The following is a 47,603-nucleotide window of genomic DNA, read 5'->3' as shown; positions in this document are numbered from 1 at the left end:
TGTGGTGGTCGGGATACCTCCATTTTACCATTTAATGCTTCGGTGCATTTTTGTTTTTTTATCTGAATCTAAGGGCTTTTTGAACAGGCTCTTTAAGAAAGACGGTTTATTACATCGATAATTTGAAGGAACTTCTGCACGAATTGGAGTCGCACCGCTTTTCAAAAATCGACCGCTCGTTCCAATTCGCTCTGCAAAGGCTAGACCATAACCTGACGCTGCAATTCCAGGGAATCGCAGCACTGATGACGTATATCGCGTTGTACAAAGACGCCGGGAACTGATGGCAAGAAAAGAGGGGCGAAGATGGCAAAATGGGATAACATGCTGTCCATTCTGTGGATGCTGCGCTACGGAAGAAAGCGCACCGCTGCGCAAATCGCCGACAGCTTGGAAATCAGCGTCCGCACTGTGTATCGGTATATCGACGCCTTATGCGCCAGCGGCGTGCCGGTCGTCGCGGAATCGGGTCATGACGGCGGCATTCGCATTCTGGAGAGCTTCAAGGAAACAAGTACCTCCCGGCGTATTTGATGACCTTCGGTCCGTCCATCCGCATTCTGGAGCCGCCGGAGCTGAAGCAACTGGTCCGGGAATTGGCAAAGGGAATCGTACAGCTTTACCAAGCTGATCCTGATTCCGATTTCAACTTCACTGACAGCAGTTGTCAGCATAGCCGGTATACACTAGAGACAAGGCCGCGCCAATCAAGCGACGACGAAAGGTAAGGTGAAGGCAACAATGCTTCAACATACTCAGCAATTGTACGATTTTCATGTTTGGGCCAACGACCAAGTGTTTGCGCATCTGGAGCAGCTTCCCAAGGAGGCGTTCCATGCGGAGGCGACCAGTGTGTTTCCGTCCGTGGCGCAGACCTTCGGGCACATGTATTTGTTCGAGCAGCTCTATCTGCTCGTGCTTGCGGAAGTGCCGAACGCGGATATATTTCCGAAGGTCCCGGTCTGGCAAGAAGAGGCGGCGGGCAAGGACTTGGCTGAGATGCGGCGGCTGTTCGACGGCGTTGCCGTGCAGTATCGCGAATTGCTGCGGCGCACCCCCGACCCGGACAAGGCCATGACCATCGAGCATCCGAACTACGGCAGCCTCGATACGCATTTCTCAGAAATCCTGCGGCATGTGGTCAATCACGGGACGTATCACCGAGGAAATATCACCGCTATGCTGAGGCAGCAAGGGCACGCCGGTGTCCCGACCGATTATTTGTTTTATTTGCTGGAACGGCAGCAAGGAGGTCGTCAGCCCGGGTAAGGCTGATGATTTTTAATTTTTATTGACTGAACGTACGGTCAATGTATAAAATAGAGGAGAAAAGGAAGGAGTGGATACGATGGATTTGGCTTTTGAGGTACATGGTGCAGGAGGCACTCCGGTCGTGCTGATTCACAGTCCGGGCGTCGATTCGAGAGAGTGGAAGTATGTCGCGCCGCTGCTGGCTGATCAGATGCAGGTGATCACTTACGATGCAAGAGGGATGGGCCGCTCGCCGGCTCCGGAGGAGCCGACGAGTCTGGTGGAGGATCTGAGGGCGCTGCTCGATCATCTGGGACTTGCGCGCGTGTCGCTGGTCGGACACTCGATGGGCGGACAGGCGGCGACCGACTTTGCCTTGACGTATCCCGATCGCGTGGCGCGTCTCGCGCTGCTGGCCCCGTCATTGACCGGCTTCGAGCCTGAGCCCGATTTCGTACGCTGGATGACTGAGGTCAATGCTTGCGCGCCGGATGTGGAGCGTCTGGTGAATAAGTCGCTGGGCGGACCGAATTATCGGGTCGTGATGAATAGCGGGGAGCGCGAATTTCTGCAAGAGATGCATACCGCCTATATGACCCGCGTCTTTAGCCAATGGAAAAGCTTCGAGGTGAACTGGCCTCAGCCGCCGGCGATCGAACGACTGGAGCAGCTGCGCTGCGAGACGTTGTTCGTTCACGGCACTGTGGAATGGCCGGACATGCTCCGCGTAGCCGAGCAATTCGAGCGTGTGCCGAATGTTCGCTTCGCCCGAATCGACGAGGCGGATCATATGCTGACGCTTACGCATCCCGGTCAGCTTGCCCGGTTGCTCGTCCCCTTCCTTGATGGTACGCTGTAGATCATGAAGGAGTGAAGGCGATGCCGCGTACACGGGAAGAAAACGAGCGCATTCGGCAGATGACTAGGGATAAGGTACGCACAGCGGCCACTGAAGTATTCGTCGAGCAGGGCTACCATGCGGCCTCTATCGAGGCAATTGCCGCCAAGGCCGGCATTTCCAAGGGCCTGCTCTACAGCCATTACAAGGGCAAGGAAGCGCTGCTGGAGGAAATGGCGCAACAGCGTGCAGCCGAGATCGCGGCGGTGATGCAAGCGTCGCTGGCCTTGTCCGACCCGCGGGCGCAGCTGCGCAGCATCGTGGACGGCGCGCTCGATCAGACGGCGCAACAACCGGAGCTGTATCGGTTTTTTGTGCATTTGCAGACGCAGCCGGAGGAAGACCGCGTGCTGGGGAAGTACAGCCTCCTGCTCAAGCGGGAGATGAGCGCGCAGTATGACAAGCAATGTCGGATATTCGAAGCGCTGGGCGCGCCCGAACCCCGTATCGCCTCGCTTTACTTTTCCTCCGCGTTGCAAGGGGCGATGCTGATGCTGTCGACCTATCCGAGCGACTACCCGCTATCGCGCATGAAGCAGGAGATCATGCGGCAGTTCGCCTCCGATTCGCAGTGAAGGATGTGAGGGACATGGTAAAGGCAGTGGATTTCGCCTCCCGGACGAGCCGCCGAATACGTTCCCGGTATCCAGCATTCCGTGGGTGAACTTCATGGCCTTTCATTTACATCTTTACGATGAAGGAACGTTTTTGCGGCCGATTTTTACAATGGGACGGTTCGACAGGAGCAGAGGCGCTGTTCTTCTCCCATTGACGGCACAACTGCATCATGCTGTGTGCGACGGGTATCATGCGGGCGTGTTGTTCCGCGAGCTGCAAGCACGCGCCGATTCGTGCGCGGATTGGCTGGACGGCTAACGCTCAGGGCCACGGTGTAAGGGGATAGCAGGCGAGGCGCTTTCCGACAGGAGGTGCTGCTCGCCTGTTTTTTTGCGAACAAATGTTCTTGTTATCTGACTTGTTCTTGTGCTATAATGTAATTCACGAAAGCGGCATGCGAACGAGCCCTACAAGCCGCGCAGCACAGTTCTCGTGCAATTTTCGCATCTCGTCCGGGGGTGGAGGCATGATCGAGGAACGGCTGGATCGCATCGAGGGATTGATTACGCAACTGATTCAAATGGTTGCGGAGAACAACACGGTCGTAGAAAAACTTGAGCACCGGATGGATGGTATGGAACAACGGATGGATGGCATGGAGCGACGAATGGACGGCATCGACCAGGGGGTGGAGACGATGGAAGAAAAAATGTCCGCCGAGCATGCGCTGGGGGAACGCCGCCACCAGGAAATCATGAAGGAAATTCGCTTTTCCGGCCACGAGATCGACTATCTGCGCAATCAAACCGCCAAACACGACATGGACATTCACGTATTGAAGAAAATGTAAATAAAGGAAGCGGGGAAAGCATGGGAACGATACGTTGGGGGATCATCGGCTGCGGCGATGTCACCGAAGTAAAGAGCGGGCCGGCGCTGCAAAAGGCAGAGGGCTCCGCACTGACCGCGGTCATGCGGCGCAGCGGCGAGCTGGCGAAGGATTACGCCAGCCGGCACGGCGTGCCGAAATGGTACGACGATGCCGAGCGGCTCATCGCCGATCCGGAGGTCGACGCCGTCTATGTCGCGACGCCGCCTTCCTCGCATCTGCAATACGCCCTTCTGGCGGCCAGGGCCGGCAAGCCGGTGTATGTGGAGAAGCCGATGGCGCGCAATACCGCCGAATGCGAGGCGATGATCGCGGCCTGCGCGACAGCGGGCGTGCCGCTGTACGTGGCGTATTATCGCCGCGCGCATGAGCGTTTTGCCCGCATCCGGGAGCTGCTGGCGCAAGGGGCGATCGGTCAGGTGCGCTTCGTCCGCACGCTGCAGACGGGCCGCGTGCTGGCGCCGGAGCAGGCGTCGTCTGGCCAGCTATGGCGGATCGATCCGAAGATCGCGGGCGGCGGCTTGTTCGTCGATCTGGCCAGCCATACGCTCGACGTTTTGGATCACCTGCTCGGCCCAATCAGCGACTGCACGGGCATAGCCGCCAATCAAGCGGGCCGCTACGAGGCGGAGGACATCGTCAGCGGGACGTACCGCTTCGCATCCGGCGCGATCGGCACCGGCACATGGTGCTTCAGCGCCTATGAGGGGCTGGACCGCAACGAGTTGATCGGCAGCGACGGCGCCCTCGTTTTTCCGACCTTCGGCGACTGGTACGAGCTGCACCGAGCGGGTGGAGCCCCCGAGCGCTTCACCGTGCCAAATCCGCAGCACGTCCAGCAGCCCTTGATCCAGCAAATTGTGGACGAGCTGCGCGGTCGCGGCCGCTCGTCGAGTACAGGGCAGAGCGCGCTGCGCACGAATCGGGTCATGGACGCGCTGCTGCAGCCGTATTATGGTTATCCCTGCTAGCATTACAACTGCAAGCGGGTCACATCAAGGACTGAAGGCTGGTTCGCAGCGGGGTCGCCGTCCGTCCGATCAGACGCTCGAGGTCGGAGGAGACCGACCGCGTATCAACGCCCTGCAGCCAGCGGAAGATCCAATGCGGAACATCCGAGGTATGCACGCTGACCGGCGCGCCGGTCAGCTCGGTCACGGCGTCCGCAAGCTCCGGTAGAGACCAGGCGCGCGGACAGGTCAGCTCGTAGCTGGCGCCGCGGTGCTGCTGCGGCGCAGCCAGTACAGCAGCTGCGGCCTCGGCCAGGTCGCGCCGATCAACGGCGTTGAAGCGCCAGTCTCCCGGAGGAGCCTCGAGCCGACCGATCTGCACCGCGTGCTGCAGGTCGAAGGCGCCGACGATGTCGGTGTACAACGCATTGCGCAGCACCGTATACGACAGGCCGGCCTCGCGGATGAAGCGCTCGGTCGCCAGATGCAGCGGGGCAGGCGGACCGCTCGCGCGCTCTGCATAGGCAAAGCTCGTATACACGATCTGTCCGACGCCAGCCTCTCGAGCCGCCTTTACGACCTGCCGATGCTGCTGCAACCGGACCTCGTCGTCGGGGTGAGGACTGGAGACGAACATCAAGCAGGAGATACCGGCAAAGGCTGTCTTAAGCGTCTCCGGCAGGTCGTAATCGCAGTGTCTGGCGGGTAAGTCTCGAGCCGTATAGCCCGCGATTAGCTCGGGACGGCGCACACCGGCGGCAATCTCCGCATCCGGCAAGCGCCGCTGTTGCAGGAGGTCGAGGATCTGGCCGCCTAGTTTTCCAGTTGCGCCAGTAATCATTATTGACATGGGCATACACTCCTTTATTCGCCAGATAGTTTAGTGCTTAACAAAATGGTCGTGGAGAAGCGACTGGTGCCACCCTCCTGGGGACACCGCAAGTCTCCCTTCGCAATAGCCCTACCGGCGCTTCAGCTTGGTCAGCAGCCCCATCAGCTGGTGCAATTCCTGCTCGTCAAGCGCCTGCATCCGCTCTGCGACCAGCGTCCGATTATCCGGCAGATGGTGCAGCAGCAGTTCCCGGCCTGCGGCAGTGATAGAGATGATCGACTTGCGCCCGTCCTGCGGGTCCGATCCGCGCAGGACCAGTCCGTCTTGCTCCAGGGGCTGGAGCAGCAGCGTAATATTCGACTTGGTGACACCGATCCGCTGGGCCAGCACCGATGGCAGCATCGAGCCGCCGCTCTTCATGATCTCGACGAGGATGCGGACGCGGGCGCCGTGAATCCCCTTGGACTGCCAGTACTTGTCCGACACCTCGACCAGCCGGGCAGTCGCTTCGACGAGTGCGAAGAAAACCTGATTGGGCAGCGGCAGCTCATGGACGTAGGATTCGAGCGTATCGACTGAATCCATGGAAAACCCTCCCTTGGCATTGGTGCGACAATGGAGAGCGTGTGACACTCGCCACTGCATATAGTTAAGTCTTTAACTACATGCAGTTTAGACAATCTTGTTCCCTTTGTCAATCCCCGGGGACCCGATGGGTCCTATCCGCCAAAATGGATCGGCTCCAGCCGTTTCGCCAAGACATCTGAGGTATTCGCAATACGCGAACGCACAAGGAATTGCGCGATAATAGTCGAATAGTAGTAACTTACCATGATTAAACGACATATTTTGGGAATTTTTTTGCTGGTCATCCTGTTTATGACGACCGGTCGTGTCCTATGGATGGAGTTGTTCAAGCCATCCGGGCAACCCTACGCCGTTAACGGTATATTGGATCTTAGACACGGCTCCTTTAAGGAAGGAGCTCCACTGACGCTGGACGGGGAATGGTTGTTTTACCAGAGCAAGCTGTTGCCGTCGGAGAGGGAGGTTGCGGAGGGCGCGTCATTGATCGGCGAACGGATCGACGTGCCGGGTTCATGGAATTCCATATTATCAGAGGGAGAAGAACAGCCGTACGGCTTCGGGACGTACCGCCTGGTCGTGTTGGTGCCGCAAGGCAGCGAATTATACAGTGTCTACGTACCAAGCGTGCGCAGCGCTTCGCGGTTGTATGCGAACGGGCAGCTCGTCGGCTCCTCCGGCCTGCCGGCTGCCGACGCGGCGTCGCATGAGGCGGAGAATGTACCCTATGTCGCCACCTTTGCCGCAGATGAGCAGGGCCGCATCGAATTGCTCGTGCAGGCGGCGAACTATACCGATCCGCGCAGCGGCGGGCTGGTGCGTTCGTTCAAGTTCGGGACAGTCGCAGCCGTTGCCCGGGAGAAGCAATTGTCGATGGCGACGCAGCAGCTGATTGCCGCCGCGATCGTCATTCAAGCGATTTACCTGATGGTATTTTGGGCAATCGAGCGCCGCAAGCTGTGGGCCGCTCTGGCGTTGACGCTGATCTGTTTTACCGTCATTATGCTGAATAGCAGCGAAGACAAGCTGCTGCTGCAGTGGTTTCCGATTACGCTCGAATGGAGCTATCGACTGCTCTGCCTGGCGCTGGTGCTGCTATTTTACGGTCTCCTGCACACGGTGAGCGACGCGGTTCCCGGCGTCTGGCGTTCGCGGGTGCTGCGTTTTTACGGCGTCGCCGCGGCGGCGGGCGTGTTGGTCAGTCTCGGCATACCGATTCAACGCAATCAGCTGGTTCAATACGTCATCTTCACCGCCGCGGTTCCGATTATTATTCTGCTGCTGCGGACGTTGCCGCGCCTGGGTGCGCGGGGCGTCCGCAACCGCAGCGGGCTGTTGCAATTGCTGGCGTTTGCCGCGTTCGCGAACCATATGCTGTGGTGGTCCGTCCACATGTTTTTGGGCATCAAGTTGATTTTCTATCCGTTTGATCTGATTTTGGGCATGCTGCTGCTCTCCTCGATCTGGGTTCGGCGTTATTACGCGCTGTATACCGAGCAGAAGGGCCTGACAGATCGATTGGAGCGAATTAACCGGCAGAAGGACGTCTTTCTTGCCAATACGTCGCATGAGCTGCGCAATCCGCTGCACGGGATGATCAACATGACCCAGGCGGTGGCGGAGCGCGAGCGCGCGATACTGAGCGAGGGGAGCCGGAGCGAGCTGGATACGGTCCTGCGCGTGGGAAGGCGGATGTCGCATATGCTGAGCGATCTGCTCGACGCCGCCCGTCTCAAGGACAGTACGATCCAGCTCAACAAGCGCGCACTGGCCCTCCAGCCGGTCGTCAACGGCGTGCTGGACATGCTGCGGTTCATGCTCGAGGGCAAGCCGGTCTCGCTGACGAACCGGGTGCCGGCGCGGCTGCCTCATGTTATTGCGGATGAGCAGCGTCTGATTCAGATCTTGTTCAACCTGGTGCACAATGCGCTTAAATTCACGTCTCGGGGCGAAGTCAACGTCACGGCGCGGCTGGAAGAGGATCGCATCCTTGTCGTCGTGTCGGATACGGGCATCGGCATGGATGCGGCTATGCTGAAGCGCGTCTTCGAGCCGTACGAGCAGGCGGATCCGGAGCGTGCCGAGGAGGGCGGCTTCGGCCTGGGGCTCAATATTGCGAGGCAACTGGTCGAGCTGCACGGCGGCGCGCTCCGCGCTCGCTCCTCGCTTGGCGAGGGAGCGGCGTTTACCTTTGCGCTGCAGGCCGACACGTCTTCGGAGCTGCGGGTATGGCTGCAGGAACAAGCGGGTGCTGCGAGTGACCTCGTCAGTGCCATGTCGCCGCCCGCTCCGCTGCTTCCGCCGGATCAGCCCGCGTCCAACCACGGCAACGGGACAGACCAGCCGCGCATACTCGCTGTGGATGATGACGCGCTGAATTTGCGAATTCTGCGTTCGATCCTCGCCGGGGACGCGTACATCACCGCGACGGCTGCAGACGGCGCCCAGGCGCTGGCGCTCATCGAGGCGCAGAGTTGGGATCTGGTCATAGCGGATGTGATGATGCCGGGGATGTCAGGCTACGCGCTGACCCGTTGCATTCGAGAGCAGTATACGGTCTCGGAGCTGCCGGTGCTGCTGCTCACCGCCCGCAGTCAGCCGGAGGATATCGAGCAGGGCTTCCTTGCAGGGGCCAATGACTATGTGACCAAGCCGGTAGAGCCCCGCGAGCTGCGAGCCCGGGTGCAGGCGCTGACCCATCTGAAGCGGTCGGCGCGCGAGCGACTGCGGATGGAAGCGGCCTGGCTGCAGGCGCAGATCGAGCCGCATTTTTTGCTGAACACGCTCAATTCGATTGCCGCGCTGCAAGCCATCGATCCGGCCCGGATGAACGAACTGATCGTTCATTTCGGGGCGTATCTGCGCGAGAAGTTCAAGTTCCAGAATGTCGGTACGCTCGTGCCGTTGCAGGACGAGCTTGCATTGGTGCGCGCTTATCTCTACATCGAGCAGACGCGTTTCGGAGAGCGGCTTGAGGTAGAATGGGGGATCGACGAAGGGATCGAGCAGTTGCAGGTGCCGCCGTATTCGATCCAGCCGCTGGTGGAGAATGCGATTCGACATGGCCTGATGAAGCGGCGTCAGGGCGGCAAGGTGCGGATTGAACTGAAGCAGGCGGAGGGGCTAGTCGCAATTGCAATCGTAAGCGACGACGGTGCGGGGATGCGCGCGGAGGCGGTGCAGCGCCTGCTGCAGCCCCGGACAGAGGGCGGCATCGGTTTGCGCAACGTCGATTTGCGTCTGAAACGGCTTTACGGCGCGGGACTCGTCATCGACAGCGCGCCGGGTCAGGGCACGAGGGTGTCGTTCCGATTCGGTATCGTCGCCTCCCAAGAAGAAAAAAAGCTCACGTATTCATAAAGCAGAGGACGCCGCCGTCCTCTGCCCCTCCTCCATCATCGCCGCGTTTCGCGTCTGGCTCGCGTCGCACGAGGGCATGCTCGAACTGCTGCCTGCGCTGCCGGAGCCCAGCAGTTGCATTTCGCGAATAAACAAGGATTTTTCCAAAAAAAGTTGAACTATGTAGAAATCATGAATAAACGACAGTTTTGGAGTGTGATTTTGATTGCCGTTGTGCTGCTGACCGCCGGACGCCTGACCTGGCTCAAGCTGTTCGAGTCGTCGGGTCAACCGTATGCGGTGGACGGAGTTCTTGATCTTCAGGGCTGGTCAGACTGGGAGAATCGCACCCTGTCGCTGGACGGCGAGTGGCGATTCTATCCGAATTCGCTGCTCGCTCCCGGGCATGGAGAAGACGTCGACCTGTCGATTCACGGGTCCGGCATCGAGGTGCCTGGCGGATGGAATACGCGACTGAACCCGGAGAGCAGGAGCCCGTACGGGTTCGGCTCTTACCGGCTGACGATCAGGGTGCCGCCCGAGCGCGACGCGATCTACAGCGTCTACATGCCCGAGGTGCGCAACGCCTCCCGCCTCTACGCCAACGGACGCCTCGTTGCCGGCTCCGGCGTTCCTGCGGCCAGCGAGGCGGCGCATGTCTCGGATAATCGACCCTACACCGGCACGTTTGCCCCCGACGAACAGGGTCGCATTGAACTGATTGTGCAAGTCGCGAACTTTACCGATTCGCGCAACGGGGGCCTGGTGCGTACGCTCAAGTTCGGCACGGCCGAAGCCATTGCGAGCGAACGGCAGTTGTCAATGGCCGTCCAAGTGTTCGTCGCTGCGGCGCTGCTGATTCAGGCCGTCTTTTTACTGGTTTTTTTCGTGATGGAGCGGCGCAGGTTCTGGTTGTTTCTCGCGCTGGCGTTGATTGGTTTCACCGTCATTCTGCTGAATAGCAGCGAGGACAAGCTGCTCGTGCAATGGTTCTCGCTCACGCTCGAATGGAGCTACAGGCTGCTCTGTCTGTCGCTCGTCTTGCTTTCTTACAGCCTCCTGCAGACAGTCATCGATACGATCCCGCCGAAGCTGCGTCCATGGATGCAATGGGGGTATGGACTGGCCGCGCTGATCGGTACGGCCGCCAGCTTGACCGTGACGGTGAAAAACAATCAGCCCCTGCAGTATGCCGTGTTCATCTTGTCGACACCGATTACTGTCTTGCTGCTGAGGCGCTATATCCCGAGACTCGGCGCGAAGGCTTTTTTCGGCAATCCCCTTCAGCTGCTGGCCTACGCCGCCTTTATGAACCATGTATTGTGGTGGACCCTGTACGAGAGCCTGGGGCTCAAACTGCTTTATTACCCGTTTGATCTCATATTGGGCATGCTGCTGCTTTCCTCCATCTGGATCAGGCGATATTACGCCTTGTACACCGACCAGAAGGCGCTGACCGCCAGATTGGAGGAGATGATCCGGCAGAAGGACGCCTTTCTTGCCAATACGTCGCATGAACTGCGCAATCCGCTCCACGGGATGATTAACATGACGGAGGCTGTGTTGGCGCGAGAGCGTGCGAGGCTGGAAGGGAGGAGCCGCGGCGAATTGGAGACGGTCCTGCGCGTCGGTCGGCGGATGGCGCATATGCTGAATGACCTGCTCGACGCGGCGCGGCTCAGAGAGCGGATGCTGGAGCTTCAGCTAACGTCGGTCGCGCTGCATCCGATCGTGCAAGGGGTGATGGACATGCTCCGCTTCATGTGCGAGGGCAAGCCGGTCGCGCTGGTTAACCGGGTCGCGGCAGAGCTGCCGAACGTTTACGCGGATGAGCATCGTTTGATCCAGATCCTCTTCAATCTGCTGCACAATGCGCTGAAGTTCACGCACCAGGGAGAAGTCGGCGTGACCGCGAGGATCGGGCAGGGGCGGGTCGTCGTGCTCGTCTCGGATACAGGGATCGGTATGACGCCCGAGACGCAGGCTCGCGTCTTTGAGCCGTATGAGCAGGCCGATCGGGACGACGACAGGGAGGGCGGCTTCGGACTGGGGCTCAGCATTACTCGGCAGCTGGTTGAACTGCACGGCGGTTCGCTGCGTGTGCATTCCGCGCCTGGCGAGGGCGCGGAATTCGTCTTCGAGCTGAACCTGGATGCTTCATCGGAGCCGCGGGTGCAGCTGCTGGAAGAAGCGCATGAGCAGCAGGCGGCCGCCATAGCGGTCGGCCCGGCTGCCCCGGCGGAAGCTCTTGCTTCCGGACAGAGCGAGGCCGCGGACAGGCCGCGCATTCTCGCCGTCGACGACGACGCGTTCAATCTGCGCATCCTGCGCTCCATTCTCGACGACGATGCCTACGACATTGTGACCGTTACCAGCGGAGCGGAAGCGCTCGCCCTCGTCGATGCCCACGCGTGGGACCTGGTCGTCACCGATGTCATGATGCCGCTGATGTCCGGGTACACGCTCACCCGACGCATCCGCGAGCGCTATGCCGTCTCCGAGCTGCCGATCCTGCTGCTCACCGCGCGCAGCCAGCCGGAGGATATCGAGCAGGGCTTCCTTGCAGGGGCCAATGACTATGTGACCAAGCCGGTGGAGCCGCGCGAGCTGCGGGCCCGGGTGCAGGCGCTGACGGAATTGAAGCGCTCCGTGCGCGAGCGGCTGCGGATGGAAGCGGCCTGGCTGCAGGCGCAGATCGAGCCGCATTTTTTGCTGAACACGCTCAATTCGATTGCCGCGCTGCAAGCCATCGATCCGGCGCGGATGAACGAGCTGATCGTGCATTTTGGCGATTACCTGCGCGAGAAGTTCAAATTTCAGAATGTCGGCGAGCTCGTATCGCTGCACGATGAGCTGACGCTGGTGCGGGCGTATGTGTATATCGAGCAGACGCGCTTCCGCGAGCGGCTGCAGGTGGAGTGGGACATAGACGATGACACGGAGCAATTGCTGCTGCCGCCGTATTCGATCCAGCCGCTGGTGGAGAATGCAATTCGCCATGGGGTGACACAGCGCCGCCAGGGCGGGACGGTGCGTATCGTGCTCAAGCGCTTGGCAGACGTCGTCGCAATCTCCGTCGCCGACGACGGTGTGGGCATGACGGCGGAGACGGTGCGGCGGTTGCTGCAGCCGCACCCGGGCGGCATCGGCCTGCGCAACGTGGATCTGCGTCTGAAGCGGCTTTACGGCGCGGGACTCGTCATCGAGAGCGCGCCGGCGCAGGGCACTGCGGTTTCGTTTCGGGTCGGAGCAGGAAGCCTGTCATTTAAAAAAACATTCACTTTTATCGAAAAGTGAATGTTTTTTGCTTCGAGAAGCAGCGTGTACTATCGTAATATTGTTTTACGAATAGCAAAAATGTATTATATCGAAGCGTAGCGGGGTGCGTTAAAATTAATTGATAGACAAGGGGGGAATGCATTGCGGCTCTCAACCATGTTCAAACGCTATCTGGTCTCTTATTTCATCGTACTCCTTCTTCCTTGCGCGGCCGGTTATTTTCTGTACGCGACCTCAATTGACGTTGCGGAAAAAAAATCAGTCGAGAACAGCCTGCTTTTTCTGAATCAGAGCAAGCAAATGATCGATGTTCGGTTGACCGAGTTGGACGCGCTTTCAAAACAGCTTTCCATGGATCGAGACATGCTCCTGCTCATGGACGAGCAGACGAATAATCCCGAAATCGAGGAAGATCGAACGTATGAAATGTGGAATGTGTCCAAGGAACTGGCCCAGTACCGGCGGACCAACGACTTTTTGGATCGTTTTTTTGTTTTTCTGCATAATCATCAAGTTGTTTTGGAGCCCAACCACGCATTTTTTCGACCGCGGGACTTTTATGCTATCCAGTATGGCTCGGAGCAAGGATATTTGCAGTGGGAGCAATGGTTGCGCCGCTCGCATGAATTTGACTTTCTGCCGCTCTCCCATTTGACAGGCGATACGCGACAGGAGGAAGCCGTCAGTCTGACCCAATCGCTGCCATTTGACCACATGGGAAATCCGAAAGGCACGTTGGTGATCACCATTGAAAAAAGTAAGATCGGCCAGTATCTAGACGATTTTGTGACACAATACGAGGGCGATGCGCTGGTCGTCCACCCGAATGGCCAAGTCATCTACCAAAACGGAAGCTCCTTTGCCGCCAAGCTTGCCGATTCTGCAGCTTTGCCTAGTGGACTTGCGGGGGATCGCAGTCGGATCTATCAAGACCATCTGCTGCTGGCTGTGCGTTCCGAGCTGACCAATTGGCAGTACATCGCAAGCATTCCCCTTCGTTCTATCCAGCAGGAAGCAAGCATAATCCGCACTACGACGATTGTGTACATGAGCGCCGCGCTGCTCCTTGGCTTGGGGTTCATTGCGTTGTTTGCCTATCGCAATAGTCGGCCAATTAGCCGACTGCTTGCCCTCGTTCAAGAACATCCGGTCGCGGACAGACAAGTGGGCAGAGACGATTTTGAATTTCTTTCGGCCAACATTCAGCAGCTGGTCGAGCGCAATGCCAGGCTGCGTACAGATCTGCAGGAGCAGTGGCCGCTGGTGCGCGACGGCTATATCAAGCGGCTCTTGGTCGGAAATCTTCAATCGTTGGCTGAATTCGAGGCGATCTCCGGTCAGCTCGGTCTGGACGCATCGGCGGCAGGCGTAGCCGCACTTGTGCACTTGAAAGGGTACGCCGAGCTGGAGGAGGGCGAAGCCGTGAACGAGCTCGAGGTAGGCCGGCTGCTGGTGCGACAGGAGCTGCAAGCGGAAGCCCAACAGCCGGCGATCACCGACTGGGAGCCCGACAAAGTGGCGGTCATCCTGCAAATGAAAGCGAGCGATCATCCGTCTGAATGGAAAAAAGAACTGGAGAAGCGACTCGAGTCGCTATCGCAAAGGCTGCATGACAAATACGGCATGAGCATAGCGGTCGGGTGCGGCACGAATTTCCGGGCTTTGAACGAAGCGAGCCAGTCGCTCGGCGAAGCGCTTGAAGCGCTTGAATTCGGCTCGGCGGTCCGTCCCTACGCCCCGATCTGGTATGAAGAAGGGGCTAAAAAAAACGAGTTGTACTATTATCCGCTTGAATTGGAGCAGCGACTCTTCAAATCGCTTCAAACCGGCTATCTGGATGAAAGCAAGCGCATTCTTCACTACATCATGCAGCGGAATTTTAACCAGAGCGCGCTATCGGACGAAATGAAGCGGCAGCTTTTGGAGGAGCTCAGGACGACGCTTCGCAGATTGCTTGATCGTTATCGGGAAAAAGACGGGGAAAAGGAGAAGCTGGCCGCGATTGAGATGGCCCTGGCCACGATCCATCACGGGATGCCGGCGGCACAGTTGCAACAGGAGCTGGATCGACTCGTCACCGATATTTGCAGCCTTGTCCTCCTGCAAAAAGATGCCGAAAAGGATGAGCTTGTACAGTGCATCGTTCAGCAATTGGAATGCGAGTACCATGACCCCGATTTTACGCTTTTTCGCTTGACAGAGCACGTCAAAAAAACGGAAAAGTACATGTCCAGCCTGTTTAAAAAACAAACCGGAGAAACCATTACCGAATATTTGGAGCGATTGCGCATCGACAAAGCAACGGAGCTGCTGCTGGAGGGACAGGCCACGATCGATGAAATTGCCGGACTGACCGGCTATAATAGCGCACACTCTTTCCGCCGCGCGTTCAAGCGGGTCAAAGGCGTGTCGCCCAGCGTATTTCGGGACGAGGGCAGATCGGGGGAATGACCTCCGATCTTTTTTTGAGCCGGAACGGGCACAGACGTTGCGCCTGGACGCTTTCTCGGAACAATGTACCCTTGCGGAATCGGGTACCCCGGTCCCGAATTGGACGGTCCAATCGCTGATTTGTACCTGTTTTTGCATCTGGAAAACGCGTTAGGATAAGCACAGACGAAAGCGCTCCCACACGATGCGAGAGCGCATTCAATACAGGAAAAGGGGGCGTTGATGTGGATTCGGCGCAAGCAACAACCACCGCTGCAAAGCAAATGAAAATGAATCGGTCCGGTCGGGAGCGGAGACCGCTGCAAAAAAGTCTGCGGCTTCACTGGCAGCTTTATCTGCTCGTCCTGCTCCCGATCATGTACTTTGTCATCTTCAAGTACATTCCCATGTTTAATTCGGTGTTGGCCTTCAAGGAATACAACATCACCAAAGGAATCTGGGGCAGTCCGTGGGTGGGATTCAAATACTTTGAATTGTTTTTTGAAAATCCCGTCGCGTGGACGCTGATTAAGAATACGCTGCATATTTCCTTGTATCAGCTCGCCGTCACCTTTCCCGTTCCGATTCTGCTGGCGCTAGCGCTCAATGAGATTCGAAACGGCCGCTTCAAACGGACGGTGCAAATGGTGACCTATGCGCCGCATTTTATTTCAACGGTTGTAATGGTTTCCATCATCATGCTGTTTTTGTCGCCGCGTCTGGGGATTGTCAATACGATCCTGAATGCGTTCGGAATGGAATCGGTTAATTTTCTCGGCAGCTCCAAGCTGTTTAGCACTGTGTTTGTTTTCTCCGAGCTGTGGCAGACGGCGGGGTACTCGGCCATTATATTTTTGGCCGCACTGGCCGGCATCGATCCGTCGTTGTATGAGGCGGCCAAGGTGGACGGCGCCTCCCGCATGCAAAAAATCCGTCATGTCGATCTTCCGGGCATCCTGCCGGCAGCGGTGATCGTGCTCATCCTCAGCGTCGGCAATATTATGGCGCTTGGCTTCGAAAAGATTTACTTGCTGCAAAATCCGCTTAACCTGGAGACATCGGAAATCATTGCGACCTATGTCTACAAAATGGGGCTTTTGAATGCCAACTACAGCTTTGCGACGGCCGTCGGCTTGCTGAATTCCATCGTCAATCTTGTCTTGCTGGTGATCGTCAATGCGGCGGCCCGACGCGTGTCGGACAACAGTCTGTGGTAGAAAGGGGCGCTTTGAAGTGACAGCTGAACGTACACGTATTCAGGAATCACCCGGTGACAAGCTATTTTTGGGAGGCGTCTACACGTTTCTATTGCTTGCGCTCGTCATTGTGCTGTATCCGCTGGTCTATATCGTCAGCGCCTCCTTCAGCAGTCCCGAGGCGGTGGCCTCGGGAGAGGTGTGGCTGTTTCCGGTCCATTTTTCCCTGGAGGGCTACAAGGCGGTTTTTGGCAATTCGCTGATTTTAACCGGCTACGCCAACTCCTTGTTTTATGCGGCGACGGGCACGTTGATCAGCGTCACGCTGACCATCATGATTGCCTACCCGTTGTCGCGCAAAACGTTTTACGGACGCGGCCCGCTAATCTTCTTCGTGTTGTTTACGATGCTGTTTGCCGGCGGCCTTATCCCGACCTACATGGTCGTCAAGACGCTGGGACTGATCGATACGCGGTGGGCTTTGCTGCTCCCCAATGCCATCCTGGCCTATCAGGTAATTATTGCCCGCACCTTCTTTCAGTCCACTGTGCCGGACGAGCTCGTCGAGGCGAGCCAACTGGACGGATGCAGCGATATCCGGTTCATCGGGAGCGTCGTGCTGCCGCTGTCCAAGCCCATTATCGCCGTATTGGCGCTGATGTACGCAGTCGGGCAGTGGAATGCCTACTTTGATGCGCTGATTTACTTGAAAACGCAGGAACTGTATCCGCTCCAGCTGATCCTGCGCAGCATTCTCGTGCTCAACAATGCGACGCCCATCGATGCCGAGGAAATGATTCGGAGGCAGCAAATTGCCGAGCTGATGAAGTATTCGCTGATCATCGTAGCCAGCATTCCCGTGCTCGTGATTTATCCATTTGTTCAAAAATATTTTGTGAAAGGTGTATTGATCGGTTCCGTAAAAGGCTGACGCGCCGTGAATCAGCTTCGCGAAAGGGGGGATGCGCTGCAGTTCAAGGCTTGCAGAGCCATTTAAGCATGAGCAGCAGTCAAGCGTATTAGGGTATGTGAACTTTTATGAAGAAAAGGGAGTGTCCACATGAACAAAAGAAAACACGCCGGGTGGATAGCGGGTCTGCTCAGCATTAGCCTTCTTGTATCGGCTTGCGCAGGCAACAATGAAGCGCCGGCGGATAACGGCGAAGCTAACGGTGAAAACGGCGAAAACCAGGCAGTTGAAATTTCGGTTTTTGCGACGGTTGACCCCAACGTCGATTTGCCGACCAACTCGTTTACCAAGCTGGTGGAGGACAAGTTTAACCTTTCGTTGGACTGGACGTCCGTTCCCTATGACGGGGCTACGGAAAAACGTCAAATTTCCATGTCGAGCGGCGACTACCCCGATATTTTTATGACCGTGCCGTGGGTCGACCGCTTCACGCGCACGGACATGCTGCGCTACGGCAAGCAGGGCGTCATCATTCCGCTCAATGACCTGATAGAAGAATATGCGCCGAATATCCAAGCGGCACTGGATAACCACCCGTACTACAAGGCGATGAACATCGCCCCTGACGGCAATATTTACGGCTTGAATCAATTCAACGAGTGCTACCATTGCTCGTATCCTTACAAGATGTGGCTCAATACAACATGGCTCGACCAACTTGGTCTGGAAACGCCGCGCACAACGGAGCAATTTAAAGCGGTGCTGGAGGCCTTCAAAACACAGGATCCAAACGGGAACGGAAAAGCGGACGAGGTGCCGCTCAGCGGTTCGACGGAAACGTTCGGGGTTCGCATCATTCCGTTTCTGATGAATGGCTTTATTTATGACGACGACAAGACGTTTTTGATGCTCAAGGACGGCAACGTTGCGTTCGCTCCGATTCAGGAGGAGTGGAAGCAAGGGCTTGCGTACATCAAGTCGCTGTATGACGGCGGATTGATTGATCCGGGCGCCTTTACGCAAAACGCGGAAGCGTTTAAAAAAATCGGCGAAAACGCCTCCGCTCAAATTCTGGGCGCGGGAGCGGGCATGCATCCGGCTATTTTTATCGATACGACGGCGGAAGGCAAATACAACCAGGATTACGATGCGATCGCTCCGCTTCAAGGTCCGAATTCGGACTATTCGACCTTTGCCTATCCCGTAGAGGCAGGCGCTTCATTCGTGATTACGAACGAAGCGAGCGAGGAAGCCCGGGTGGCGGCGATCAAGATGCTCGATTACTTGTTCACCGAAGAAGGACAATTGCTGAGCAACTACGGGGAAGAAGACCTGAATTGGCGGCGCCCGCAGGAGGGCGAGGTGGCGCTCAACGAGGAAGTAGAACCCAAATTCAAAAGCCTGACCGTGGATAACGGCGGCGAGCCGCTGAACAACAGCTGGGGGCCGATCGCTCAATATTACCAGCCCAAGGCATTCCGTGATGCCTGGGTGCAGGGTACCGATATTTACGATCCCTCGGGATTCGAACGCCGCCTGCAGCAAGCAACGCTGCTGTACGATGGCAAGGAGCCGGATGCCTTGTTCCCGTACTGGTCCGTATGGGTCAATCCGGACACGGTGGACGAACTGAGCATGATCCAGACGAATATCACCGACTATGTCGATCAGAACGCGCTGCAATTCATTACCGGAGACAAGAGCCTGGAGAAGGATTGGGATAGCTACGTCAAAGGTCTGGAATCGCTCAATGTCAGCCGATATGTCGAATTGAACCAGTTGGCCTACGATGATACCGCGTTGAAATAAAGTTTTAGCCAGGCGGCCGCGGCTCTTATCAGAGAATGCGGCCGCTTCGGATAGGAAGTGCATATAAGCAATTGAAAAGGCAAGGTGATCCTCCATGTCAAGTCATTCAAACGAACAACTAAAAGATTGTCCCCGGTCCAGCGCGGGCCAACGGCAGCAGCAGCTGCTGAACCGCGGCTGGGTTTTTGCATACGGCGACATGCCGGAGGCCAAGGAAGCGGCTTATGATGACAGCAACTGGTATACGGCGGGAATTCCGCACTCGTTCGGCACGCCCTATTTCATGGAGAATACCTTTTACGTCGGCTATGGCTGCTATCGAAAACGCTTCTCCGTATCGAAAGAATGGCTGGGACGGAGATTGTCGCTGGAATTCCAGGGCGTGTTTCAGGAAGCGGAGGTGTATGTCAACGGGGCGCTGGCAGGTCGGCACCAGGGCGGTTACACCGCATTCGAAATCGACATCTCCTCGCTCGTCCGCGAAGGCGGCAATCTGTTGTTCGTGCGCGTCAACAATCTGTGGAATCCGCGCCTGGCGCCCCGCGCCGGCGAGCATGTGTTCAATGGCGGCATCTATCGCGATGTCAGCCTGATTGTGACCGATCCGCTGCATGTCGCCTGGTACGGCACGTATGTGACGACGCCGCAGGCCTCTTCGGAGGAAGCGCTTGTGGAGATGCGGACGGAGGTTGCGAACCGCAAGGGCGTGCCTGTGGACTGCACGCTTGTTTCCACCGTCGAATACGAGGGGCGTGTGCTGCTGGAGATCCGGCAGACCCGACGCATCGATGCGTACGGCCAGGTGGAATTTCTCCAGCAGGGCATGCTGGCTTCGCCGCAGCTGTGGCACCCCGATACGCCGCGGCTGTACATACTGCGCAGCTGCGTCTACGACGGCGAGGGTGAACTGCGAGACACATACGAGACCCGGTTCGGCGTGCGTTGGTTCCGCTTCGATGCGCACGAGGGCTTTTTTCTCAACGGCGAGCATTACGATATCCTCGGGGCCAATGCGCACCAGGATCATGCCGGCTGGGGAGACGCCGTGACGCGGGCGGGGATGGCGCGCGACGTGCGGCTGATCAAGGAATGCGGGATGAATCTGATCCGGGGCTCGCACTATCCGCATCATCCGCATGTGGCGGCCGAATGCGACAGGCAGGGCTTGTTGTTCTGGTCGGAGCTGTGCTACTGGGGCATCGGGGGGGCCAATGTCGAAGGCTACTGGTCGAGCAGCGCCTATCCGGTGCGCGAGGCGGATCGGGCCGAGTTCGAGGACAGCTGTATGCGGGCTTTGGAGGAGATGATCCGCACCAATCGCAACCATCCGAGCATCGTCGTGTGGAGCGTGTCCAACGAGCCGTTCTTCAGCGAGCCGGAGGTGATGGACGCGGCCCGCGCGCTCACCGTGCGGCTCGTCGGGCACGCGCGGACGCTCGATTCGAGCCGTCCGGCCGCGGTTGGAGGCGCACAGCGCGAGGGGTTTGACACACTTGGCGATCTCGCCGGTTATAACGGCGACGGCGCGGCGCTTTACCGGGATCCGGGCTTCCCGAGCTTCGTCTCGGAATACGGGAGCGTCATTGGCGACCGGCCGGGCGTCTATGCGCCCGGCTACACCGACGGTGTCGAGACGAATCCGCGCTGGCGCTCGGGCAAGGCGCTGTGGTGCGGCTTTCACCATGGCAGCATCGCCGGTGACATGGGACGGATGGGGATGATCGATTATTACCGTCTGCCGCTCGGCGCCTGGTACTGGTACCGCAATGAGCGGCTCGGCATTGCGCCGCCGCCGCCCGCGCGCCGCGCGGGCGCCTGCGCACTCGAGCTGCGCTCGGATCGCAGGGAGATCGCGACAGACGGCACGGACGATGCCCATCTGATCGTCCAGACCGTAGACGAGCAGGGGCGGCGTGTCGATCTGCCCGCGGTCGTCACGCTCGAGGTGGTCGAGGGCGGGGGGATCTTCCCGACCGGCCGATCGATCGAGCTGTCGACGGCGAGTCTGAGCTTCCTTGACGGCATGGGGGCGATCGAGCTGAGATCCTACTACGCCGGGCGCGTCGTCGTGCAGGCTAGCTCGGCAGGGCTGCGCGCCGCGACGCTCGAGCTCGAGGCATACGGCGAGGAGGCGTGGGCCGGGCAGCGGGTGCATATGCCGGAAGGGCCGCCGTCACGGCTGACGCCGCCGCGCGCGGACGCTCCTGCCGATATTGCGTTGCATCGCCCGGTCTTTTGCAGCAGTCAGGCCGCTGACAGCCCTGCCATGCACGTCACGGATGCCCGCGCGGCGACCTGCTGGCGTCCGGCGTCGGGCGCTGCCGGCGAGTGGCTGGCAGTCGACCTCGAGGGCACCAAGCAGGCGTCACTCGCGCATGTCACGCTGGACCTGACTCCAGAGGAGGGCTGGCCGCCGCTGGAGCTGGCCTGTTCCTCGGACGGCAGGCAGTATGCGCCGCTCCCTGGCGTGCAGCGCGACGACGCGAGCGTCAGCGTCAGCGTGGCGCTGCCTGCCGAGGGACTGCGCTATCTGCGCATCCGCTTCCCGCAGCGTGCGGCCGCCGTGCGCGCTGTCTCGATCTGGAGCTGAATACAGGCGTCAGGGGCTTGACAGCGTCCCCGAGGCGTCACATAGTGATAGAGCATAGCATGCAGCTATCGCGCCTAGCATGCCAGAGCAAGTCAAAAGGAGGGCTACGAATGCAACTGCTCATCGCGGACGACGACGATTACACGCGCGAAGGTCTGATCGACACGTTGCCGTGGGCGCGCCTCGGCATCGCGCGCGTCATTCAGGCTCGGGACGGCGTCGAGGCGGCCCGGCTTGCGGCGCAGACGCGGCCGGAGATCGTCCTGACGGATATTCGCATGCCGCGGCTCAGCGGCCTCGAATTCGCAGAGCAGCTGATCCGGATCTGTCCGGACAGCCAACTGCTGTTCATGAGCGGCTACATGGAGGTGGATTACCTCAAGCGCGCGATCAAGCTGGCAGCCGTCGACTTCATCGAGAAGCCGGTCAAACCGTCCGAGGTGGAGCGGGCCATCCTCAAAACGCTCGCGCAGCTGCGCGAGCGTCAGGAGCGGCAGATGATCCGGGCGGAAAACGTGATCTTGCAGCAGCAGCGTCTGGCCGAGCTGCTGCTGCAAGGCCCCTTCGAGCCGGCGCAAGCGTCCAGGCTGTGCGATGCGACGGGCTTCCCGGCGGCAGGGAGCTACATCGCGGCTGTGCTGGAACGGCGCTCCGCCGCGCCGCAGGAGACAGCGCTGCGGGAGACGGTTGCCGGCCACCTCGGTACGCGCTACGCCGCGCTCGTCCGCCAGACGGGCCCGAAGCGGGTGCAAGTGGTCGCGGCTTGCGGTGCCGGCGCCCGTGAGGCTTCACGGCTCGTCGACTGGCTAGCCGCACTGGCGGAGCACCTGCCGTCCTGCACGATCGGCATCGGCTCCTGCGCGGCCGGCCTGTCCGAGGTGCGCGCGAGCTGTGCCGCTGCCCAGCAGGCTGCGGACCGCTCGTTCTACGAGCCCGGCAGCCGGGTATTCCGTCAGATGGATGCCGTCGCCGGTACAGCGGCCGGCACGACAGCGGCTGGCACGTCCGGTCTGTTGGCCGAGTGCTATCGGCTGCTGGACGAAGCTCCGGAGCAGCTTCCGGATTGGCTTGCGGCGGTTTGCAAGCGCTTTAACGAATGCCGCTCGCCGGCTCGTCCGGAGGTAGAGGCGCTGTTCGCCGCCTGCGCCGATGCGATCCTGTCGCGCAGTCCGGCGCACGCCCGCTCCTCGGGCGCCGACGCACCGCGCGACGCGCTGCGCGCTTGCCGCAGCATCGGCGATGCGGAGACGTACATGCGCGAGCTCGCCCGGCGGCATGATGAGGCAATGCGCCAGGCGGCGAGCTATTCCCGCCATGTACGGGAGGTTCTGCGCTATGTGGCGCAGCATTATACCGACCCGGCGCTCGATCTGGCCCGGATCGCCCGCCATATGCAGCGCTCGGCGGCTCATCTGAGCGTCGTGTTCAGGCAGGAGGCGGGCACGACGATCCGGCAGCATATCAATGACTGCCGGATCGGCGAGGCCAAGCGGCTGCTGCTGAGCGAGCGATACAAGGTGCATGAAATCGCCGAATTGTGCGGCTACGCCAGCGCCAGCTATTTCGCCAAAGCGTTCAAGTCGGCAACCGGCTTTGCCCCGGCCGATTTCAAGGGACGCCGCAAAAAATGAAAGCGCTCACCTGGATTCGCAACATGCCGCTCAAGCGCAAGCTTGTCCTGCTTTTTGCCGCGGTCGGCCTCGTCCCGCTCGTGCTGACCTTTTTTATCTCCTACAACGAGCTGCACAAGTCGCTGGCCGACGGCCAGAATTATGCAGCCAACCGCACGTATGAGCAGACCCTGACCGCCTTGTCGAACCTGTTCGGCCAGATGGAGGAGGTGTCGGCGATGATGATCGTCAACGAGGACATCAACGCCCTGCTGGCCCGCCGGCCCGGCGAGATGCCCATCCCGGAGCAGTTGTCCGCGTACGACAACATTTACGCCTATACCCGAATTCTCGAAACCAACATGGAGCTCCAGAACATTATGTTCTTTGTCGACGATGCTTTTGTCATCACAGGCGAGGATGCGCTCTTCCGGCCGATCGGTTCGCTCGCCGACGACAACTGGGCCGCGCACATTCGCGCGCGCCGCGGCAGCCCGACATGGGGCATGTACGAGGACCGCGGGCGCGGCCCGGCACGCACGTACTTGACGCTGGGCAGAATGCTGTGGAATCCCAACGATCTGGCCGAGCCGGTAGGGATCGTCTCGATTGGCATCGCGCTCGGGCAGATCCGCCAGACGATGGCGCAGTCGGTGCCGGAGCAGGTCGTCTATCTGGAGACGGGAGAAGGCGAGCTCGTGACCGGCAGCGGCGAGGAGAGGCTCGCGCAGCTGCGATTGCCGATGCGTCCCGGCAGCAGCGGCGGATTCCGAGAGGTCGCGCTGGACGGCGAGACGGTCCTGGCGCGCGATCAGCAGGTAGGCAATACGAACCTGTACCTCGTATCGGTCATGTCGCAGCGGGCGGCAACGGCTGCGATCGATCAGGTGCGGCTGCAGCTCATCGCCATGTACGGCGCAATCAGCCTGCTGCTATTGCTGTGCATCGTCCTCATCACACGCTCGATCACGCGCAGAGTGTACCAGCTGATGAACCGCATGAGTCAGGTGCGCCAGGGCAGACTCCGTCCGCTCGATATCGCGCCGAGCGAGGATGAGATCGGCCAGCTCGTGTCCAGCTACAATTACATGATCGCCAGCGTGCAGGATCTGCTGAGGGAGCAATTTCGACTGGGTCAGGAGAAGAAGGGCGCCGAGCTGAAGGCGCTACAGTCCCAGATTAATCCGCATTTCTTATACAATACGCTCGATATGATCAATTGGATGGCCGTGCGAGAGGAGCGCGACAATCTCCGAGAGGTGGTGTATGCGCTCTCAGACTATTACAAGCTGGTATTGAACAAGGGAGAGGATGTGGTCACGGTGGCCGACGAGCTGCGACTTTGCAGCATTTACATGGACATTCAAAGAAAACGGCTGAAAAATCGCGTGACGCTGCAGGTCGATGTGCATGCCGACGCGCTGGCGTGCCTGCTCCCGAAAATTACGCTGCAGCCGCTGGTGGAAAATGCGATCGTGCACGGCATTCTGGAAAAGCCGGAGGGCGAAGGCGACATTCGGATTGTCGGGAACGCCGCTCACGGACGTTTGCATCTGGAGGTGCGCGACGACGGGGTCGGCATGCGCGGTCAGGCGCCGGATGCGAGCCGGAACAAGGGGAGCGGGTACGGCATGGGGAATATCGCCAATCGTCTGGCGCTCTATTTTGGCGAAGACGGAGGGATCCGCCCGCGCCAGGCAGAGGACGGGGGCACGCGCATCGTACTTGATGTGCCCGCAGTTCGGGCAGAATCCGCGTTTTTTACAACAAATCTAAAAAAAGTGTGATCGTCTACGGCCGCCAATGCCCGCTATACTAAAGGTACACGCATAAGAGCGCGCGCAAGGCTGCAAGGATCACCGGGAGGAGATCGTGGGTATGGCAACGTGGATAACCGAGGGGAGGAAGGCAGGGCTGCTGCTCGCGGCGCTCCTCGCGATGGCCGCCTGCTCCGGCCCGGCAGCGCCGGAGCAGGCGGAGCCAGGCGAGGACCAGCCGGTTGCGGAACCCGCGGTGCTGCGCGCAGTCACGATGGGCACGGAGCCTGCCGCGGGGATGGCAGCGTTCTACGACCAACTGGACGCGCTGACCTTGCGCGATCTGGGCGTGCGGGTGCGGTTCGATTATATGCCCTGGGGCGACGAAAAAAATCAGATCGGCCGGGCGATCGTAGCGAAGGAATACGACCTGTACGTCGGCGGGGCCTGGACGGCGTTCAGCGCTTACGCCACCAAAAACGCATTCGTCGATCTCGCGCCGCTGCTGCGGCATACCCCGGAACTGGTCGCGCATTACCGGGGCCAACTGGATAACGTGAAAATCGGCGGCAAGCTCTACGGCATTCCGCAATTGGGCAAGGCAGGAGCAGGCGGCGAAGGCGTGTTGTACCGCGAGGATCTGCGCGAGGCATGGGGCTTGCCGGAAATACGCGATCTCAAGACGCTGGAGCAGTATCTGTACCGGGCGCGGGAAGTGTATGCGACTGTGCCGATGATCAACGACAAGCGCTTCGCCGAAAACCTGTGGACGATGATTGCAGGCGGCCGCTATCATACCGTCGCGAAATACTATGCCGTCGCGCCGATCGACGATCCGTACACCGTCCAGAGCCTGTACGATACGCCGGAATACGAGGCGGTCGTCCGCAAGGCCAAGCAATGGTACGACGACGGCATCGTCGACCCCGACATTCTCGCGGCGACGGCCAACGAGACGGGCAAGACGCTGCGGCTGATGCTTGAAGACCGCAAGCCGCTGGAGTTTAATAATCATTTTGGGGCGGTCAGCAGCGGTTACATCGGAGCGTTGAAGCGGGCCCATCCGAATTACGAATACGGGTGGTACGATTATGTGTATCACACCTATCCCGAGCAGCTCTACCTGCCCCAGCTGTCGGCCGGCACGAGCACGATGATCTCGGTCGGCTCGCACTCCGCACACGCCGAGACCGCGCTCAGATTCATCGAGCTGGCGCATACCAATCAGACGTACTACGACCTGCTGCAGTTCGGAGTGGAGGGCGAGCATTACGAGCGCTATGACGGCCTCATCGCCTACGACGGCATCGACAGCGCCAACCAGAAGCCGGGATGGACCGGTCTGTACGACGCGTACATGCAGCCGCCGGAGCGCTACCCGGGGGAATGGCAGGCCATCCACGACGAACTCGTGCGCGAGGCCGGACCCGAGCTCGCCGCGCGCAATGGCGCCAGTCCTTACGAAGGCTTCGCCTTCAATACAGCCAATCTGACCGAGACGATGGCGCAGCTCGAGCAGGTCCGTGCGCAATACGTCCAGCCGCTGGCAGCTGGTGTGAGCGCGGACCCCGAGACCGAGCTGCAGGTCGTGCAGCAGCGTCTTGGTTCGGCAGGAATGCAAGCGTATCTGTCCGAGCTTCAAGAGCAATTGAATCATTACGCGGCGAATCGTCCCGTTGCCGAAGCATCGCGTTTACAGCCCTGATTCGCATACCCATAGCAAGCAAAAGCACCTGCCGAATGCATTTCTCGTGCTCGATTCGATCAGTCGGATAAGAGGAAGACATGAGGTATGGGAGCTTTTGCGGCTATTAGATTACATAATATATCATTTATATAAATAAAAGTAATGAAAATTTCTTATTTTTTTTATAAGGAGGGTCTCAATTGTCTGAAATGAACGCGCTTTCAGAAACGGTTTCATCCGGCAAGCGTCGCGAACGATTCGCGTTTTTCAAAGAAATTCGCAAAAACGGCAAGCTCTATTTGCTCACGCTGCCGGGCATTTTGCTCATTCTGGTATTCGCCTATCTGCCCATGGGCGGCATCGTGATCGCCTTTCAGGATTTTAACGTCATGGAAGGCATCGCGGGGAGCGAATTTGTCGGACTGCGCAATTTTGAGTTTTTCGTGCAATCCCCCGATATGCTGCGCATCGCCGGCAATACGCTTTACCTCAATGCGCTGTTTATCGTCTTCAGCACGCTGGCCGCCATCTCCATAGCCGTCATGCTGACCGAGATTGGCGGCAGATGGTTCAAGCGAATTGCGCAATCGCTTGTCATTCTCCCGCATTTCGTCTCCTGGACCGTTGTGGCGATGCTGCTGAGCGTATTGCTCAATACCGAGGCTGGACTGATCAACCAGCTGCTTGCGGCGTTCGGCGTCGACGCGGTGCAATTTTACTCGGATCCGGACAAGTGGCCCCTTATCCTGGTGCTCGTCAAGATTTGGCAGGGGGCGGGCTTCGGCTCCATCGTCTATTTGGCGACGATTGCCGGCATTAACCCGGACATCTATGAAGCCGCTTCCATCGATGGGGCAAGCCGCTGGCAGAAGATTCGGTTCATTACGCTGCCGCTGCTCAAGACGACCGTCATTTTGTTGACGCTGCTGGCAATGGGCGGCATTTTTTACGGCGACTTCGGCATGATCTACGCGATCGTCGGTCTGAATGTGCTGCTGTATCCGACCACGGACGTCATCGACACCTACGTCTACCGCGCGCTGATGGAGCTGGGCGATCTCAGCATGGCGGCGGCGGTCGGCTTCTTCCAGTCGGTGCTCGGCTTCATTCTGGTCATCACCGTCAATTGGCTGGCGCGCAGGTTCAGTCCCGATTCGGCGATATTTTGAGGAGGTCGGTTGTTTTGATCAAGGAGAGCTTGGCGGATCGGTTGCTGAAGGGAGCGTTTGCCGGCTGCCTGACGCTATTCGCCGTCTATTGTATCCTGCCGTTCGTCGCGGTCATCGGCAATTCGCTGACGACGGAGCGTTCGATCCGGCTGCATGGCTTCACGCTTTTTCCACGGGAATGGACGACGCTCGCGTACCAGTTCATTTTCAGCGACAGCACCATTTTCCGGGCCTACGGCGTGACGATTTTCGTCACGGTCGTCGGTACCGCGCTGGCGATGCTGGCGACCTGCGCGCTCGCTTATCCGTTGTCGCTGCGCGCTTTGAAATACCGCAACGCCATCAATTTTTACGTGTATTTCACGATGCTGTTCAACGGCGGTCTGGTCGCCAGCTACCTGCTGATCGCGAAATACCTCGGCATGAAGGATACGATATGGGTGCTTATTATCCCGGCGCTCATCAATCCGTGGAACATGTTCCTGCTGCGCAACTTTTTCAAGTCCATCGACGAGTCGCTGGCGGAATCGGCCAAGATCGACGGCGCCGACGACATCTACATCATGTTCCGCATCATCCTGCCGATTTCGCTGCCGGCGTTGTCGACGATCGGACTGTTTTACGCCATCGCCTTTTGGAACAAATGGTTCGAGGCGCTGCTTTACATTTCCGACGAGCGGCTCTATCCGCTGCAATATTTGATTCAGCGCATCATGTCGAATTTGCAATTTGCGGAGCAGCTGCAAGCCAAGGGCCTGTTCGTCGATATTGAGACACCGACGCTGACCGTCAATCTGGCTACCACGGTCGTGACAATCGGACCGATCATCTTTTTGTATCCGTTTTTGCAGAAATATTTTGTCAAAGGGCTGATGGTCGGCGCCGTCAAGGGCTGAGCGGAGTGAACGCAATGACCCGGCTTCGACAGCTGCGCGGGCATCGGGGCTCCTGGCGCCGTGCTGCCCGCCGGTTGTTAAGCATAGATACGCTCGCATAAAAGGGAGGAAACGAAACAATGAAACGCAAAGGAAAAGGACCGACGGCGCTGCTGCTCGTCCTGACGCTGCTGGCGACGCTAACGGCGGCCTGCACAGGCAACGAAGGGAACGCGCCCGAGGCGGGCGAACAAACCGAAGGACCGAACGGCGCAAATGCAGCGGAAGCAGCCGACAACGCCGCGCCGCCCGCACTCGACCCGGTCGAGCTCAAGGTCAAGCTGTTCGGCGAGAAGCCGACGGATATGGACGCAGTCGTCGCCGAGTTCGAAAGCCGCTCCAAGGAAGCGCTGAATACGACGCTGGACGTGACGTTCGACGTGGCGGCCGAGTACCGCAACAAGCTCAAGCTGATGCTGGCGGCCGGCGAAGAGATCGATCTGGCCTTCGACGCGCCGTGGTGGGATCTGAATGCGAACGTCAGCAAGGGCTACTACCACGAGCTGGACGCATATTTCAACAACGACGATTATCCGGGGCTAAAGGCCGCCTTCACGCCGGAATACCTGGAGGCCAACAAGATCGACGGCCACATCTACGCGATTCCGGTGACCAACACGTTCTACGACATTCCGGTCGTCCTGATTCGCAAGGATCTGCGCGAAAAATACGGCATGGAGCCGGTGGACAGCTACGCCGATCTCAAGCAATTCCTCGATCAGGTGCTGGCCAATGAGAATCCGAAGGCATTCGTCCCGTGGGGCGGCGGCCGCAACACGTGGTACCACGTGTTTGCGAATTTCGACACCAAGCAGACGCATTACCGCGCCTTCCCGTTCGAAATTACCGGCACCGGCGCGTTGTTCAATCTCGTGCTCTCCGAGGACGGCAAGCAGGTGCTCGGGGCGACGACGCTGGGCGATCCGGACGAGGCGTACAGCGGATTCCCGGCGCCGCTGAATGAGCCGGACTTCTTCTACGATCATTACGATACGAAGGTCGAATACCGCAAGTATCTGCCGAGCGATCCGCTGGCGCAGAATCAGACGACTACGGTGGAGGGCGGCGCGCACGAGACGACGCTGAACAGCGTGGCGAGCGACCGTCAGAAGCTGAAGGAGACCTATCCGGACGCCGACTACGAGATCTTCGTCTACAACGATGCGGTTCGCGCCATGGAGAGCGGCGCGATCGCCACCGGCTTCAAGGCGTGGAACTTCCTCACCGTGCCGAAATCCTCGAAAAATGTGGAGCGGACGATGAAATTCCTGGACTGGGTGTTCGCCAGCCCGGATCATCACGATCTGTTCGAGCTCGGGATCGAGGGGACGCATTGGGAAAAAGACGGCGAGCGTTACTACCGGGTCACCGAGCAGACGCCGGATTACGCGTTCCCGGCATATGAAATGACGTGGAATCCGCAGCTGTCTCGCATCAACGGCAACAACGACGAGGAGACGCTGAAGTATATCGAATACGAATACGACCAGGATTCGTACTATCGGATGGCGCTGAGCGGGTTCACCTTCAATCCGGAGAACGTTAAAAACGAGATCGCCAAGGTGCAGCCGAAGTTCGACGAGCTGCGACCGGTGCTGGAGGCGGGGCTCGATCCCGAGTGGCGCGAGAGCGCCGGCAAGCTGAACGCGCAAATGCGCGCGCTCGGACTGGAGAACATCCGCGAAGAGCTGATCAAGCAGGCGCAGGACTATCTGGACAGCGGCGGCCAGTAAGGCGCCAGGCAGCCTGTCATGCAAGGCCAAAATGGTACCCGGGGAGAGATGCTACGTGAAAAAATGGCTGATTGTACTGGTAGTCGCGGGTCTGCTAACCCCGCTGAGCGGTCGCGCCGATCACAGCCGCACTTATGCCGATCCGGTATTCGCCCATCCCGGGCTGCTGCACACGCAGGCCGATCTGGATCGGATCGAGCTGATGGTGGACGCGGGCATGCAGCCGTATCTGGACGGATGGAACGCGCTGCTCGCCAGTCCGCTCTCCAGCGACAACTGGACGCCGCGGGCGACCGCCACCATCGTGCGCGGCGGCACGGGCACCAATGTCTCCTTGCTCTACACCGATATCGCGCGCGCCTATCAGAATGCGCTGATCTGGCGCATAAGCGGGGATACCGACCATGGGGATACCGCCCGCGATATCCTCAATGCCTGGTCCGCCACGCTGACGACGATCACCGGCAACGCCGACCGCTACCTCGCGTCGGGCTTGTACGGGTATCAGATGGCCAATGCCGCCGAGCTGATGCGGGGCTACCCCGGCTTTGACGTGGCGCAGATGCAGGATTTGCTGCTGGACGTTTTTTACACGCCGCTCGCCGAGCGCTTCCTGATCGGCAACGCGTACGGCGACGACCACAACGGCGCGTATATTCAGAATTATTGGGCCAACTGGGATCTGGCGAACATGGCCGCGACTGTGGCGATCGGCATCTTTTGCGATCGGGCCGACATCTACGAGATCGGGGTCAATTACTTCCAGTACGGCGCAGGCAACGGCTCGATCTATAATGCGATTCCCTACCTCCATCCCGGCGGTCTGGCACAGTGGCAGGAGTCCGGTCGCGACCAGCCGCATACGATGCTGGGCATCGGACTGATGGCGACCGTCGCCGAGATGGCGTGGAATCAGGGCGACGACCTGTACGGCTGGGCCGACAACCGCTTCCTGCAGGCGGCTGAATACGTCGCCAAGTACAACCTGGGCGACGCGGTGCCGTACTCGACCTACGAATGGGGCAGCGGCGTCAACGGCTCGGTACAGACCCAGACCGTCATATCCGACTCGGGCCGGTACGGCTCGCGGCCGATCTGGGAGATGATCTACCACCATTATGTGAGCCGGAAGGGGTTGTCCGCCCCCAATATCGCGGCGATCGCCGCCCAGGGCCGCCCCGAGGGAGGGCCCGACCCGCAGAGTCCGTCCTCGTACGATCATCTCGGCTTCGGCACGCTGATGCATACGCGGCCATCGGGCGGAGGAGGCTCGGCGGCGCAGCCGGCCGGCAATGTGGCGGACGGGACGTATCGCTTCACGCTGCAGCTCGACGGCAAGGCGATGGGGACCGCCGACACGTCGAGCGGCGCGGCCGCGCTCAAGTCGACGTATACCGGCAGTCCGAGCCAGCACTGGCAGGTCAATCATGTCGGCGGCGGGCAATATACGATCCGCAATGCAGCCAGCGGACTCTACCTGGATGTCGCGGACGTCTCGCATGATCATGGCGCTTCCTTCATCCAATGGAGCTACACCGGGGCCGCCAATCAGCGCTTCGCCTTCTTGCCGACGGGCGGAGGCTACTACCGGATCACGCCGGTGCACAGCAACAAGCCGGCCGACGTACCCGGCGCCTCGACTGCGGAGAATGTCGAACTCAAGCAGTGGCGCTACATTCTCGGCAGCAACCAGCAGTGGCTGCTGGAGCCGGTGAGCTAAACAGCCAAGAGAGGATGACGAATGCGATGCCAACGATGCGAAAGATGAAACTTAAGACCGGGCTCTTCCTGAGCCTGGCCCTGCTCCTGCAGCTCGTGCTGCCGCTGACCGGCGGCGGCCCGACGCTCGCGGGCGGCGGCTACCGGACGGCGTCGGCCGCCACGGCGGGACCGGACGGCGGCGCCCTGGACCTGATCGTCTTCGGCGACCCGGCCTCCGAAGCGGCGCATGACTTCCAGGGCGCGCGCTCGCGCATAGTCAGCGGCTTCCGCGGCGAGCCGGCGCGCGTCGCCGAGCCGGCGGTGCCGGTCGCCAAGACGGGCGGGGATCTGACCTTCACGATGCGGGTCGATCCGGATCAGCGCAATTACTTCACCGTCAAGCTGGCCGGGGGCGACAGCAACAACGGTACGACCAGCATGGTCAACCTGAATGGCGAGCAGATCGGCTATCTGCGCCACGGCGATTATGAGTCGCTCAAGAGCTATGGTCCGCCCGATCAGTTCTATTACTTCACCGTCATGCTGCCGCTCGAATCGACCCGCGGCAAGGAGACGGCCGAGCTCACGATCAGCACCGCCAATCTGTGGGAGGATATGACCGCGGATTCCAAGCCGTTCTACCGGGCGTACACCCATACGGCCGCTTACCTCGACGTCGCGGACGAGGTGCAGGGCAGCGCTCCAGGGGAAGGACGGGCGGCGGCCGATCTGAAGCGCGAAGGCCTGACGCCGCAGGAGAGACAGGCGCGCGTCGATGCGTACATGGACGGACTGGCAAGCCGCTTCGCGGACTACTCGTCCAAGGTGGACGGCGGACCCGGCGCCAAGCTCTCCATCATCCGCTATCAGGACGAGCTGAAATCCTATGCCAGCATGCTCAAGACGGACTGGTCGCCTGCCGACACGCCCGCCCAAAAAAGAGCCGGTCTGGAGCGCATCTTCAAAACGATTGACAATCATGTCAAGGATTATTACGGCAACGTGCTGCTCGTGCTGCGCGGCGGGCATCAAGGCGACTGGGGCGGCTACTACGGCGCGCTCGGCGAGGCGCTATACCTCGTCGAGCCGCTGATCCGCGACGATGCGATATACGGCGAGACCGCCTTCGAGGCCTTGCTTGACGAGCCGTTCGACACGGGCACATCAGCCGGGGAATTTTCGCTGGCCAGCGCCGACTGGGAGGGCGGCGAGCTGACTAGGCGCGAGGCGTGGGAGCGCGCGCTCAAGGCGAATTTTGACTTTGCCCGGGCGCGGCTATCTTACATTTACAATCAGATGCTCTATACGTACGAGGGCGCATGGGAGGCGCAGGAGGGCCTGCGCATCATCGCCTCGGACTTCTACGAGGGCCGTGCGCGCAGCGAGCGGATCCTGCTCGAGTCGCTCGGCATCGAGCCGTTTCTCGGCGAGGAGGTGCTGCTCGGACCGGCCGGGGAGGAGCTCGATCTGTACCACTCCCTGTTCTATCACGACGGCAATGCGCGCTTCACGACCGACTTCGAGCAATACGTCGCCAAAGGGCTGGCGCAAAGCAAGCTCGACGAGCACGGCGAGGTCGTGCGGCGGCTGCCGTACGGCGAGCATTACACCGGACTCACCGCGGACGGCCTGACGCGCGAGAACAGCTACGTCGCCAACTACGGCGAGGCGGCCAATTATTTGCTGAATTACTTTTACAAGACGCATGATCACGACCGGACCGAGGCCGACCGGCTGCTGAACGATCGCATCTTGCAGGCGGCGCTGCGCAATCTCCACGCCCGCGGCCAGACCCGCTATCCCGGGCTTGACGACGCCGGCAACCGGGTGATGAAGGCCGAGCAGGCTACCGACGATCGCAACCAGTCCTTTCCCGGCTTCGACGCTTACGGGGCGCGGATCGGCACCGGCATGACGATCCAGTTCGCCTCGCTGGAGATGGCGATGGAGCAGGACGAAGCGCGCTACGCGGGCGAGGCGTGGGAGCCGTATTGGCAGTATGCGCGGGAGGCGGTCGGTTACGCCCAGCAGCAGCTGCTGGACAATCAGTTGATCGAGCGCGACGATTTCGGCAACAGCGGGACCAACAGCGCGCTCGATTATCGGCTGCAGGATACGTATGCCTATGTGACCGGCGGCCGCGCCGGCACCGCGCGCTTCGCAGGCGAGGCGATGGCGGGGGTCGTGCTGCCGCATACCGAGCTGGACTGGTACACGGAGCAAGAGCTCGCGGAGCTGAACGTCGATCCGGCCGACTATACCCAGCGCGGCTGGGCGGATATCGACAATATGTATCTGTCGATCCGAGACGGCGATACGCGGCTGTTCGGCAACTTCATGTACCGGCTCAAGGGACAGGCCGGCAGCGGACGCATTCGCGCGACGCGCGGCGCTTACAGCCAGATCGTGCAGATTGCGACGAACAATCTTTTTCGCTACGAGGATGTGTATCTGCGTCCGGCCAATCCGGATGTCGACTACATGGGCGCCCAGACGGACAATCCGAGCGGCGCGCCGTTCGCGCATGTCGGCGAGGTGCTGCCGATCGCGTATCAGCCGGGCGTCGGCACGGTGAGCCGCGACGGACTGGCGACTGATACGCCGTATGCGGGCTATTCGGAGCTGCAGACGTCGCGCTACGGGCCGTACTTCACCATCTTCAATACGACGCGCGAGGCCTACGGCAACGAACGGACCTACGAGGTCGAGCTGCCTGACGATTACGACGGGGACGATGTGCTCGATCTCGTCTCCGGATCGCGCATACCGGTGCGCGAGGGCAAGGTGACGATCGCGCCGATGACGGCGATGGCGCTCAAGCTGGCGACCGATGCGACCGCTCGTCCGCAGCCGCTGCATGTCGACTATGCGAGCGCGCTCGTCGGCGACGGCGTCGTGCAGGTCGTCTGGAAGACGACTGCGGGCGGCGAGTCGTACACGATCAAGCGCGCTCGATCAGAGGGCGGGCCGTATACGGTCATCGCCGAGGGCGTGAGGGGCAATGCGTATGAGGACCGCACGGCGGAGCCCGGCCAGACGTACCATTACCAGGTCGCGGCAGTCGGGACGCATGGAGAAGGCTGGGCGTCGTGGCCGGCTGCTGCCGATCTGAGCGGACGTCAGACAGCCGCTGCAGGCTGGCTCGATACGGCAGTCGGCGCCGTCGGCGGCACGGCAACGGCGGTGGCGGAGCCATCGGGCCTGCTACTCGAGATCGCAGGGGCGGGAGGCGACGGCTTCGCGGACGGGGACGACAATGTCCTCTATGCCCGCGACATGCGCGACGAGCTGCGCTATGTGCACGTCCCCTCTATCGGCAATAGCGAGACGACCGTGCGGCTCGATGTCTACGGCGGGGAGGCGAGCGGGATCCTGCTGCGCGAAGGACTCGACGAAGCTTCGCGATATGCCTACTTCGGCACCGACGAGTCGGGCGCTCTGGTGCTGCGCACCCGGACGCGCAATTCGATGCATCAGTGGTCGGACGAGACGGTCAGCCCGCTCGAGATTCCGATCACGGCCTACGCGCCGGATGCGTATCCGTATCTCAAGCTGGTGCGGCATCATGCCTCGCAGTATGTGTACGCCATGGTGTCGGCGGACGGCGTGCAATGGAGCTACGCGGCCAAGGCTTTGGCGCTGCTGCCGTATGGCTATTACAGCGGACTGGCGGCCTCTGACGACGCGGCCTTCGGCGAGGCCAGGGTGGAGCATCTGCCAGATGATGCTCTGCTCCCCTACGTCGAACGACAGGCGGATCAAGTGACGCTGCATTGGAGCAAGCCGAAGCAAGCAGTCCGCTTCCACGTCTATCGCACGACCGACGCGGCGGCCGGGCTGCAAGCGCCGGTGCTCGGCGCAGGTTCGCTGGAGCCCGCGCCAGGCTCGTCCTGGACGCGCGTGCTCGCCGATGCCGAGCGGAGCTTGTCGTATACCGACAAGCTCCGCTACGGCGACGCGTATTATGCGATCCTGGCGGAGAAGGACGACGGCACGCTGCTGCCGATGGCGACAATCGGGGCCAGCGCCGAGTCGCTGGAGGCGCTGCTGGAGCAGGCCTATCGCTATGACCGGCGCGACTATACGCGGCTGAGCTATGATCGCTATATGCGCGAGCTCGCGCGCATCGAGGCCGGGCTGGGCGAGCCGGACGCCCGGCTGCGTGAGCTGATCGACGCACTCTACGAGGCGCGCGAGCTGCTCGTGCCGGTCGGGGAGGTCTATCTGCAGGGCGGGTTCGGCGGGACGCCCGAGGATGCCTTGTACGAACCGATCGCGATCACGCCGGAGATGGTCGTCGCCTCGGATCGCATCTGGTCGAGCTCGGGCGGCACGGGCACGCCGCAGCAGAACGGATGGTTCGCCTTCGACGGCGACGTCGCGACCGGCACCGATACGCAGAGCAGCAGAGGCTGGGTGCGAGCCGATCTCGGCGCGGACGGCGCGGTCCGTATCGAGGCGGTGCGCTATCATCCGCGGCCATGCTGCACGACGCGGCTCAATGGCGGGATGATCCAGGGCTCGGCTGACGGCAGCGTCTGGGACGACCTGTATACGATCGGCGGCGTCGCCGCCAACGTCTCGCAATGGTATGCCGCTCCGCTGGCAACGGAACGTGCGTACCGCTATTACCGCTACTTCGACAACCATGGCGGCAATACCAACATCGGCGAGCTCGAGCTGTACCGCCGGACGTTCGACAGCACGCTGCTGCGCGAGCTGCTGGAGGAGGCGGCGCGTGCGATCGACGCTGCGGTCTACACCGAGGCATCCTATGCCGCGCTCGATGCGGCGGTCGGGGAGGCGCGGGCGGCGACGGACCAGGAGTCGGCGGATCGCGAGTCGGCTGAGCTGGCGGCAGCACTGGACGCGCTGGAGCTCATCCCCGGCATGCCGGTGCTGCGCGAGCTCGCGGACCGGACGATCCTGGCGGAGCAGGCGCTGGAGCTGCGGCTCGAGGCGTCCAATGCGTCAGGCGCTGTCGCATATGGCGTGTCCGGTCTGCCGAGCGGAGCGACCTTCGACATTGTCGACGATACGGGTCGCTTCGTGTGGACGCCGACCCTGACGCAGGGCGGAGTGTACGCGGTCACCTTCACGGCCGAGTCGCAGGGGCTGCGCTCGTCCAAGACGATCGAGCTGACTGTCGTCGGCGCGCCTGTCGTTGCACCCGATCAGACAGCGGAGCTGACAGCGAGTCAAGCGTACCGCTACGAGCTGGAGGCGGCGGAGCCTTCGGGCCTGGAGCTGGCCATCGCCGTGTCGGGCTTGCCGGAAGGCGCGGCCTTCGATGCGACGACGCGCACGCTGAGCTGGACGCCGCGCCAATCCGATTATGGCAGGCACACTGTGGTGTTCGAGGTGAGCAATGGCCGCTTCGCACAGACCCACTCGCTGACGCTGGAGGTGAGGCTGCGGGTCCTTGCGCAGCAAGGCTATACGCGGGCGAGCTATTACCGGTATACGGAGGAGGTCGCACGCATCGAGGCGGCGATGGGCGCCCCGGATGCCGACAAGTCGCTGCTTGCCGCGGAGCTGGCGCAGGCGGAGGCGGAACTGATCGATATCGCTGCGATCTATGACGATCCGATCGCGGTGACGCCGGATATGGTCAGAGCCTCGTCCCGTTCCTGGGACGGGCAGTACGACGAAGCGGCCAACGGCTGGCACGCTTTTGACGGCAAGCTGACGACCTCGCCGGATACGACCTCGTCGGGCGGATGGACGAGGGTCGACTTTGGCGCGGGGAACGCGCAGACCATCGAGGTCGTCAAGTATTATCCGCGCCCGGGCCAAAATCACGCGCGGATGAATGGCGCGGTGCTCGAAGGCTCGCAGGACGGTGTAACCTTCGCGCTCATTCACACCTTCGCCGGGGTGACGGACGGCCGGTGGGCGGCAGTCGCCACCGGCAGCGAGGAGGAGTATCGCTACGTGCGCTACCGCGGCGGGTATGCCAATGTCGCCGAGCTGCAGTTCCATCTGCAGACCGCGGACCGGACGCTGCTGGCGCAATTCGTCGAGGAAGCGGCTGCGATCGACGATGTGCGTTATACGCGGGAGAGCCGCGAGCGGTTGGGCAGCGAGCTGGCATATGCCAGAGCAGTCCAGGGGTCCGGCGCGTCCCAGGCCGACGTCGACGCTGCAGCCGAGCGGCTGCGCGCGGCAATCGACGGGCTGCAGCCGCAAGGGCTGCGCGTCAGCGGCCCGGCGGAGGCGGCGGCCGGCGAGCAGGTGGAGCTGACCGCCAGCCTGATCCATGTCACGGACAGCGTCTATTCGGGCGCCTTCACGCTGATCTATGCGCCGCATGAGCTGAGCTATCTCGGCGCGGCGGCAGCCGGAGCCGACGCTACCGTGCAGGAGACGGTCTACGAGGACGGCCGGGTTACGATCGTCCAGACCGCGACGGGCGGACTCGGCGGCGCACCGGAACGGCTGGACCTCGTCAAGCTGCGCTTCGCGGCGGCGTCCGACCTGACGCATGATGTGACGAGCAAGGTATACGTCTCCGATATGGAGACGGCGAGCGAGACGGGAGTGGCCGATCTCGTCTACAGTCTGGGCGACTATGAGGTGGTGATCCGGGCGGCCGCGCCCGAGCCGGATCGCAGCGTGCTGGAGGCCCGGATCGCAGCTGCGGCCGAGCGGATCGAATCGGCCGTCGTCGACGAGACGCTGTGGGGACATCACAGCGCGGCCGCCGTCCAGGCGCTGGAGCAAGCGCTCGCTGCGGCACGCGCCGTCGCGACCGACCCGCAGGCGTCGCAGCCGGACCTGGACGCAGCGGCCGCGCAGCTGCTCGAGGCGACGACGCGCTTCGCACAGGCGGCAGGCAGCACGGCCAGCGTGGCCGATCTGAGCGAGATCGCCCGTCATTACGGCCTTGCCGCAGACGACGCGAAATGGCCGACGGTGCGCATGTACGACCTGGACGCAGACGGACGGCTCGGCCTTGCCGATCTGGCCGGGCTGGCGCGGATGATTCCGGGACAGCCGCAGGCCGGTACGGGAGGAGCGTCCGACAGTGACGGTCAGACGGACGGCTTCGAGCTGCACACTGCGACGCCGCGCGTGCAGGTAGGCGATACGTTGACCGTGAGGCTGTCGGCCAGGGCACTACGCGATCTGTACGGCTACGAGCTGCGCCTGCGCTATGATGCCGAGCGTCTGGAGTGGACGGGCGGCACGGATGAGCAGGCGGGCTTCGGATGGGAGCCGCTGCGCGACGGAGATGCGGTCATGCTCCTTCACACTATGCAGGGCGAGCAGACGGGGCTGCGTGGCGATCATGAGCTGTACACGCTCACCTTCCGCGCCAAGGCTGCAGGAGAAGCGTCGATCGTCTTGACCGGCGCGGCGATGGCCGACTCGTCTGCGGAGCCGGGGCTCCGGGCGGGGCGGATCGGCTCGCCCCTGGTCCTGGATGTCCGTCCCGATGATCCAGGCTCGGGCGGACCGGAGGAGCCGGAAGAACCGCATGAACCGGAAGAACCGAACGAGCCAAAGACGCCGGAGGAGCCGGGCGGACCGGACCGTCCCGACCCGGGCGATGACGATGCAGCGCCTGGCGAGGGCATCATCACGCCGCGTGACGGCGGCGTAGAGGTGATCTTGGCTGCGCAGCCGGACGAGAGCGGTGTGGTCACGGCGCGGATGAGCGCGGAGCAGCTGCGGGCTGCGCTGGCGGCTGCCGGGGAGGGGAGCATCCATGTGCGGATCGCGGGGGACGCGACGGCCGTCGCTTACCGTGTGACGATCCCGCTGGCGCCCCTGCGCGCAGCGGCGGCCAGCGCGCAGCTGTTCACCGTGGAGGCCGGGGCGAGCAAGCTGCTCCTGCATGCTCCGCTGCTGCGCCGGCTGACGCAATCGGACGGCGAGCAACTCGAGCTCCTGCTCGAGCAGATGTCGTCGCCTGGCCAAGAGTCTGCGGAGCGGAGCGGCGGTGCGCCGTATGCCGTCGGCGCCGGTACCGCGCTGCCCGGCGATCGGCCGCCGGCGCGCGAGCAAGCCATGCAAGCGTCGCGCTACGCCATTCGGCTGTCCGTCGACGGCGAAGTCTGGAGGGAGCTGGCGCGAGGCGAAGCGGCGGCCGCGATCCCTTATGCGCTCGCTGTCGGCGAAGCGCCGCATCAGGTCGTCGTCTACCGCAGCGACGAGCCCGAGGCGGCCGGCGAGCCTGGGCCGGAGGCGATCGTGTACAGCAGATATGCCGAGGGCCGCGCCGTATTCCCGCTGCGCCGCAGTGGCACCTTCTCCGCGGTCTATCGCCCGGTGCAGTTTGCCGACATTGCTGCGGGGCATTGGGCCAGGACAGCCATTGAGACGCTCGCTGCCAGATCGGTCGCGCTTGGCGTCGGTGCCGAACGGTTCGAGCCGGGCGGCGAGGTGTCGCGGGCCGAATTCGTCGCCTTGCTCATGCGCGCGCTCGGCATTGCCGGAGGCCTGTCCGGGGCCGGCGAGGGGTCGCCGGCAGCTGCCTTCGCGGATCTGATGCCGGACGCGTGGTATACCGATACGATTGTGCAGGCGCGGGAGTTCGGGATCGTGAGCGGACGCCCCGACGGCAGCTTCGGCCCCGACGAAGCGATCAGCCGGCAGGAGATGGCGGTGCTGATCGGGCGGACGCTGCAGCTCCTGGACGACCTTCTGAGTCCAGAGGCGGGAGCGGGCACGCACACGAGCGGCGATGCCGGATCCGTCTTTGCGGATGCGGCCGAGATCGCCCCTTACGCTCGCGAGGCGGTCGCGAGGCTGCAGCGCGCGGGACTGCTCGAGGGCGTGGGCGGCGGACGCTTCGCTCCGCATACGCAGACGACGCGTGCCCAAGCGGCAGTGCTGATCGATCGCTTCCTTGCCGCATTATCCGGGATTCAGCTCCAGTAGGAGCTCCGGGCTGCTGCGTCAGCAGCACACCGTGAGCCCGCACCGCGCGCCGTTCCAGGCGCGCGGTGCTTTGGCGTGCGGAGCTACATGCTGCTCAGGTGCTTGTTGCGGAATTCGCCGGGTGTCATGCCCTCTGCGGCCATGAATTTTTTGTTGAAGTAGCTGAGTCCGGGATAGCCGGAGCTGATGGCGACCTCCTTGATCGGCAGGAGCGGCCGCTGGAGGAGCAGATGCTTGCTCAGCTGGATGCGGCACTTGGTCACGTAGGCGACCGGCGTCATGCGGGTTATTTTTTTGAAGAGGCTGCAGAAGTAATTGGGCGAATACCCGGCTGACGACGCCCACTCCTCCAAGACAAAGGGCTGGTGCGCCTTTTGCTGCATGATCGGCAGCAGCGCCATGATGGTCTCGGCATTATTGACGCCGCGATAGTGGGAGGTCGATACGGCATGGGTCAAAAATTCGATGAGAATGGCGTACGACAGCGCCGAGATGCGGGCGGGGCGCAAAAAGTTGCGGTGCTCGATCTCGTCAAGCAAATCGAGGAAATTGTGCTTGAGCAAGGTGCCGTCCTTCATCATCCAGATCCCGCTCTGACTGAAGCCATTGTCCGCCACGAAGGACGGTAGCGTGCTGCCGTAGAGCTGGATCCAGAAAACATCCCACGGATCGTCGTCCGCGGAATAATAACGCATCGGCGCCTCCGGCGCATGCCAGAACATGTCGCCCGCGCGGAGCGCGTGCGTCTCGCCGTCGAGCTCCAAAAACCCGCGTCCCTGTGCGACATAATGAAGACTGAACCCCGGGACCCCGTCGGGCCGGCTGACATTGTGGTTGGCGCGCGTCGGACGGCGGTAGTTGCCGACCGAGTGCGGAAAACAAAAAAAACGGAATTCAGAGAAATCCGGCAAATAGTACGAGCGGTCGATAAACAAGCGAATTCGCCTCCAGGTGAAATGTGAGTCGAGTTGCACAGTCTCTAGGTATAGGATAACAAAAAACGTAATATTGTCCTATACATCATAAAATGTTGGTCTGTCTGAAGCATGTCTCATCCTTTATAATGGTAGGGTGTGGATACGCATTACCGCAGGCTGGCACTGTGGGAAAGGCTGGCACTGTGGGAATTGAAATCGGGCTACGATGAAAGGGGATTCATAGCATGAAAATACAATTCGATAAACCGGCGCGCTACTGGACGGAAGCGCTGCCGGTCGGCAACGGCCGGCTGGGGGCCATGGTATTCGGAGGGGGCGAGTCCGAGCGTCTGGCGCTCAATGAGGATACGCTATGGTCCGGAGCCCCGCGGGATTGGAACAATCCAAAGGCCCGCGAAGTCCTGCCCGAGCTGCGCGCCGCGCTCGCCCGCGGCGACTATGCCGAGGCGGACCGGCTCGGCAAGCAAATGATGGGCCCCTATACGCAGTCCTATCTGCCGCTCGGCGACCTGCAGCTGACGATGGAGCACGGCAATATCTACCGCGATTATGCGCGCAGTCTCGATCTGAGCGGGGGTCTGGCCAAGGTCTCGTACAAGGTGGGGAGCACCGGCTATACGCGCGAGGTGCTGGCCTCGCATCCCGCCCAGGTGATCGCGCTGCGCCTGACGGCGACCGCGGCCGGGGCGCTCAGCTTCCGCGTGCGCTTGACCAGCCTGCTGCGTCATACGAGCGCGGGCGCGCAGGCCTCCCATACGATCAGCGGCATCGCGCCGGAGCAGGTCTGGCCGAGCTACCATGCGAGCGCCGAGCCGATCAGCTACGGCGACCCCGAGCGCTCGCCTGCGCTGCGCTTCCAAGGTCGTGTCGCGGTGGAGCACGAGGGCGGCGTGCTGTGTGCCGATCACGACGGCGTCCGCCTGACGGGGGCTACCTCGGCGACGCTCTACATCGCGGCGGCGACCTCGTACGATCCGCGCCTCGGCGCCGGCGACGCCCGGCGAAGGCCCGAGGCAGCGGTCGACGCTGCGCTCACAGCCGCGATTGCGCTCGGCTACGACGCGATCCGGGCGGCGCATGTCGCCGATCACAGCGCTCTGTTCGACCGGGTGTCTCTGTGCCTGGGCGATCCGGTCGCGCCGCCGGACATGCCCACCGATCGGCGCATCGCCGAGTACGGCGCCGCCGACCCTGGTCTGGTCGAGCTCCTGTTCCACTATGGCCGCTATCTGATGATCGCCAGCTCGCGGGAGGGCACGCAGCCGGCGAATCTGCAAGGCATCTGGAACGAGGAGATGCGGGCGCCATGGAGCAGCAATTACACGCTGAACATCAATGCGGAGATGAACTACTGGCCGGCCGAGACTTGCAATCTGGGCGAGCTTCACCGGCCGCTGCTGGCATTCGTCGAGCGGCTCGCGGTGAACGGGCGGCGCACGGCCGAGGTCAATTACGGAGCGCGCGGCTGGGTCGCGCATCACAACAGCGATCTGTGGGCGCACACGGCGCCGGTCGGCGATTATGGGGGCGGCGATCCGGTGTGGGCGCTGTGGCCGATGGGGGGCGTCTGGCTGACGCAGCATCTGTGGGAGCACTATGCGTTCTCCGGCGACGAGGGCTTTTTGCGCGAGCGGGCCTATCCGGTCATGAAGGAGGCGGCGCTTTTTTGCATGGACTGGCTGTATGCGGATGAGGCGGGCCGTCTCATCACCGGTCCGTCTACCTCGCCCGAGCAGAAGTTCGTCACCGCCGAAGGCCGCCGCCATGCCGTCAGCGCGGCGACGACTATGGATCTGTCGTTGATCGCAGAGCTGCTGGATCACTGTATCGAGGCTGCGCGCCTGCTCGGAGACGACGAAGCGTGGACGGCGCAGCTTCAAGAGACGCGGGAGGCCCTGCTGCCGCTGCAGATCGGTCGTCACGGTCAATTGCAGGAGTGGTCCAGCGACTTCGACGACGAGGATATCCACCATCGTCACGTCTCGCACCTGGTCGGCGTCTACCCGGGCCGGCTACTGACGGAGCGCAAGACGCCGGAGCTGTTCGCGGCGGCGCGCGTCTCGCTCGAGCGGCGCGGCGACGGCGGGACCGGCTGGAGCCTGGGGTGGAAGGTCGGCCTGTGGGCGCGCTTCAAGGACGGCAACCGGGCGGCGCGTCTGCTTGCCAATCTGCTGACGCTGGTCAAGAGCGACGAGCCGCTCAATATGAATCGCGGCGGCGTCTATCCGAACCTGTTCGACGCGCACCCGCCGTTCCAGATCGACGGCAATTTCGCGGCGACCGCAGGGATCGCCGAGCTGCTGCTGCAGTCGCACGAGGGCGTGCTGGAGCTGTTGCCTGCGCTGCCGGACGACTGGTCGGCCGGCGCGGTGCGCGGCCTGCGCGCGCGCGGCGGCTGGGAGGTCGCGCTGGAGTGGAAGGACGCGCGCCTCGTGCGGGCGGTGCTGACCGCGCCTGCAGCGCGCGGCACAATCGCATCTACTGCGGACGCACCAGCCGCGCATGGCACGGTCCGCGCGCCCGCGCTGCCGCAGCGGATCGAGCGGGAGGACGGCTCCTCCGTCGAGTGGCAGACCCTGGAGGATGGCACCTTCCGTTTTGAGGCGGCAGCGGGGGGGCGCCATACACTTCACTTCTAAGGGACCGCATGCCAGCCCTAGCCCTTCACGGCCCCGATCGTGAGGCCCTTGACGAAGTACTTCTGCACGAACGGGTAGACTAATACGATCGGGCCGATGCCGACGATCGCCATCGCCATGCGCACCGTTTCCGTCGGGATCTTGGCCAGCTCCTGGCCGGCCACGGTCGCGTCCACCATCCCCGAGCTGAGATACTGGATCTGGGTGATGACCTTGTACATCAGGTATTGCAGGCTGACCAGCTCGTTGTTGCTGATGAAGATCAGCACTGCCGCGGCCGGCAGCAGCATCAGGAACAGCGCCCGATACTTGAAAATGGAGGCCGTCGATCGCGCCGGCAATACGGCGATCCACGAGCTGGAGGTGACGGTCGATCTGCACAAGGTCAACGATTCGGCCAGAGGCTACGAGGACGATTCCGTGGAAATCTATCTCGACGGCAACAATGCGCGCAGCGGCACGTATAACAGCGACGACCATCAGCTCACGCTCGGCTGGCAGAACGAGACGCTGTCCGTTGGTGCGGACTTGCCGGGCATTATGTATGCGCAGCAGGATAATCCTGACGGCTATACGGTTGAGTTCGCGATACCGTGGCAGGGCATCGGCATCGACCCGCCGGCGATTGGCGACCTGACCGGCTTCGAGCTCGTCACGGCGCGATATCAGGGGACGCCGCAGTTCGTCGTGCTCGGCTCGACCGACGGCACGAGCTACACGGCGCTGGGCATGACGACGACGACCGTCAGCGCGGGGCAGGGCTTTGCGGTGCAGCGCCATGTCCAGGCCGGCCCGCTGCCGGCGGATATCCGCTATCTCAAGGTGCAGTTCCCCGACGGGGCGAACTGGCACGCCTACGTGAACCGCGTCGCGTTCACGTACATGAGCGAATAAGCAGGACCACCAGCGGGGGTAATCCGCCCCCCATGACGAAGAAGCAGCAGCCTGATCCCGCATGTTTGCGGGACGGCTGCTGCTTTTTGTCAGTGGATATCCTTCTTCGTGAAGTTGCCGCCTCTGACCTCGGCCACATCATAGACGATGATGAACGACTTCGGATCGATCTCCTGGATGATCTCCTTGAGCTTGCTCTCCTCGAGCCTGTTGATGACGCAGGTGATCTCCTTGAACTGCTCGTTGGAATAGCCGCCTTCGGCCATCTTGTAGGTCGCGCCCCGTCCGAGCCGGTCGCGGATCGTCTCGACCATCAGCTCGGGCGAGCTGGTGATGATCTTGAACGTCTTGGCGCCGCTCAGACCTTCCTCGACAATGTGGATGACCTTGGAGGCGATGAAGTAGGCGATGCCCGACAGGATGGCCCCCTGCAAGCCGAATACGGTGGAGACGACGATGAACACGAACAGGTTGAGGAACAGGATGAGATCGCTCGTCCCGAACGGCAGCTTGCGCGCCAGCAGGACGGCCAGCATGTCGATGCCGTCGAGCGCGCCGCCGTTGCGCAGCGCCAGACCCATGCCGAAGCCGATGATGATGCCGCCGACGACCGTGATGAGCAGCGTATCGCCCTCGATGATCGTCGGGATATGATGCATGAACATCGTGCCGGTGGCCAGCGAGGCGATGCCGAGCACCGAATAGATAGCGAAGCTTTTGCCGATCTGCTTGTAGCCGAGGAAGACGAACGGGATGTTGAGCAGCGCGATCAGCAGCCCGAGCGGCAGTCCGAACAGCTGCGAGCCGACGATGCTCAGGCCGGTGACCCCGCCGTCGGAGACGCTGTTGGGGATTAACACGGCCTCCAGGCCGTAAGCGGTGATGACGGCGCCGAGGATGACGGCCACGCCGCGCAGCACGCGTTTGACTGCGCCGGGCGGATTGTGCTTCCTGCGCATGTGCGCCGGCTTGGCGAACGATTGGGTTTTGGGCCGCCGATTGTTCGACTTGGACGGGCCTTGCGGCTTGGCTTGTGCGTGGGCTTGCGGTTTGGCTTGAACTTGTAATTTCACGATTCGATCTCCTTTGGATGATGCTTGGATAATGGCTTGGTGAATTGCAAATGGGTGCTGCTGCTTGTCCTGTGCGGAATCGGGAAGCGGCTGACCCTGCTCCGGCTAGCGCTCGGTGCCCGACAGGGCAAGGGCCTCGTGGGAGCGCATCATGCGCCGACGGGCGGCAACGAGCCCGCGCAATGGGAGCGCATCATGAGTCGACGGGGCGGCAACGAGCCTGCGCGTATCGGGACGCCTTCCCGGCCTAGCGGCGCTTGGCAGCCAGCGCGCGGCGGACGGCGGCTTCGAGCAGCCGCCACGGGACGAGCGCCCGGGCGATCAGCAGCGCCCGCGCCCCGCGGCCGATCGGATGCCGCAGCCGCCCGCCGCCCTTGCCTGAGGCGAGGGCGGCGACGAGCCGGGCGACCTCGATCGGGTCAGGCGCGCTCGCGGCGGCCTGCGCGGAGTAGGCGAGCATGCCGCTCAGCGCGGCCGCATAGGGCGAGTCCGGCTTCCGGTGGATGCCGTCCAGGCCTTTATCCCAGATAGCGGTCCGGTAGGCGCCGGGCTCCACGAGCAGGACGCGCACACCGTATGGGGCCATCTCGTGGCGCAGGCTTTCCGTGAAGCCTTCGAGCGCGAACTTGGAGGCGGCGTAGGGGCCATACCCGGGAAATGCGATTCGCCCGCTGATGCTGCCGATCTGGATGATCGTGCCGGCACGGCGCTCGCGCATGAGCGGGAGGACGGCGCGGGTCAGCGCGACGGCGCCGAAAAAATTCGTCTCGAGCTGCGCCCGCCAGGCCTCCATCGGCACCTCCTCGACGAATCCGCCGACGGCGAAGCCTGCGTTGTTGACCAGCGTGTCCAGGCGTCCGTACGTATGCTGCGCATAAGCGATACAAGCCGCGATCTCCTCCGGCTCGTCCACGTCGAGCCGGACGATGTCGATGCGGTCGCGTACGCCGGCGGCGTCGGCCTCGCCGAGCAGCGCGGCGGCGCGCTCCAGGCGGCGCAGACCGGCCAGCACGCGGCGGCCGCGCCCGGCCAGCTCGATTGCGATCAGCAGGCCGAAGCCGCTCG

The 47,603-nt window shown here is 61.6% G+C and carries 30 protein-coding genes and 1 pseudogene; 25 read left to right on the top strand and 6 right to left on the bottom strand.

Going from position 1 to position 47,603, the window contains the following annotated elements:
- Positions 1-306: 306 nt before the first annotated feature.
- From IDH44_RS23320 to IDH44_RS23290, 8 genes and pseudogenes are all read left to right on the top strand, one after another.
- Positions 307-513, top strand: a pseudogene (locus IDH44_RS23320) (helix-turn-helix transcriptional regulator); the annotation flags it as partial.
- 20 nt (positions 514-533) lie between these two features.
- Entirely contained in the window at positions 534-728 is a 195-nt protein-coding gene (locus IDH44_RS27540) for a hypothetical protein (protein WP_449582575.1), read from the top strand.
- 13 nt (positions 729-741) lie between these two features.
- Positions 742-1,269, top strand: a complete 528-nt coding sequence (locus tag IDH44_RS23315; RefSeq protein WP_190921236.1) for a DinB family protein — start codon at positions 742-744, stop codon at positions 1,267-1,269.
- 79 nt (positions 1,270-1,348) lie between these two features.
- Positions 1,349-2,110 carry an alpha/beta fold hydrolase gene (locus IDH44_RS23310; protein WP_190921235.1) on the top strand — a complete coding sequence of 254 codons (762 nt, stop codon included), beginning with the start codon at positions 1,349-1,351 and terminating at the stop codon, positions 2,108-2,110.
- Between the two features lie 20 nt (positions 2,111-2,130).
- Complete coding sequence (locus IDH44_RS23305; RefSeq protein WP_190921234.1) at positions 2,131-2,724, top strand: TetR/AcrR family transcriptional regulator; 594 nt, start codon at positions 2,131-2,133, stop codon at positions 2,722-2,724.
- Positions 2,714-3,025, top strand: coding sequence for a CatA-like O-acetyltransferase (locus IDH44_RS23300; protein WP_190921240.1), 312 nt, complete (start codon positions 2,714-2,716; stop codon positions 3,023-3,025). The genes IDH44_RS23305 and IDH44_RS23300 overlap by 11 nt, the downstream gene beginning before the upstream one ends.
- 208 nt (positions 3,026-3,233) lie before the next feature.
- Entirely contained in the window at positions 3,234-3,557 is a 324-nt protein-coding gene (locus IDH44_RS23295) for a hypothetical protein (protein ID WP_190921233.1), read from the top strand.
- A 20-nt stretch (positions 3,558-3,577) separates the two neighbouring features.
- Complete coding sequence (locus IDH44_RS23290; RefSeq protein WP_190921232.1) at positions 3,578-4,567, top strand: Gfo/Idh/MocA family protein; 990 nt, start codon at positions 3,578-3,580, stop codon at positions 4,565-4,567.
- 19 nt (positions 4,568-4,586) lie between these two features.
- Here the strand turns inward: IDH44_RS23290 and IDH44_RS23285 are convergent, their stop codons facing one another.
- Together IDH44_RS23285 and IDH44_RS23280 are read right to left on the bottom strand one after the other, a co-directional pair.
- Positions 4,587-5,396, bottom strand: a complete 810-nt coding sequence (locus tag IDH44_RS23285; protein ID WP_190921231.1) for an NAD(P)H-binding protein — start codon at positions 5,394-5,396, stop codon at positions 4,587-4,589.
- A gap of 111 nt (positions 5,397-5,507) precedes the next feature.
- Complete coding sequence (locus IDH44_RS23280) at positions 5,508-5,963, bottom strand: MarR family winged helix-turn-helix transcriptional regulator (protein WP_190921230.1); 456 nt, start codon at positions 5,961-5,963, stop codon at positions 5,508-5,510.
- A 246-nt stretch (positions 5,964-6,209) separates the two neighbouring features.
- On the opposite strand from IDH44_RS23280, the gene IDH44_RS23275 reads away from it, so the two are divergent.
- The 15 genes from IDH44_RS23275 to IDH44_RS23205 all read left to right on the top strand — a co-directional run bounded on the left by IDH44_RS23275 (position 6,210) and on the right by IDH44_RS23205 (position 40,994).
- The gene (locus tag IDH44_RS23275; protein WP_190921229.1) at positions 6,210-9,323 is read left to right on the top strand and encodes an ATP-binding protein; all 3,114 of its coding nucleotides are present in this window, start codon (positions 6,210-6,212) and stop codon (positions 9,321-9,323) included.
- A 201-nt stretch (positions 9,324-9,524) separates the two neighbouring features.
- Entirely contained in the window at positions 9,525-12,599 is a 3,075-nt protein-coding gene (locus IDH44_RS23270) for an ATP-binding response regulator (protein ID WP_190921228.1), read from the top strand.
- A 123-nt stretch (positions 12,600-12,722) separates the two neighbouring features.
- On the top strand, positions 12,723-15,032 hold the full coding sequence (locus IDH44_RS23265) for a helix-turn-helix domain-containing protein (protein WP_190921227.1): 2,310 nt from the start codon (positions 12,723-12,725) through the stop codon (positions 15,030-15,032).
- 269 nt (positions 15,033-15,301) lie between these two features.
- Positions 15,302-16,228: an ABC transporter permease gene (locus tag IDH44_RS23260; protein ID WP_190921239.1), complete on the top strand. Its 927-nt coding sequence runs from the start codon at positions 15,302-15,304 to the stop codon at positions 16,226-16,228.
- Between the two features lie 16 nt (positions 16,229-16,244).
- Positions 16,245-17,138: a carbohydrate ABC transporter permease gene (locus tag IDH44_RS23255; protein WP_317890242.1), complete on the top strand. Its 894-nt coding sequence runs from the start codon at positions 16,245-16,247 to the stop codon at positions 17,136-17,138.
- Between the two features lie 129 nt (positions 17,139-17,267).
- Positions 17,268-18,926, top strand: coding sequence for a type 2 periplasmic-binding domain-containing protein (locus IDH44_RS23250; protein WP_190921225.1), 1,659 nt, complete (start codon positions 17,268-17,270; stop codon positions 18,924-18,926).
- A 94-nt stretch (positions 18,927-19,020) separates the two neighbouring features.
- Positions 19,021-21,516, top strand: a complete 2,496-nt coding sequence (locus IDH44_RS23245; protein ID WP_190921224.1) for a glycoside hydrolase family 2 protein — start codon at positions 19,021-19,023, stop codon at positions 21,514-21,516.
- A 110-nt stretch (positions 21,517-21,626) separates the two neighbouring features.
- Entirely contained in the window at positions 21,627-23,147 is a 1,521-nt protein-coding gene (locus IDH44_RS23240) for a response regulator (RefSeq protein WP_190921223.1), read from the top strand.
- Complete coding sequence (locus IDH44_RS23235; RefSeq protein WP_190921222.1) at positions 23,144-24,913, top strand: sensor histidine kinase; 1,770 nt, start codon at positions 23,144-23,146, stop codon at positions 24,911-24,913. The genes IDH44_RS23240 and IDH44_RS23235 overlap by 4 nt, the downstream gene beginning before the upstream one ends.
- 91 nt (positions 24,914-25,004) lie before the next feature.
- Positions 25,005-26,588 (top strand): DUF3502 domain-containing protein, encoded by a 1,584-nt coding sequence (locus tag IDH44_RS23230; protein WP_190921221.1) that lies wholly within the window; start codon positions 25,005-25,007, stop codon positions 26,586-26,588.
- A 191-nt stretch (positions 26,589-26,779) separates the two neighbouring features.
- Positions 26,780-27,739 carry an ABC transporter permease gene (locus IDH44_RS23225; protein ID WP_190921238.1) on the top strand — a complete coding sequence of 320 codons (960 nt, stop codon included), beginning with the start codon at positions 26,780-26,782 and terminating at the stop codon, positions 27,737-27,739.
- A 14-nt stretch (positions 27,740-27,753) separates the two neighbouring features.
- Positions 27,754-28,635, top strand: coding sequence for a carbohydrate ABC transporter permease (locus tag IDH44_RS23220; RefSeq protein ID WP_190921220.1), 882 nt, complete (start codon positions 27,754-27,756; stop codon positions 28,633-28,635).
- 119 nt (positions 28,636-28,754) lie between these two features.
- Positions 28,755-30,407, top strand: a complete 1,653-nt coding sequence (locus IDH44_RS23215; RefSeq protein WP_190921219.1) for an ABC transporter substrate-binding protein — start codon at positions 28,755-28,757, stop codon at positions 30,405-30,407.
- A gap of 55 nt (positions 30,408-30,462) precedes the next feature.
- The gene (locus IDH44_RS23210; protein ID WP_317890241.1) at positions 30,463-32,127 is read left to right on the top strand and encodes an RICIN domain-containing protein; all 1,665 of its coding nucleotides are present in this window, start codon (positions 30,463-30,465) and stop codon (positions 32,125-32,127) included.
- A gap of 26 nt (positions 32,128-32,153) precedes the next feature.
- Positions 32,154-40,994 carry an S-layer homology domain-containing protein gene (locus IDH44_RS23205; protein WP_190921217.1) on the top strand — a complete coding sequence of 2,947 codons (8,841 nt, stop codon included), beginning with the start codon at positions 32,154-32,156 and terminating at the stop codon, positions 40,992-40,994.
- A gap of 83 nt (positions 40,995-41,077) precedes the next feature.
- Here the strand turns inward: IDH44_RS23205 and IDH44_RS23200 are convergent, their stop codons facing one another.
- A complete protein-coding gene (locus tag IDH44_RS23200; protein WP_190921216.1) occupies positions 41,078-41,929 on the bottom strand; it encodes a helix-turn-helix transcriptional regulator in 852 nt (283 codons plus the stop codon).
- A 227-nt stretch (positions 41,930-42,156) separates the two neighbouring features.
- Here IDH44_RS23200 and IDH44_RS23195 point away from each other — a divergent pair, with 227 nt between their 5' ends.
- Positions 42,157-44,571 carry a glycosyl hydrolase family 95 catalytic domain-containing protein gene (locus IDH44_RS23195; RefSeq protein ID WP_190921215.1) on the top strand — a complete coding sequence of 805 codons (2,415 nt, stop codon included), beginning with the start codon at positions 42,157-42,159 and terminating at the stop codon, positions 44,569-44,571.
- A 17-nt stretch (positions 44,572-44,588) separates the two neighbouring features.
- On the opposite strand, the gene IDH44_RS23190 is transcribed toward IDH44_RS23195, so the two are convergent.
- Positions 44,589-44,861, bottom strand: coding sequence for an ABC transporter permease family protein (locus tag IDH44_RS23190; RefSeq protein WP_190921214.1), 273 nt, complete (start codon positions 44,859-44,861; stop codon positions 44,589-44,591).
- A gap of 25 nt (positions 44,862-44,886) precedes the next feature.
- On the opposite strand from IDH44_RS23190, the gene IDH44_RS23185 reads away from it, so the two are divergent.
- Positions 44,887-45,465 carry a CBM9 family sugar-binding protein gene (locus IDH44_RS23185; protein ID WP_223869971.1) on the top strand — a complete coding sequence of 193 codons (579 nt, stop codon included), beginning with the start codon at positions 44,887-44,889 and terminating at the stop codon, positions 45,463-45,465.
- A gap of 89 nt (positions 45,466-45,554) precedes the next feature.
- On the opposite strand, the gene IDH44_RS23180 is transcribed toward IDH44_RS23185, so the two are convergent.
- Positions 45,555-46,424 (bottom strand): YitT family protein, encoded by an 870-nt coding sequence (locus tag IDH44_RS23180; protein ID WP_190921237.1) that lies wholly within the window; start codon positions 46,422-46,424, stop codon positions 45,555-45,557.
- Between the two features lie 361 nt (positions 46,425-46,785).
- Positions 46,786-47,603, bottom strand: an 818-nt coding sequence (locus IDH44_RS23175; RefSeq protein ID WP_190921212.1) for an SDR family oxidoreductase, incomplete at its 5' end; no start/stop codon positions are given.

Origin of the sequence: Paenibacillus sabuli, from assembly GCF_014705605.1 — a bacterium.
In the GTDB taxonomy this organism is placed as follows: domain Bacteria; phylum Bacillota; class Bacilli; order Paenibacillales; family Paenibacillaceae; genus Paenibacillus_D; species Paenibacillus_D sabuli.
This window is presented reverse-complemented; position numbering and strand designations above follow the sequence as displayed.

Coding starts and splice junctions, on each gene's coding strand:
- IDH44_RS27540 (WP_449582575.1), top strand. CDS start 534: ATGACCTTCGGTCCGTCCATCCGCATTCTGGAGCCGCCGGAGCTGAAG.
- IDH44_RS23315 (WP_190921236.1), top strand. CDS start 742: ATGCTTCAACATACTCAGCAATTGTACGATTTTCATGTTTGGGCCAAC.
- IDH44_RS23310 (WP_190921235.1), top strand. CDS start 1,349: ATGGATTTGGCTTTTGAGGTACATGGTGCAGGAGGCACTCCGGTCGTG.
- IDH44_RS23305 (WP_190921234.1), top strand. CDS start 2,131: ATGCCGCGTACACGGGAAGAAAACGAGCGCATTCGGCAGATGACTAGG.
- IDH44_RS23295 (WP_190921233.1), top strand. CDS start 3,234: ATGATCGAGGAACGGCTGGATCGCATCGAGGGATTGATTACGCAACTG.
- IDH44_RS23290 (WP_190921232.1), top strand. CDS start 3,578: ATGGGAACGATACGTTGGGGGATCATCGGCTGCGGCGATGTCACCGAA.
- IDH44_RS23285 (WP_190921231.1), bottom strand. CDS start 5,396: ATGTCAATAATGATTACTGGCGCAACTGGAAAACTAGGCGGCCAGATC.
- IDH44_RS23280 (WP_190921230.1), bottom strand. CDS start 5,963: ATGGATTCAGTCGATACGCTCGAATCCTACGTCCATGAGCTGCCGCTG.
- IDH44_RS23275 (WP_190921229.1), top strand. CDS start 6,210: ATGATTAAACGACATATTTTGGGAATTTTTTTGCTGGTCATCCTGTTT.
- IDH44_RS23260 (WP_190921239.1), top strand. CDS start 15,302: ATGAATCGGTCCGGTCGGGAGCGGAGACCGCTGCAAAAAAGTCTGCGG.
- IDH44_RS23250 (WP_190921225.1), top strand. CDS start 17,268: ATGAACAAAAGAAAACACGCCGGGTGGATAGCGGGTCTGCTCAGCATT.
- IDH44_RS23245 (WP_190921224.1), top strand. CDS start 19,021: ATGTCAAGTCATTCAAACGAACAACTAAAAGATTGTCCCCGGTCCAGC.
- IDH44_RS23240 (WP_190921223.1), top strand. CDS start 21,627: ATGCAACTGCTCATCGCGGACGACGACGATTACACGCGCGAAGGTCTG.
- IDH44_RS23235 (WP_190921222.1), top strand. CDS start 23,144: ATGAAAGCGCTCACCTGGATTCGCAACATGCCGCTCAAGCGCAAGCTT.
- IDH44_RS23230 (WP_190921221.1), top strand. CDS start 25,005: ATGGCAACGTGGATAACCGAGGGGAGGAAGGCAGGGCTGCTGCTCGCG.
- IDH44_RS23225 (WP_190921238.1), top strand. CDS start 26,780: ATGAACGCGCTTTCAGAAACGGTTTCATCCGGCAAGCGTCGCGAACGA.
- IDH44_RS23215 (WP_190921219.1), top strand. CDS start 28,755: ATGAAACGCAAAGGAAAAGGACCGACGGCGCTGCTGCTCGTCCTGACG.
- IDH44_RS23205 (WP_190921217.1), top strand. CDS start 32,154: ATGCCAACGATGCGAAAGATGAAACTTAAGACCGGGCTCTTCCTGAGC.
- IDH44_RS23195 (WP_190921215.1), top strand. CDS start 42,157: ATGAAAATACAATTCGATAAACCGGCGCGCTACTGGACGGAAGCGCTG.
- IDH44_RS23190 (WP_190921214.1), bottom strand. CDS start 44,861: ATGCTGCTGCCGGCCGCGGCAGTGCTGATCTTCATCAGCAACAACGAG.
- IDH44_RS23185 (WP_223869971.1), top strand. CDS start 44,887: ATGGAGGCCGTCGATCGCGCCGGCAATACGGCGATCCACGAGCTGGAG.
- IDH44_RS23180 (WP_190921237.1), bottom strand. CDS start 46,424: ATGCGCAGGAAGCACAATCCGCCCGGCGCAGTCAAACGCGTGCTGCGC.